The 56,607-nt window shown below is 72.7% G+C and carries 51 protein-coding genes, 1 tRNA gene and 1 riboswitch; of the genes, 32 read left to right on the top strand and 20 right to left on the bottom strand.

Annotated features, from left to right (window positions below; genetic code table 11):
- The first annotated feature begins 298 nt into the window (after positions 1 to 298).
- The 8 genes from ACTMS2_RS06660 to ACTMS2_RS06625 all read left to right on the top strand — a co-directional run bounded on the left by ACTMS2_RS06660 (position 299) and on the right by ACTMS2_RS06625 (position 8,759).
- On the top strand, positions 299 to 1,891 hold the full coding sequence (locus tag ACTMS2_RS06660) for an ABC transporter substrate-binding protein (RefSeq protein ID WP_441174583.1): 1,593 nt from the start codon (positions 299 to 301) through the stop codon (positions 1,889 to 1,891).
- Positions 1,888 to 2,925 carry an ABC transporter permease gene (locus ACTMS2_RS06655; RefSeq protein WP_357716239.1) on the top strand — a complete coding sequence of 346 codons (1,038 nt, stop codon included), beginning with the start codon at positions 1,888 to 1,890 and terminating at the stop codon, positions 2,923 to 2,925. Before ACTMS2_RS06660 ends, ACTMS2_RS06655 begins: the two co-directional genes overlap by 4 nt.
- Positions 2,918 to 3,787: an ABC transporter permease gene (locus ACTMS2_RS06650; protein WP_441174582.1), complete on the top strand. Its 870-nt coding sequence runs from the start codon at positions 2,918 to 2,920 to the stop codon at positions 3,785 to 3,787. The genes ACTMS2_RS06655 and ACTMS2_RS06650 overlap by 8 nt, the downstream gene beginning before the upstream one ends.
- On the top strand, positions 3,784 to 4,893 hold the full coding sequence (locus ACTMS2_RS06645) for an ABC transporter ATP-binding protein (protein WP_441174580.1): 1,110 nt from the start codon (positions 3,784 to 3,786) through the stop codon (positions 4,891 to 4,893). Before ACTMS2_RS06650 ends, ACTMS2_RS06645 begins: the two co-directional genes overlap by 4 nt.
- Positions 4,890 to 5,555 (top strand): ABC transporter ATP-binding protein, encoded by a 666-nt coding sequence (locus ACTMS2_RS06640; RefSeq protein WP_089002254.1) that lies wholly within the window; start codon positions 4,890 to 4,892, stop codon positions 5,553 to 5,555. Before ACTMS2_RS06645 ends, ACTMS2_RS06640 begins: the two co-directional genes overlap by 4 nt.
- An 80-nt stretch (positions 5,556 to 5,635) precedes the next feature.
- Positions 5,636 to 5,816, top strand: a riboswitch (cobalamin riboswitch).
- 29 nt (positions 5,817 to 5,845) lie between these two features.
- A complete protein-coding gene (locus ACTMS2_RS06635; protein WP_441174578.1) occupies positions 5,846 to 6,859 on the top strand; it encodes an ABC transporter substrate-binding protein in 1,014 nt (337 codons plus the stop codon).
- 5 nt (positions 6,860 to 6,864) lie between these two features.
- Positions 6,865 to 7,992 (top strand): FecCD family ABC transporter permease, encoded by a 1,128-nt coding sequence (locus ACTMS2_RS06630; protein ID WP_441174577.1) that lies wholly within the window; start codon positions 6,865 to 6,867, stop codon positions 7,990 to 7,992.
- A complete protein-coding gene (locus ACTMS2_RS06625) occupies positions 7,992 to 8,759 on the top strand; it encodes an ABC transporter ATP-binding protein (protein WP_441174576.1) in 768 nt (255 codons plus the stop codon). Before ACTMS2_RS06630 ends, ACTMS2_RS06625 begins: the two co-directional genes overlap by 1 nt.
- 22 nt (positions 8,760 to 8,781) lie before the next feature.
- Here the strand turns inward: ACTMS2_RS06625 and ACTMS2_RS06620 are convergent, their stop codons facing one another.
- The 6 genes from ACTMS2_RS06620 to ACTMS2_RS06595 all read right to left on the bottom strand — a co-directional run bounded on the left by ACTMS2_RS06620 (position 8,782) and on the right by ACTMS2_RS06595 (position 15,022).
- Positions 8,782 to 10,992 carry a cytochrome c oxidase assembly protein gene (locus ACTMS2_RS06620; RefSeq protein WP_441174575.1) on the bottom strand — a complete coding sequence of 737 codons (2,211 nt, stop codon included), beginning with the start codon at positions 10,990 to 10,992 and terminating at the stop codon, positions 8,782 to 8,784.
- Positions 10,993 to 11,082: 90 nt separating this feature from the next.
- Positions 11,083 to 11,664 (bottom strand): copper resistance CopC family protein, encoded by a 582-nt coding sequence (locus ACTMS2_RS06615; RefSeq protein ID WP_441174574.1) that lies wholly within the window; start codon positions 11,662 to 11,664, stop codon positions 11,083 to 11,085.
- A gap of 25 nt (positions 11,665 to 11,689) precedes the next feature.
- A complete protein-coding gene (locus ACTMS2_RS06610; RefSeq protein WP_441174573.1) occupies positions 11,690 to 12,895 on the bottom strand; it encodes a Dyp-type peroxidase in 1,206 nt (401 codons plus the stop codon).
- A 23-nt stretch (positions 12,896 to 12,918) separates the two neighbouring features.
- Positions 12,919 to 13,512, bottom strand: a complete 594-nt coding sequence (locus ACTMS2_RS06605) for a copper chaperone PCu(A)C (protein WP_441174572.1) — start codon at positions 13,510 to 13,512, stop codon at positions 12,919 to 12,921.
- Between the two features lie 99 nt (positions 13,513 to 13,611).
- A complete protein-coding gene (locus ACTMS2_RS06600; protein WP_441174571.1) occupies positions 13,612 to 14,367 on the bottom strand; it encodes a zf-HC2 domain-containing protein in 756 nt (251 codons plus the stop codon).
- A gap of 88 nt (positions 14,368 to 14,455) precedes the next feature.
- Positions 14,456 to 15,022 carry a sigma-70 family RNA polymerase sigma factor gene (locus ACTMS2_RS06595; RefSeq protein WP_441174569.1) on the bottom strand — a complete coding sequence of 189 codons (567 nt, stop codon included), beginning with the start codon at positions 15,020 to 15,022 and terminating at the stop codon, positions 14,456 to 14,458.
- Positions 15,023 to 15,222: 200 nt separating this feature from the next.
- On the opposite strand from ACTMS2_RS06595, the gene ACTMS2_RS06590 reads away from it, so the two are divergent.
- Positions 15,223 to 16,830, top strand: coding sequence for an amidohydrolase (locus tag ACTMS2_RS06590; protein WP_441174568.1), 1,608 nt, complete (start codon positions 15,223 to 15,225; stop codon positions 16,828 to 16,830).
- 95 nt (positions 16,831 to 16,925) lie between these two features.
- Here the strand turns inward: ACTMS2_RS06590 and ACTMS2_RS06585 are convergent, their stop codons facing one another.
- Positions 16,926 to 17,156, bottom strand: a complete 231-nt coding sequence (locus tag ACTMS2_RS06585; protein ID WP_441174567.1) for a hypothetical protein — start codon at positions 17,154 to 17,156, stop codon at positions 16,926 to 16,928.
- A 335-nt stretch (positions 17,157 to 17,491) separates the two neighbouring features.
- Between ACTMS2_RS06585 and ACTMS2_RS06580 the strand changes: the two genes are divergently transcribed.
- The 10 genes from ACTMS2_RS06580 to ACTMS2_RS06535 all read left to right on the top strand — a co-directional run bounded on the left by ACTMS2_RS06580 (position 17,492) and on the right by ACTMS2_RS06535 (position 27,290).
- The gene (locus tag ACTMS2_RS06580) at positions 17,492 to 20,329 is read left to right on the top strand and encodes a Na+/H+ antiporter subunit A (protein ID WP_441174566.1); all 2,838 of its coding nucleotides are present in this window, start codon (positions 17,492 to 17,494) and stop codon (positions 20,327 to 20,329) included.
- Positions 20,326 to 20,811 carry a Na(+)/H(+) antiporter subunit C gene (locus tag ACTMS2_RS06575; RefSeq protein WP_441174565.1) on the top strand — a complete coding sequence of 162 codons (486 nt, stop codon included), beginning with the start codon at positions 20,326 to 20,328 and terminating at the stop codon, positions 20,809 to 20,811. The genes ACTMS2_RS06580 and ACTMS2_RS06575 overlap by 4 nt, the downstream gene beginning before the upstream one ends.
- Complete coding sequence (locus ACTMS2_RS06570) at positions 20,808 to 22,385, top strand: Na+/H+ antiporter subunit D (RefSeq protein WP_101413937.1); 1,578 nt, start codon at positions 20,808 to 20,810, stop codon at positions 22,383 to 22,385. Before ACTMS2_RS06575 ends, ACTMS2_RS06570 begins: the two co-directional genes overlap by 4 nt.
- Positions 22,382 to 23,026, top strand: coding sequence for a Na+/H+ antiporter subunit E (locus ACTMS2_RS06565; RefSeq protein ID WP_441174564.1), 645 nt, complete (start codon positions 22,382 to 22,384; stop codon positions 23,024 to 23,026). The genes ACTMS2_RS06570 and ACTMS2_RS06565 overlap by 4 nt, the downstream gene beginning before the upstream one ends.
- A complete protein-coding gene (locus ACTMS2_RS06560; RefSeq protein ID WP_089002241.1) occupies positions 23,023 to 23,286 on the top strand; it encodes a monovalent cation/H+ antiporter complex subunit F in 264 nt (87 codons plus the stop codon). Before ACTMS2_RS06565 ends, ACTMS2_RS06560 begins: the two co-directional genes overlap by 4 nt.
- Positions 23,283 to 23,645 carry a monovalent cation/H(+) antiporter subunit G gene (gene mnhG, locus ACTMS2_RS06555; RefSeq protein WP_441174563.1) on the top strand — a complete coding sequence of 121 codons (363 nt, stop codon included), beginning with the start codon at positions 23,283 to 23,285 and terminating at the stop codon, positions 23,643 to 23,645. Before ACTMS2_RS06560 ends, mnhG begins: the two co-directional genes overlap by 4 nt.
- Positions 23,646 to 23,807: 162 nt before the next feature.
- A complete protein-coding gene (locus ACTMS2_RS06550; protein WP_441174562.1) occupies positions 23,808 to 25,040 on the top strand; it encodes a trypsin-like serine peptidase in 1,233 nt (410 codons plus the stop codon).
- Positions 25,041 to 25,311: 271 nt separating this feature from the next.
- Positions 25,312 to 26,532 (top strand): GAF domain-containing protein, encoded by a 1,221-nt coding sequence (locus ACTMS2_RS06545; RefSeq protein WP_441174561.1) that lies wholly within the window; start codon positions 25,312 to 25,314, stop codon positions 26,530 to 26,532.
- 194 nt (positions 26,533 to 26,726) lie between these two features.
- Positions 26,727 to 26,799 (top strand) — tRNA-Arg (locus ACTMS2_RS06540).
- A 170-nt stretch (positions 26,800 to 26,969) separates the two neighbouring features.
- Positions 26,970 to 27,290 (top strand): hypothetical protein, encoded by a 321-nt coding sequence (locus ACTMS2_RS06535; RefSeq protein ID WP_441174560.1) that lies wholly within the window; start codon positions 26,970 to 26,972, stop codon positions 27,288 to 27,290.
- Positions 27,291 to 27,364: 74 nt separating this feature from the next.
- Here the strand turns inward: ACTMS2_RS06535 and ACTMS2_RS06530 are convergent, their stop codons facing one another.
- The 6 genes from ACTMS2_RS06530 to ACTMS2_RS06505 form a co-directional block, all read right to left on the bottom strand.
- Positions 27,365 to 28,102 (bottom strand): hypothetical protein, encoded by a 738-nt coding sequence (locus ACTMS2_RS06530; protein WP_441174558.1) that lies wholly within the window; start codon positions 28,100 to 28,102, stop codon positions 27,365 to 27,367.
- Positions 28,103 to 28,290: 188 nt separating this feature from the next.
- Entirely contained in the window at positions 28,291 to 28,860 is a 570-nt protein-coding gene (locus ACTMS2_RS06525) for a thiamine pyrophosphate-dependent enzyme (RefSeq protein ID WP_441174557.1), read from the bottom strand.
- Positions 28,857 to 29,360: a thiamine pyrophosphate-binding protein gene (locus ACTMS2_RS06520; RefSeq protein WP_441174556.1), complete on the bottom strand. Its 504-nt coding sequence runs from the start codon at positions 29,358 to 29,360 to the stop codon at positions 28,857 to 28,859. Before ACTMS2_RS06520 ends, ACTMS2_RS06525 begins: the two co-directional genes overlap by 4 nt.
- Positions 29,361 to 29,369: 9 nt before the next feature.
- On the bottom strand, positions 29,370 to 30,518 hold the full coding sequence (locus ACTMS2_RS06515; RefSeq protein WP_441174555.1) for a glycine amidinotransferase: 1,149 nt from the start codon (positions 30,516 to 30,518) through the stop codon (positions 29,370 to 29,372).
- Between the two features lie 37 nt (positions 30,519 to 30,555).
- Positions 30,556 to 31,893: a DUF6002 family protein gene (locus ACTMS2_RS06510; RefSeq protein WP_441174554.1), complete on the bottom strand. Its 1,338-nt coding sequence runs from the start codon at positions 31,891 to 31,893 to the stop codon at positions 30,556 to 30,558.
- A gap of 42 nt (positions 31,894 to 31,935) precedes the next feature.
- A complete protein-coding gene (locus ACTMS2_RS06505) occupies positions 31,936 to 32,973 on the bottom strand; it encodes a methyltransferase (RefSeq protein WP_441174553.1) in 1,038 nt (345 codons plus the stop codon).
- A gap of 427 nt (positions 32,974 to 33,400) precedes the next feature.
- Here ACTMS2_RS06505 and ACTMS2_RS06500 point away from each other — a divergent pair, with 427 nt between their 5' ends.
- Positions 33,401 to 34,561 carry a glycine amidinotransferase gene (locus tag ACTMS2_RS06500; protein ID WP_393400404.1) on the top strand — a complete coding sequence of 387 codons (1,161 nt, stop codon included), beginning with the start codon at positions 33,401 to 33,403 and terminating at the stop codon, positions 34,559 to 34,561.
- Between the two features lie 8 nt (positions 34,562 to 34,569).
- Here ACTMS2_RS06500 and dpgD read toward each other — a convergent pair whose 3' ends face one another.
- Positions 34,570 to 35,367: an enoyl-CoA-hydratase DpgD gene (dpgD, locus tag ACTMS2_RS06495; RefSeq protein ID WP_441174552.1), complete on the bottom strand. Its 798-nt coding sequence runs from the start codon at positions 35,365 to 35,367 to the stop codon at positions 34,570 to 34,572.
- Between the two features lie 57 nt (positions 35,368 to 35,424).
- Here dpgD and dpgA point away from each other — a divergent pair, with 57 nt between their 5' ends.
- From dpgA to asnB, 10 genes are read left to right on the top strand one after another with little or no spacing between them, the layout of a single operon-like run.
- Positions 35,425 to 36,489 carry a 3,5-dihydroxyphenylacetyl-CoA synthase DpgA gene (gene dpgA / locus ACTMS2_RS06490; RefSeq protein WP_441174551.1) on the top strand — a complete coding sequence of 355 codons (1,065 nt, stop codon included), beginning with the start codon at positions 35,425 to 35,427 and terminating at the stop codon, positions 36,487 to 36,489.
- 47 nt (positions 36,490 to 36,536) lie between these two features.
- The gene (gene dpgB / locus ACTMS2_RS06485) at positions 36,537 to 37,208 is read left to right on the top strand and encodes an enoyl-CoA-hydratase DpgB (RefSeq protein WP_357716113.1); all 672 of its coding nucleotides are present in this window, start codon (positions 36,537 to 36,539) and stop codon (positions 37,206 to 37,208) included.
- Positions 37,205 to 38,551 (top strand): (3,5-dihydroxyphenyl)acetyl-CoA 1,2-dioxygenase DpgC, encoded by a 1,347-nt coding sequence (gene dpgC, locus ACTMS2_RS06480; protein WP_441174550.1) that lies wholly within the window; start codon positions 37,205 to 37,207, stop codon positions 38,549 to 38,551. Before dpgB ends, dpgC begins: the two co-directional genes overlap by 4 nt.
- Entirely contained in the window at positions 38,548 to 39,837 is a 1,290-nt protein-coding gene (locus ACTMS2_RS06475; RefSeq protein WP_441174549.1) for a PLP-dependent aminotransferase family protein, read from the top strand. Before dpgC ends, ACTMS2_RS06475 begins: the two co-directional genes overlap by 4 nt.
- The gene (locus tag ACTMS2_RS06470; protein WP_441174548.1) at positions 39,834 to 41,018 is read left to right on the top strand and encodes a cytochrome P450; all 1,185 of its coding nucleotides are present in this window, start codon (positions 39,834 to 39,836) and stop codon (positions 41,016 to 41,018) included. The genes ACTMS2_RS06475 and ACTMS2_RS06470 overlap by 4 nt, the downstream gene beginning before the upstream one ends.
- A 16-nt stretch (positions 41,019 to 41,034) precedes the next feature.
- Positions 41,035 to 41,226 carry a ferredoxin gene (locus ACTMS2_RS06465; RefSeq protein WP_363893119.1) on the top strand — a complete coding sequence of 64 codons (192 nt, stop codon included), beginning with the start codon at positions 41,035 to 41,037 and terminating at the stop codon, positions 41,224 to 41,226.
- 15 nt (positions 41,227 to 41,241) lie between these two features.
- A complete protein-coding gene (locus tag ACTMS2_RS06460) occupies positions 41,242 to 42,429 on the top strand; it encodes a GNAT family N-acetyltransferase (RefSeq protein WP_441174547.1) in 1,188 nt (395 codons plus the stop codon).
- On the top strand, positions 42,426 to 43,712 hold the full coding sequence (locus ACTMS2_RS06455) for a hypothetical protein (protein ID WP_441174546.1): 1,287 nt from the start codon (positions 42,426 to 42,428) through the stop codon (positions 43,710 to 43,712). Before ACTMS2_RS06460 ends, ACTMS2_RS06455 begins: the two co-directional genes overlap by 4 nt.
- Positions 43,713 to 43,746: 34 nt before the next feature.
- Positions 43,747 to 45,006, top strand: a complete 1,260-nt coding sequence (locus tag ACTMS2_RS06450) for an MFS transporter (RefSeq protein WP_441174545.1) — start codon at positions 43,747 to 43,749, stop codon at positions 45,004 to 45,006.
- 18 nt (positions 45,007 to 45,024) lie between these two features.
- On the top strand, positions 45,025 to 46,851 hold the full coding sequence (gene asnB / locus ACTMS2_RS06445; protein ID WP_441174544.1) for an asparagine synthase (glutamine-hydrolyzing): 1,827 nt from the start codon (positions 45,025 to 45,027) through the stop codon (positions 46,849 to 46,851).
- Between the two features lie 251 nt (positions 46,852 to 47,102).
- Here the strand turns inward: asnB and ACTMS2_RS06440 are convergent, their stop codons facing one another.
- Positions 47,103 to 47,702 (bottom strand): ClpP family protease, encoded by a 600-nt coding sequence (locus ACTMS2_RS06440; RefSeq protein ID WP_441174543.1) that lies wholly within the window; start codon positions 47,700 to 47,702, stop codon positions 47,103 to 47,105.
- 138 nt (positions 47,703 to 47,840) lie between these two features.
- Positions 47,841 to 48,338, bottom strand: coding sequence for a helix-turn-helix domain-containing protein (locus ACTMS2_RS06435; RefSeq protein ID WP_441174679.1), 498 nt, complete (start codon positions 48,336 to 48,338; stop codon positions 47,841 to 47,843).
- Positions 48,339 to 48,581: 243 nt separating this feature from the next.
- Between ACTMS2_RS06435 and ACTMS2_RS06430 the strand changes: the two genes are divergently transcribed.
- Positions 48,582 to 49,595, top strand: coding sequence for a potassium channel family protein (locus tag ACTMS2_RS06430; protein WP_441174542.1), 1,014 nt, complete (start codon positions 48,582 to 48,584; stop codon positions 49,593 to 49,595).
- 688 nt (positions 49,596 to 50,283) lie between these two features.
- Here ACTMS2_RS06430 and ACTMS2_RS06425 read toward each other — a convergent pair.
- The 3 genes from ACTMS2_RS06425 to ACTMS2_RS06415 form a co-directional block, all read right to left on the bottom strand.
- Complete coding sequence (locus ACTMS2_RS06425; RefSeq protein ID WP_089002176.1) at positions 50,284 to 51,318, bottom strand: 2-oxoacid:ferredoxin oxidoreductase subunit beta; 1,035 nt, start codon at positions 51,316 to 51,318, stop codon at positions 50,284 to 50,286.
- Positions 51,311 to 53,158: a 2-oxoacid:acceptor oxidoreductase subunit alpha gene (locus ACTMS2_RS06420; protein WP_441174541.1), complete on the bottom strand. Its 1,848-nt coding sequence runs from the start codon at positions 53,156 to 53,158 to the stop codon at positions 51,311 to 51,313. Before ACTMS2_RS06420 ends, ACTMS2_RS06425 begins: the two co-directional genes overlap by 8 nt.
- A gap of 313 nt (positions 53,159 to 53,471) precedes the next feature.
- On the bottom strand, positions 53,472 to 54,887 hold the full coding sequence (locus ACTMS2_RS06415; protein WP_441174540.1) for a hypothetical protein: 1,416 nt from the start codon (positions 54,885 to 54,887) through the stop codon (positions 53,472 to 53,474).
- A gap of 131 nt (positions 54,888 to 55,018) precedes the next feature.
- Here ACTMS2_RS06415 and ndhC point away from each other — a divergent pair, with 131 nt between their 5' ends.
- Positions 55,019 to 55,396 carry an NADH-quinone oxidoreductase subunit A gene (ndhC, locus tag ACTMS2_RS06410; RefSeq protein WP_441174539.1) on the top strand — a complete coding sequence of 126 codons (378 nt, stop codon included), beginning with the start codon at positions 55,019 to 55,021 and terminating at the stop codon, positions 55,394 to 55,396.
- A 49-nt stretch (positions 55,397 to 55,445) separates the two neighbouring features.
- Here the strand turns inward: ndhC and folP are convergent, their stop codons facing one another.
- Positions 55,446 to 56,315 carry a dihydropteroate synthase gene (gene folP, locus ACTMS2_RS06405; RefSeq protein WP_441174538.1) on the bottom strand — a complete coding sequence of 290 codons (870 nt, stop codon included), beginning with the start codon at positions 56,313 to 56,315 and terminating at the stop codon, positions 55,446 to 55,448.
- Positions 56,316 to 56,607: the final 292 nt, after the last annotated feature.

The following is a 56,607-nucleotide window of genomic DNA, read 5'->3' as shown; positions in this document are numbered from 1 at the left end:
CGGCAGGCGATCGAAGAGCGGGGCCGGGACCGCGGTTTCTAGGACGCCGGCCGCCCCCTTCGACGCGCACGGGTGTGGCCTGGGCGACATGCCCGGTCGTCGCTTGTTGCATGACTTTGGCAATTGCGGGATGCTGGCGATAGTGGCCGGCTGCCCCCGGCACGCGATGATCCTGACCATCGCCGGGGCGTCCGTCTGCTCGTGACCGTGGACCGCTGCGGGCACGGTCGGTCAGACCAGGACGCCGGCCCGGCACCACACCGGGCGGTCGTGCGACGAACAGACCCGGGAGCATGTCATGCGTACGCGTGTGTCCAGGCGCGTGACGGCGGTGGCCGTCGCCGGCGTCCTCGCCCTGACCGCCTGCTCGTCGCCGACGACCACGTCGACGGGCGCGGGAGGCGGCACCCTCGTCGTGGCGACGGCGGGTGAGCCGGACGCGCTGAACCCGGTGCTGAACTTCGGGGTCGACGGCGGCTCCCTGATCTTCGACGGGCTGGTCGCCCGCGACGCCCGCAACGAGCTGGTGCCGGCCCTGGCCCGCGAGCTGCCGACCGTGTCGGCGGACGGCAGGACGGTCACCGCGAAGCTGCGCGAGGGCGTGCTGTTCCACGACGGCAGCCCGTTCACCGCGCAGGACGTGGTCTTCACCTACCAGGCGGTGCTGGACCCGAAGGTCGACTCCACGCTCCGCTCCGACCTGGACATGCTCGCCTCGGTCGCCGCGCCCGACCCGTCGACCGTGGTCTTCACCCTCAAGTACGCCTACGCGCCGTTCGCACAGCGGCTGGCCCTCGGGATCGTGCCGGCCAAGGCGCTGACCGGGCAGGACATCAACAAGGCCGAGTTCAACCGCAAGCCGGTGGGCACCGGCCCGTACCGGGTGACGTCCTGGACGCCGGGCGACCGCCTCGTGCTCGCCGCCAACGAGAGCTACTGGGGCGGCAGGCCCGCCAACAGCGGCGTGGTGGTGGCGTTCGTCGCCGACGACAACGTACGCGCGCAGCGGATGCGGGCGGGGGAGTTCGACGTTGCGGAGCTGGCGCCGAAGCTGGCCACCGGCTTCGACGGGCAGGCCGGCTACCGGGTGCAGCGGGTGCCCACCGCCGACTACCGGGGCGTGATGCTGCCGATGGGCAACCCGGTCACCGCCGACCTCGCCGTGCGGCGGGCGCTGAACGCCGCGGTGGACCGGGCGGCGATGGTCACCGGCCTGCTCGGCGGGGCGGGCGAGCCCGCCTTCGGGCCGGTCCCGCCGACGTCGGAGTTCGCCGAGCCCTCGATCGTCGGCAAGCCCGCCGCCGACCCGGCCGCCGCGAGCGCCGCCCTCGACGCCGCCGGCTGGAAGCCGGGCCCGGACGGCATCCGCGTCCGCGACGGCCGGCAGGCCGCGTTCTCGCTGATGTACCCGGCCACGGACAGCCTCCGCAAGGAACTCGCGCTCGCGGTGACCGCCGACGCGAAGAAGGTGGGCATCAAGATCACCCCCGAGGGGTTGACCTGGGACGCGATCACCCCCCGGATGAAGAGCGACGCGCTGGTCATGGGCTACGGCACCCCGTACGACCCGGACTTCGTCTCCTACAAGCTGTTCGGTTCCGCCTTCGCCGGCCAGGGCTTCTTCAACCCCGGCTCCTACCGCTCGCCGGTGGTGGACAGGGCGTTGCAGGACGGCCGCGCCAACGCCGACCCGGCCGCCCGCAAGGCCGCGTACGCCACGTTCCAGAAGCAGCTCGCCACCGACATGCCGTGGGTGTTCCTGACCTACCTCCAGCACACCTACGTGGTGAAGGACGGGCTCGCCGGGGTGACCCCACGGGTGGAGCCGCACGAGCACGACGTCGCCAACAGCCTCTGGTGGAACATCCACACCTGGACGAGGAAGTCGTGACGACCTCCGCCCCGACAGCCGCGCCGGCGAAGGCCACCGCCCGACGCCGGACGCGGCGGTTGGCGGGAGCCGGCGCGGTGGTCCGCCGGCGGCTGCTGGTGGCCGTACCCATCCTCGCCGCCACCAGCGTCGGCATGTTCGCCCTCGGCGCGGCCTCGCCGATCGACCCCGCCCAGCAGTACGCGGGCGCGGCGGCGTTCACCACCAGCGAGGAGAACCTGGCGCAGATCCGCGCCAACTGGGGCGTCGACGACCCCCTGCCCGTGCAGTACCTGCGCTGGGTGGGCAACCTGCTCCAGGGCGACCTGGGCTGGTCGACCAGCCGCCACGAACCGGTCACCTCCGTGCTCGCCGCCCGCGCCGGCTGGACCCTGCTGCTCGTCGGCGCCGCGCTCGCCCTCGTCCTCGTGGCGAGCCTGCTGCTGGGCACGCTGGCCGCGTACCGGCGCGGCGGCTGGTTCGACCGGGCGCTGCGCGCCACCGCGTACGCCGTGCAGTCGATGCCCGTGTTCTGGATCGGGCTGGCCGCGATCGCCCTGTTCGCCCTCACCCTCGGGTGGCTGCCGGCGGGCGGGCTCACCGACATCACCGCCACCGGCACCGACCCCGCCGACGTGGCGCGGCACCTGATCCTGCCGGTGGGCGTGCTGGCCGTCGCCCAGACGCCGTGGTTCGTGCTGTTCATCCGGGACGCCGTCGCCGACAGCCTCCGCGACGACCACGTCCTCGCCGCCCGGGCGCGCGGGCTGCCGGGCCGTACGGTCCTGTTCGGCCACGCCCTGCGTACCGCGCTGCTGCCCTTCCTCACCCTCGTCGGCACCCACCTGCCCGAGCTGATCGGCGGGGCCGTCCTGGTGGAGACCGTGTTCTCCCTGCCCGGCCTCGGCGCGGTCACCGTCCAGGGCGCGCTGGGCAGCGACTTCCCGCTGCTGGCCGCCACGACCCTGGCCACCACCGTCGTGGTGCTGGCCGCGAACCTCGGCACCGACCTCGCCTACGCCGCCGCCGATCCACGGGTACGCCTCGATGACTGACCTCGCCCTGCCCGCCCGGACCCGGCGGCCGAAGCTCCGTACGGGCCGTGCCGGTGCCGCCGTCGCCTGGGCCGTGCTCGTCGGCGCGGGCCTGGCCTGCCTCCTCGCCCCCGTCCTCTGGCCGCTCGACGAGAGCGCGGTGGACCTGGCCCGGACCCGGCTCGCGCCCTCCTGGACGCAACCGGCCGGCACCGACGACCTGGGCCGCGACGTGGCCCACCGCAGCCTCTACGGCCTGCGGGTCTCGCTGCTCGTCGGCGCGGTCGCCGCGCTCGTCGCCACCGTGATCGGCGGCCTCGTCGGCGCGGTGGCCGGCACCCTGGGCGGCTGGGTCGACCGGGTGCTGATGCGGGTGGTCGACACCATCGCGGCGCTGCCGCACCTGCTGCTGGGCATCTTCATCGTCGCGATGCTGCGCCCGAGCCTGGGCGCGGTGATCCTGTCGATCGGGCTGACGCACTGGCTCTCCACCGCCCGCATCGTCCGCTCGGAGCTGCTCAGCCTGCGCACCCGGCCGTTCATCGACGCCGCGATCTCCGGCGGCGCCAGCCGCACCCGGGTGATCACCCGACATCTGCTCCCGCACGTGCTGCCCCGGCTGGCGCTGGCCACCACGCTGATGGTGCCGCACGCCGTCTGGCACGAGACCGCGCTGTCCTTCCTCGGTCTCGGCCTGCCCCCGCACCTGGCCTCGATCGGCAACATGATCAATGACGGGCAGCGGTCCCTGCTCACCGGCGCCTGGTGGGCCAGCATCGTGCCCGGCCTGCTCCTCGTCGTCGTCACGCTGGCCCTGGCCGCCCTCACCGGCCGCTGGCGTGACCGCCTCGACCCGCGCGTACGAGCGGAGCTGAACCTGTGACCACCACCCGCGAACCCGCGCCCACCACCCGCGAACCCGCGCCCACCACCCCCGGCACCGTCGACCCGGCTGGCACCGTCACCCCCGGCGGCACCGGCGACCCGGCCGACTCCGGCGGCGCGGGTGGTGTCGGCGCCGGCGGTCGGCCCGGCCTGCTGGAGGTCGACGGGCTGACCGTCCGCTTCCAGCTCCGCGACGCCGTGGTGCAGGCCGTCACCGACCTGCACCTGACCGTCCACCCGGGCGAACTGCTGGCGGTGGTCGGCGAGTCGGGCTGCGGCAAGTCGGTGCTCGCGCACGCCCTGCTCGGCCTGCTCCCCGGCAACGCCACCGTGACCGGCCAGGCCCGCCTGCACCGGCCCACCGGGGAGCGGGTCGACCTCACCGGCGCCTCCGAGCGCCAGCTCGCCCGCGTCGTACGCGGACGCGCCGTCGGGCTGGTGCCGCAGAGCCCCGCCACCGCGCTGACGCCCGTACGGACGGGCCGGCGGCTGCTGGAGGAGACCCTGCGCGCCCACGGGCACACCCGGCGCGAGGCACCCGCAGCGGCCGAGCGGGTCGCCGCCGAGGTGGGTCTCGACCCCGCCGACCTCGACCGCTATCCCCACGAACTCTCCGGCGGCATGGCCCAGCGCCTGGCCACCGCCCTCGCCCTCGCCCCCGACCCGCCGCTGCTGCTCGCCGACGAGCCCACCACGGGACTCGACCGGCCCCTGGTCGACCACACCCTCGACCTGCTGCGCCGCCGCTGCGACGCCGGCGGGGCCGTCCTGCTCATCACCCACGACCTGGCCGCCGCCCGCCGGGTCGCGGACACGGTCGCCGTCATGTACGCCAGCCGCATCGTGGAACGGCGGCCGACGGCCGAGTTGTTCGCGGCAACCGCCCACCCGTACACCGCAGGTCTGCTCGACGCCCTGCCCGAACGGGCCTTCCGGCCCGTCCCCGGCCACCCGCCGATGCTCACCGACCTGCCGCCCGGCTGCGCCTTCGCCCCGCGCTGCGGGCGCGCCACCGACGTCTGCCGCACCCCGCCCGCGCCCCCGGCGGGCGGACCGGGCAGAGTCGCCTGCCACCACCCGCTGACCCTCGGAGCGCCGGCATGACCAGCACCGCGCTCGCGGCCCACGGGGTCGCCGTCTCCTACGGCGGCCGGCGCGTCCTCGACGGCGTCGACCTGCGCGTCGCCCCCGGTGAGACGGTCGGGTTACGCGGGCCCTCGGGCAGCGGCAAGTCCACCCTCGCCCGGGTGCTCGCCCTGCTGCACGCCCCCGAGGCCGGGCACGTCACCCTCGACGGCCACCGGGTGGCGGGGGCCCGGCACCGGCTGCCCGCCGCCGTCCGTACGCGCGTCGCGATCCTGTTCCAGAGCCCCCGCGCGGCCACCGACCCCCGGCTGGGCCTCGCCGACATCATCGCCGAGCCGCTGCGGGCCACCGGCACCCCCGACGAGCAGGCGCGGGCCCGGGCGGCGGAGCTGGCCGACCTCGTCGGCCTCACGCCCGACCTGCTCGCCCGCCGCCCGCACGCGGTCAGCGACGGGCAGCTGCAACGCGCCTGCCTCGCCCGCGCGCTCGTGCACCGGCCCGACTACCTGCTCTGCGACGAGGCCACCGCCATGCTCGACGCCTCCACCCAGGCGCACCTCGCGGCCGTCATCACCGACTACCAGCGGCAGCACGCCGCCGGGGTCCTGCTCATCACCCACGACCCGGCGCTGATGGCCCGCTGGGCGACCCGCGTGGTCGACCTGCCGGCCGCTGCGTAGCCCCGTCCGCCCCGCCGACCGCCTTCGGCGCGACCGTCCCTGATGGTGTTCGTCACCGTGACTTCCGGGGCGGCCGGCGGCTAGGGTGACGCTGCCGTGGTGTTCGGGAAGCCGGTGGAAGACCGGTGCGGCCCTCGCCACTGTGATCGGGAAGTTCGCGGCCCTCGTCGTAAGAGGTCACTGGGCGTCACACGCCTGGGAAGGCCGGCCACGGACGCATTTCCCGTCAGCCAGGAGACCGGCCACGGCACTGCGATGACCCGTCCACGAGGTGTTGGAAGGCGGTCCCGATGCGCGTGCGCGCAGTGCGGTCCACCCTGTCCCGGCGCGTTGCCGCGCCCCTGTCCGTCCTCGTCGTCCTGCTCGGCGCCTGCGCCACCGACGACCCGGCCACGGCGCCCCCGCCGGCCGCCGCCCCGGTCACGCTGACCAACTGCGGTACGCCGGTCACCGTCGCCGCCCCGCCCGAGCGGACGGTCACCCTGAACCAGCCCGCCACCGAGATCATGCTGGCCCTCGGCCTCGCCGACCGCATGGCCGGCACGGCGTACCTGGACGACGCGATCCTGCCCGAGCACGCCGCCGCGTACGCCGCCGTGCCGGTGCTGTCGGACAAATACCCGGCGAAGGAGAAGCTGCTGGAGGCGGCGCCCGACTTCGTCTACGCCTCGTTCCACAGTGCCTTCGGCGACGAGGGCGTCGGCGACCGCGCCGCGCTGGCGGGGCTCGGCATCGGCACGTACCTCTCGCCGGCCGGATGCCCGAAGCAGCACCGGCCGGCGAGGCTGACCGTCGAGGACGTGTTCGCCGAGATCCGGGACGTGGCGGCCGTCTTCGGGGTGCCGGAGCGGGCCGAGAAGCTCATCGCCGACCAGCGCTCCCGGATCGCCACGGCCGCCGCCCGGATCGGCGGCGCGCGGGACGTCTCCGTGCTCTGGTGGGACGCCGGCACCGACGCCCCGAGCGTCGGGGCCTGCTGCGGCGGCCCCAACATGATCATGTCGGCGGTCGGGGTGCGCAACGCGTTCGGCGACCTCACCGGCGGCTGGGCCGACACCAGTTGGGAGGCGGTCGTGGACCGCGATCCCCACGCGATCGTGCTGGTCGACGCGGGCTGGGACACGGCCGCCGCGAAGCGGACCTTCCTGGCCCGGCACCCCACCCTGAAGGACCTGCCCGCCGTGGCCGGGCGACGCTTCGTCGTCATCCCGTTCTCGTCCACCTCCGCCGGTGTACGCGTCGTGCTCGGCGTCGAGGCGCTCGCCGCGGGTGTGGCGCAGCTCCCCGCCGGGGCGGACCGCTGACCGCCGTGGCCCGCCACGCCGCCGACCCGAACAGCCGCACCGACGCCGCCGACCCGACCCGACCCACCGGTCCCGGAACTGCCCGCCGCGCCAGTCCCGCCGGGTTCCGCGCGGCGCACCCGGTCGGCCTGGCGGCGCTGCTGGTGGCCCTGCTGGCGGGCCTGGTCGTGTCGATCGGCGTGGCCGTCACCATCGGGCCGGCCGACATCCCCGTGTCGACCGTCTGGTCGGTCGTGGCCGACCGCCTGGGGCTTCCGCACGCCGAGGTGCCCCTGCTGCGCGAGCACATCGTCTGGCGGCTGCGCCTGCCCCGGGTGCTCGGGGCCGCGGCGGTGGGGGGCGGACTGGCGGCCGTCGGCGCGGTCATGCAGACCGTCACCCGCAACCCGCTGGCCGACCCGTACCTGCTCGGGGTCTCCTCCGGGGCGTCGCTCGGCGCGGTCGCGGTGCTCGTCCTGGGCTTCGGCGGCGGGGCCGTAGCGCTCACCGGGGGCGCCTTCGCCGGGGCGCTGGCCGCGTTCGCGGTGGTGGCCGCGGTGGCCGGCCGCCGGGCCGCGCTGGCCCCCACCCGGGTGGTGCTGGCCGGCGTGGCCGTCGCGCAGCTCTGCGGGGCGGCGACCTCGTTCGTCATCATCTGGGTCGCCGACCCGCACGCCACCCAGAGCATCACCTTCTGGCTCTCCGGCTCGCTGGCCCGCGTCGACTGGGCCGCCCTGGCCTGGGCCGCGCCGGTCCTGGTCGCCGTGCTCGCCCTGATGGCGGCGTACGCGCGCACGCTCAACGCGTTCGCCTTCGGCGAGGACGCCGCGGCGACCCTCGGCGTCCCCGTCGCCCGGGTGCGGTGGCTGCTGCTGGTCGCGACCGCGCTGCTCACCGCGGCGCTGGTCGCCGTCAGCGGCGCGGTGGGCTTCGTCGGGCTGATCCTGCCGCACGCCGCCCGGTTCCTGACCGGGGCGGACCACCGGCGCCTGCTGCCCGTCGCCGTCCTCGCCGGGGCGATCTTCCTGGTCTGGGTGGACACCGCCGCGCGGACCCTGTTCGCGCCCCGGGAACTGCCGGTCGGCGTGCTGACGGCGCTGCTCGGGGTGCCCGCCTTCGTGGTGTTGCTGCACCGCCGGAAGGTGCGTGGCTGATGCTCGCCGTCACCGGCGTGTCCTGGTCCGCCGCGGCCCGGCGGATCCTCGACGACGTCACCTGCGTGGTGCCGGCGGGCAGTCTCGTCGGGCTGCTCGGCCCCAACGGCTGCGGCAAGACCACCCTGCTGCGCATCGTCGCCCGGCTCGCCGCGCCGGACGCCGGGCTGGTCACGGTCGCCGGCGACGACGTCGCCACCCTGCCCCGGGTCACGCTGGCCCGCCGTGCCGCGCTGCTCGCCCAGCACGCCGACACGGACCTGGACCTCACCGTCGGCGAGGTGGTGCTGCTCGGTCGTACGCCCCACCGTGGCTCGCGCTGGTCCGACAGCGCCGCCGACCGCGCCGCCGCGGCGGACGCGCTGGCCCGGGTGGACCTGGCCGGGTACGCCGACCGCCGCTGGCACACCCTCTCCGGCGGGGAGCGGCAGCGGGTGCAGTTGGCCCGTGCCCTGGCCCAGCAACCGCTGCTGCTGTTGCTCGACGAGCCCACCAACCACCTCGACATCGGCCACCAGTTGCACCTGCTGCACCTGGTCCGCCGCTCGGGGGTCACCACGCTGGCGGCACTGCACGACCTGAACCTGGCCGCCATGTTCTGCGACGCGGTGGTCGTCCTGGCCGCCGGGCGGGTCGTCGCCGCCGGTACGCCCGCCGAGGTCCTCACCCCCGGGCTGCTCGCCGACGTCTACGGGGTACGGGCCGACGTCGCGGCGCACCCGGCCACCGGACGGCCCGCCATCACCTTCCACCCGCCCGCGCCCTGACCGGCGCCCGGCTGAGGCGCCCTCAGTCGGGCCCCCGCGCGCCAGCCCGACCGTCGCCGGGGGCGGCGGAACCAGCGGGACCGGCGGGACCGGCGGAACCGGCAGGGGTGGCGGAACCGGCGGAACCGGCAGGGGTGGCGGAACCACCAGGGGCGGCGGAATCGGCTCGGCCGGCGGCGGCGAGGAAGGCGTTGTAGCGGGCCAGGTCGTCCGGCTCGCCGCTGGCGTCGGCCCGGTCGGCGGCCCGGTCCAGGCGGTCCTGTTCCCGCCGGTCGGCGCGGACCCACTGGCGGACCAGCACCACCAGCACGACCGCGGCGGGGATCTCCCCGAACGCCCAGGCGATGCCCGCGCCCAGCCGCTGGTCCTCCATGAGCGACGACGCCCAGTCGGGGTGGACGGCGACGTACCAGTCCGGGGCGATGAGGGTGGTGGTCTGCATCAGTACGAGGCCGAAGAAGCCGTGCGCCATCATCGACGCGAGGTGGATGATCACCAGGAGCGGGTGGGCGAGCCTCGGCCGGCCCGGATCGACCCCGATGAGCACCCAGAACAGCAGGTACCCGGCGAGCACGAAATGCGTGAGCATGGCCAGGTGCCCGAGGTGGGAGCGCATCAGCGTGCCGAGCAGGTCGCTGAGGTAGAGGCCGAAGAGGCTGCCCGCGTAGATGCCCAGCGCGACCAGGGGATGGGTGAGCAGCTTCGCGGGCCGGCTGTGCAGCGCCAGCAGCAGCCACTCCCGGGCGCCGCGGACCTGCGGGTCGGTGGGGCGACGCAGGGCGCGCAGCGCGAGGGTGACCGGGGCGCCGCCGACGAGCAGGATCGGCACCAGCATCGACAGCACCATGTGCTGCACCATGTGGGCGCTGAACAGCACGTACGCGTAGCGGGCCACGCCCAGGTTGGTGACGGCGGCCAGCAGCAGCACCCCGGCCAGCCAACTCGCCGTACGGGCGGGCGGCCAGCGGTGCCCGGCCCGGTGCAGCCGCCACACCCCGGCCAGGTAGCCGCCGACGCCGAGCACGGCGAGGGTCAGGAAGAACAGGTCCGGCAGCGGCTGACCCAGCAGGCGCTCCGGGGTCGGTGCGGCGGGCATCGGGAAGCCCAGCAGCTCGGTGATCGGGTCGGCGTCGAGGGGGTCCTGCGTCACCGGGGTGGGGCTGCGGGACAGCGCCACGGCCAGTCCGACGGTGGCGGCGAACACGACCACCTCGCCGGCGGCCAGCCGGGCGAACGCGCCCCGCCGACCCGCGTGCAGGGCCGGCAGGGTCCGCGACCGGTGCCACGCGCCGAGGGCGCCCAGGACCGCCAGGGCGGCGAGCTTGCCGAGGACCAGCCAGCCGTACCGGGACTGCCAGAGCTGGTCCACGTCGCCGAGGCGTACGGCGGCGTTGGCCGACCCGCTCACCGCGACGGCCACGAAGCAGCCCAGGGCGAGGCGGCCGTACCGGTCGGCGGCGTCGGCGAGCTGCCGGCTGCGCCGCACCATCAGCAGCGCCACCAGCCCGCCGACCCAGAGGGCGGCGGCGAGCACGTGCAGGGCGAGGCTGGAGACCGCGATCTGGTGGTTGCCCGCCCCGGCGGCGTGCCCGGTGAACGCGGGCGGCAGCACCCCGACCAGCGCGATCAACGCCGCCCCGGCGGCGAGCCCGCGCGAGACGCCCGCCCGGGCCAGCACCGCCACCGCCAGCGCCAGCCCCGCCTGGAGCAGCAGCGCCTGCCCCTGCGAGATCGAGGTGGCGAAGCTGACCACGGTGGCGACGCCGAGGCGGTCCACGGGGACGCCGAGCAGGTCCGAGACCGTCAGCACGATCAGCGCCGCCGAGGCCACCGCCCAGCCCGCGGCCGCCGCGCCCGCGCGGCGCAGCAGCAGCCAGCCGTACGCCGAGACGCTCCGCCCGTCGCCCGGCAGCAGGAAGGCCGCCGTCACCAGCATCCCGACCGTCAGGGTGGCGAGGGCGTCGGCGAGCAGCCGGACCACGGGCAGCGCCCACGCCGTGACGGGCCCCGGATCCGGCAGTCCGGGGATCGCGACCGCGAGCGCGTCGCCGGCCCGCAGCCCGAGCAGGAGTACGGCCACCGCCGCCGCCACGGCCGCGACGGGCACGAGGATCCCGCCACGGCCCCGGACGCGGGTGCCAGGCGGGCGGGCGAGCGCCCCGGCGTCGCCCGCTACGGTTTCGGTGCCCCGGACCCGGGCGGGCCGGGCGGGGCGGGAGGTGGTGTCTGGCACGTCGGTGTCCCTTTGGTGTGCGGAAGGAGGCGGCGTCCGGCGTCACGCGGCGCTGCCCCGGAGCGTCGGGGGCGGGGGAGTGCCGCCGGGTCAGCGGGTCCGGCGGCGCCGCAGCAGCAGCGCGACCCCGCCGAGGACGGCGACCAGGCCACCGGCGGCCACCAGCGCGACGACGCCCGTACCGGAACCGCCGGAGCCGGTCGCGGCAGCGGCGGATTCGGTGGCAGGTGGCGCGGCGGACGGTGTGGCGGTCGCGCCGGTCGGGCCGCCGGAGGTGTCGCCGCCACCGGCGACGGTGAAGGTGTACGACCCCTGCACGGGATGTCCGTCGGCGGAGACGATCCGGTAGGCGACGGTGTAGGTGCCCTCGCCCAGCGTCTCGTCCACCGTCACCGTGCCCTTCGTCCCGTCGACGGCCGGCGCCCCGGTGGGGATCTTCCGCCGGGCGGCGTCGGACAGCGCGATGGTGGTGAAGGTGGGGTCGAGCCGCTGCGCGAACTCCAGCGTGACCCGCGTCGGCGGCGTCGTCAGGCGGTCGCCGTCGGCGGGGCTGGCTGCCCGCAGCGTGTTGTGCGCGGCGGCCGGGGCGGCCGGTACGAGCAGCAGCGCGGCGGCGACCAGCGCGGCGGTGACGAGGGCCGCGAGGGTCGGGCGGCGGGGCCGGGTGTACATGTCTGGTGCTTCTCCTCGTGGGTGGTCAGCCGAGCAGTTGTTGGCCGATCCAGCCGCCCTCGGGGCAGCCGGGCGGTACGGCGAAGACGGCGGAGCCGATCGGGGTGGTCCACTCGTTGAGCAGGTCCCGCTCGGCGAGACGCCGCTGGATGGGAAGGAACTGGCGGGCGACGTCGGCCTGGTACGAGGCGAAGATCAGGCCGCTGTCGGCGTGCCCCTCGGCGGTGGGTACCCCGTCGTAGTTGTAGGGGCGGCGCAGGATCTTCAGCCGGTCGTCGCCGACGTGGGCGCGGGTGAGGTGGGAGAAGTCGGGGATGACGGTCAGGCCGTCGGGGCCGGTGGCGGCGAAGTCGGGCACGTCGTGCTCGGCGGCGCCGGTGAGCGGGGCGCCGGTGTCGAGGCGGCGGCCGACGGCCAGTTCCCGGTCGGTGCGGCCGAGCAGGTCCCAGGTCTCCAGGTTCATGCTGATCCGGCGGACGACCAGGGTGGTGCCGTCGCGCAGCCACGCCGGCCCGTCGGGCACCCACACGGCGGTCTCCAGCGGGCCGCCCGGCCTCGGGTTGGCGGTGCCGTCGAGCTGACCGAACAGGTTGCGCTGGGTACGCCCGCCCGGTTCGACACCGGCGCCGCGCCGGAAGCCCTGCTGCACCCACCGCACGGTCGCGAAGGGCCGGCTGTCCTTGACCAGGACCCGCTGGGCGTGGGCGACGGTGAGCGGGTCGTCGGCGCAGATCTGGAGCAGCAGGTCGCCGCCGGACCAGCGGGGCTGGAGCCGGTCGACGCGGAACGACGGCAGGGCGGCCACGGACGCCGGCCGGCGCTCGTCGAGCCCGGCGGCGGCGTACAGGCCGGGACCGAAGCCGAACGTGACGGTCAGCCGGGCGGGCAGCAAACCGAGTTCGGGCTCGGTGTCGGCGAGGGCGGGGCGGCCCCGGGTGAGGCGGGCGGCGTCGTCGGTGAGCAGGCGCAGCATCCGCCCCAGCGCCGAGCGGTCGGTGCCCGGCCGCAGGGTGAACGCGACGAACGCCGCGTACGCCTGCGGCTCGGTGGCGACGCCGGCCTGCCGGGGACCGTGGAACGGCTCGACCGCGTCGCCGATCCGGGCCGCCGCGACCGGCTCCGCCGTCCGTACCCCCGGCCCGCCGGAACGGGCGGCGGTGAGCGCGGCGGCGACGGCGAGGGACCCGCCGGCGGCCAGGGCCCCGCCGGTGAGCAGGCCGCGTCTGCTCACCGGCCGCGCGGTCGACGGACCCGTCACGACGCCGGGCCCGCGCTCGCCCCCGGGGCGCCGTGACCGGGGGCGTAGCTCTCCTGCGCGCCGGTGAACGGCTTGGCCACCGCCGTGAACGTCTGGGTGCGGCCGTCGGCGAACGTCAGCGTGAAGCTCACCTGGTCGCCGGCGCGCACCGGCTGCCGCAGGTCCATCAGCATCAGGTGGTCGCCGCCGGGCTCCAGCGCGTGCGAGCTCCTCGCCCTGACCACGATGCCGCCCTGCTTGGCCCGCATCACCATCCGCCCGTCCCGCATGGCCATCTCGTGCAGCTCCATCGGCGACACGTCGGTGCTGGCGCCCGTGACGGTCACGTCGGTGTCGCCGTCGTTGACCAGCGTGCCGAACGCGGCGGTCATCCCCGCGTCGGCGGCCTTGACCCACGGGTCCCGGACGCCGAGCACCCCCGCCGGGGCGCTCGCCGACGCCCCGCCGTCGAGCGACACCGACGGGCTCGGCGCGGCGGACGGGGAGCCGTCCGACGACCCGCAGCCGGCCGCCCCGCCGGCCAGCAGGGCGGCGGTGGCGAGGAGCGCGGTCGCGCGGCGGCGCGGGCCAATGGACAGGGTCGGGCGCATCGGGCAGGTCCCTTCGCTTGGTCGTACGACGTCCGGTTGGTCGGCCGGCGGGGCGGGGAAGTTCCGACCCGGACGGGTGCTCCCGTTCCGCGGACCGGTTCAGGCGGCGCGGCGATCGGAGACGCGCGCGGAGCCGGGATGCGGCGACGGGAGCAGCCGCAGCCCCGGCGACTCCGTGAGTTCGTCGGCGGGCAGGCTCCAGCGGGGTTCGTCCGGACGGCCGCGCCGGACCGGGCCGTCGGGGCGCAGCCCAGGGCGGGACAGGGCCACGACGATGAGGTAGCCCGCGAGCACGAAGCCGTGGCTGACCAGCCGGGTGGTGTCCACCCACCCGGCCAGCAGGTCGTTGACCGACAGCAACGCCAGTACGCCGACGAAGGCGCTCAGCATCGGCACCAGCCCCGTCGGCGGGGTGCGCCGGGCCGCGACGAACAGGAAGCCGGCGCCCACGGCGACGTTCCACGCCGCCGACTCGTGCCACAGGTGCCCCGACATCAACCCGCCGGCCGTCGCGTGCGCGTGCGCGTGCGCCGTGCCGCGCCCGATCTGCGCCAGGCCCAGCACGAGCTGCAGCGCCCCGACCAGACCCAGGACCGCCCGCAGGGTGAACACGAACCGCACCCGCCGCCGGCGCGGGGGCGGCGGGGGCAGCGCGGCGAGGATGGCGTCGGTGAGGTCGTCACCGGCGACGGCGACCGAGAGCCGCGCCCGGCGGCTCACCGCCGTGGCCTGGTCGTACCAGCGCCGGCAACCGTCGCAGCCGGCCAGGTGGTCCGCCACCGCCGTCCGCTCGGCGGCGGTCTCCTCCCCGTCCAACTGCGCCGACAGCACCTCACGCCACTGCTCACACCCCATGTACCGGTAGTCGGCCCGCGGGCGCGGTTGGTTCCCGCGCAGTTTCGTGGACCATGCTCTTCCCGCAGGTCAGCGCGGGGAACGCGGCTCAGCCGGTGGCGTCGCCGCCACGGCGCGCGTCCGGCTCGGACCAGCTGCGCACGGCGGCGACCAGATCCTCGCGGGCCCGGGCCACCCGGGAGCGGATGGTGCCCACCGGGCAGCCGCACACCTCCGCCGCCTCGGCGTACGACAGGCCGAGCACCTGGGTCGCGACGAACGCCTCCCGCCGGTCCCTGGGCAGCGCCGCGACGAGGCGTTCGAGCACGACCTGCCGGTCGAAGCCGCTGTGCGCCGGGTCGGGGGCGTCGTAGCCGTCCGGCATCGGCACCGTGCGCGGCCGGGAGGTCAGGGTGCGGACGTGGTCCGCCGCGACCCGGCGGGCGATGGCGAGCAGCCACGTCCGCGTCGAGGAGCGTCCGGCGTACGACGGCAACGACCGCACCGCCCGCAGGAAGGTCTCCTGGGTCAGGTCGTCGGCCTCGCGGGGCGAGACCAGCGCGGCGAGGAAGCGCCGGACCTGCTGCTGCGTCGCCTGGACGAGGCAGGTGGCGGCGCTGCGGTCACCCCGGCCGGCGGCCAGCGCCCACGCGGTCAGTTCCGCGTCGTCAGCCATCCGGCACCTCCGTGTCGGGCCGCCGGAGGGGATGCCCGACGACAACCACGACAGGTCGTAGTAGTGACTGCCCGGCAGCGTACCGCAAGCGGCCCCCGGCGGGCCCGTTCCGGCCACCGCGCGCCCCGGGTGCCCCTGGGCCCGGGGCCGGAGGCTGTCTAGCATGGACGGCCCCGCCCGACCGTCGAAGCAGGCAGCCCATGACCGGTACGGTTTTCGAGAACGCCCGGATCCACACGCTCGACCCCGCCCGTCCGCACGCCGAGGCGATGCTGGTACGCGGTGAGCGCATCGTCGCCGTCGGGGACCTCGACGAGTGCCGCGACCGCGCCGGCGCCGGCGCACGCCGGGTCGACCTCGCCGGCATGACCGTGCTGCCCGGGCTGATCGACAGCCACCTGCACTCGGCGCTCTACGTGCGCGGCCTGGAGCAGGTCGACCTGCGCGGCACGACCAGCCTCGACGAGGCGCTGACGCGCATCGCCCGGCACGCCGCCACCCTGGCGCCCGACGCCTGGCTGCTCGGCGGGCGCTGGGACAGCCACAAGTGGGACCGGCCGGTGCAGCCGACCCGGGCCGACCTCGACCGCGTCTGCCCGGACCGGCCCGCCGTGCTGCCCAGCATCGACGGGCACACCACCTGGGTCAACACCGCCGCCCTCCGGCGGCTCGGCATCGACGCCGACACCCCCGATCCCATCGGCGGGCAGATCGTCCGCGACGACCGCGGCGAGCCGACCGGCATCCTGCGGGAGGCGGCCGGGGACGCGGCGTACGACGTCATGCGCACCTCGCTCGCCGGTGACCTGGTGGCGCAGCTGCGTACCCACCTGCCCCGGCTGCTCGCCGCCGGCCTCACGAGCATCCACGACCTCGACGGGCAGGACTGCCGGGCCGCCTACGAGACCCTGTACGCCCGGGGCGAGCTGCCGCTGCGGGTGCACAAGACGATCCCGTCGACCGCCCTGGACGAGGTGATCGACCGGGGCTGGGCCACCGGCGACGGGGACCGGTGGCTGAGCACCGGCCCGGTCAAGATCTTCACCGACGGGGCGCTCGGCTCGCACACCTGCCTGATGACCGAGCCGTACGAGGGTGAGCCGCACAACCACGGCATCGCGGTCACCCCGGCCGAGGAGTTCGAGCGGCTGGTGGCGAAGGCGGCCGGCGCGGGCATCGCCGTCGCGGCGCACGCCATCGGCGACGCTGCGAACGAGATGGTGCTGCGGGCGTACGCCAACTGGCAGGAGTCGGCGGGCGCCAACCCGGGCGTCGCCGGGGCGGTACGGCGGCTGCGGCACCGGATCGAACACACCCAGCACCTGCGCCCGGCGGACGTGTCGCTGCTCGCCCGGCTGGGCGTGATCGCCTCGATGCAACCCACCCACTGCACCAGCGACATCCCCCTGACCAGCCGGATGCTCGCCGGCCGGGACCTCGCCTCGTACGCCTGGCGCAGCCTGCTGGACGCCGGCGCGACGGTGGCGTTCGGCTCGGACGCCCCGGTGGAGGACCCGGATCCGTTCTTCGGCATCCACGCCGCGGTGACCCGGCAGCAGCCCGACGGCACCCCGCCCGGCGGCGTGGACCCGCACGAGCGGGTGGATCTCGACACGGCGCTGCGCTGCTTCACCGAGGCGGGCGCGTACGCCTCCTACGAGGAGCACCTGAAGGGGCGGCTCACCCCGGGGATGCTCGCGGACTTCATCGCGCTGCCCACCGACCCGTACCAGGTGGAGCCGGCGGAGCTGCGCGACCTGACGGTGGCGCTCACCGTGGTCGGCGGCGTGGTGCGCTGGCAGCGCTGATTGGCGGCACCGCCGTAACCGGCCGGGGCGGCCAACCGTCGCCCGCTGCCGGCGTCGCCGCCCGGCGGCCTGGGCCGGCGGCCATGGTCAGGCAGTCAGTCGGGCCGCTCGGGCGGCAGGTCGAGCACCCGCGCCGGGCCGGTGCGGCGACCGCCGCCGGGGCGGCCGGTCAGCGCGGCCACCCGGGGACGGGCGGAGACGCCGAGCAGCCCGGGGAGGAGCACCCAGCCCAGCGGCGTACTCACCCCGGCGACGCCCATCACGACGGCGTTGCCCGTCGCCCCGGCGATGGCCGTCCGGGTCGACACCAGCGCCTGACTCCGCATCGCCCCACATCCATCCGTCGTCTTCGATCGACCGCACCGTGCGATGTGCCGTCCGCCCTGCTCACCAGGCCGCCAAGGGTATCCGCAGGGTGGGTGATCGCCTCCCGATCATGATAGGCAGGAGGTGCGTGGGCGACAGGGGGCGCGGCCATGCGGTCCGCGCGGGCCGTGGGCGTGGGCCCGGGACCGCCACGACTTCTTCGCCGGGAGTCGACGACCCGCCGTCGTGCCCTCCGCGCGGCGCCCCCAGGCGGCCGGGCCGGTATCGGCAGTAGGCAGTAACGCCCCTTACCGGTTAGGGTTGGCTAACCGGTTGTCGAGTCCTGGGAGGATATGTGCTGGTTCTGGTGGCGGTCCACGCACTCGCAGCCGTGATCGCCCCGGGACTGATACGTATCTGGGGGCGACGAGCCCTCTACCTGGTGGCCCTGGCCCCCGCAGCGACCCTGGTCTGGGCGCTCACCCGGACCGCGACGGTCCGCTCCGGCACCCCGGTCGTCGAGACGGTCACCTGGGTTCCCCAGCTCGGCCTGGAGGTCGCCCTGCGGATGGGCACCCTGGCGTGGCTGATGGTGGTGCTCGTCGGCGGCGTCGGGGCGCTGGTGCTCGCCTACAGCGCCCGTTACTTCCGCTCCGACGACCCCGGCCTGGGCCGCTTCGCGGCGGTCTTCGTCGCCTTCGCCGGCGCGATGCTCGGCCTGGTGGTCTCCGACGACCTGCTGCTGCTGTACGTGTTCTGGGAACTGACGACCGTCCTGTCCTACCTGCTGATCGGCAGCGACCCGACCAAGCGGGCCAGCCGGCGCGCCGCCATGCAGGCGCTGCTGGTGACCACCCTGGGCGGCCTGGCGATGCTCGCCGGGTTCGTCATGCTCGGCCAGCACGCCGGCACGTACCGCTGGTCCGAGATCGCCACCGACCTGCCCGGCGGCGGCTACCTGGCCGTGGCCCTGGTGCTGATCCTGCTCGGCGCGCTGAGCAAGTCGGCGATCTTCCCCTTCAGCTTCTGGCTGCCCGGCGCGATGGCCGCGCCCACCCCGGTCAGCGCGTACCTGCACGCGGCGGCGATGGTCAAGGCCGGCGTGTTCCTCGTCGCGCTGATGGGGCCGGCCGTGGCGGGGGTCTCGCCCTGGCGGCCGGTGTTGCTCGCCGGCGGCCTGATCACCATGTTCCTCGGCGGCTGGGCGGCGCTGCGGCAGGCCGACCTCAAGCTGCTGCTGGCCTACGGCACGGTCAGCCAGCTCGGCCTGCTGATGGTGATCCTCGGCGCGGGCACCCGCGACACCGCGCTGGCCGGCGTGGCGATGGTGCTGGCCCACGCGCTGTTCAAGTCCACCCTGTTCCTCGTCGTGGGGATCGTCGACCACGTCGCCGGCACCCGCGACCTGCGCGAACTCAGCGGCCTGGGGCGGCGGGCGCCGGCCCTCGCGGTGGTCGCCGGCCTCGCGGCGGCCTCCATGGCGGGCCTCCCGCCGCTGGCCGGGTTCGTCGCGAAGGAGGCGGCAGTCGAGGCGTTCCTGCACGGCGGCACCGCCGACCTGGTGGTGCTCGCCGGCGTGGTGCTCGGCTCGGCGCTGACCGTGGCGTACACCCTGCGCTTCGTGTGGGGCGCGTTCGCCACCAAAGGCGACGTGCCCGTCACCCGGGCGCGGCCCGTCCGGTGGCCCTTCCTCGCGCCCGCCGTCGTGCTCGCCGCCGCCGGCCTGGCGGTGGGGCTCCTCGCGCCCGCCGTCGACAAGGTCCTCGCCCCGTACGCGGACCAGTACCCGAGCGCCGAGCCCGGCTACCACCTCGCGCTGTGGCACGGGCCGACCCTGGCGCTGGGCCTGTCGGCGCTGGCGGTCGCCGGCGGCGTGGGGCTGTTCGCCCTGCGGCACCGGGGGCGGCTGGGTGCGGCGGTCCAGCTTCCCTTCGACGGGGCGGCGGTCTACCACCGGCTCATCGGCGGCGTGGACCGGCTGGCGGTGGAGCTGACCGGCGCCACCCAGCGCGGCTCCCTGCCGTTCTACCTCGGCGTCATCCTGCTGGTGATGATCACCTTGCCGGGTGGGGCGCTGCTGGCCGGGATGCCCTGGCCGCAGCGGTTCGAGCTGTGGGACACCCCGTTGCAGGCCGTCGCCGCCGCGGTGGTGATCGTGGCCGCCGTGGCCGCCGCCCGCGCCCGGCGCCGACTTACCGCGATGATCCTCGTCGGCGTCGCCGGCTACGGCACCGCGCTGATGTTCATCCTGCACGGCGCGCCGGACCTGGCCCTGACCCAGTTCCTGGTGGAGACCGTCACGATCGTCATGTTCGTGCTGGTCCTGCGCCACCTCCCCGCCAAGTTCTCCGAGCGGCCCATCCGGTCCAGCCGGCGCGGTCGCATCGCGCTCGGCGTCGCCGTGGGCGTGGTCACCGCCGGCATGGCGTACGTGGCGGCGGGAGCGCGGATCGCCACCCCGATCTCCGTCGGCTTCCCCGACGAGGCGGTCTCCTATGGCGGCGGCAAGAACATCGTCAACGTGACCCTGGTGGACATCCGGGCGTGGGACACCATGGGCGAGATCGCCGTGCTCGTGGTGGCCGCCACCGGCGTGGCCAGCCTCATCTTCCGCCACTCCCGCGACCTCGACCTGCGCAGGGGCATCCCCGGCGTCGGCCGCACCGAGTCGTCGCGGCCCCGCTGGCTGACCACCGGCGCCACCACCCGTCAGCAGTCGGTCATCCTCCAGGTCGTCACCCGGCTGCTGTTCCACGCCATCGTGCTCTTCTCGATATACCTGCTCTTCTCCGGGCACAACGCCCCCGGCGGCGGCTTCGCCGCCGGACTGGTCGCCGGGCTCGCGCTGGCCGTGCGCTACCTGGCGGGCGGGCGTACGGAACTCAACGGGGCCGCCCCGGTGGACGCCGGCGCGGTGCTCGGCGCCGGGCTGTTCGTCGCGGTCGGCACGGGCGTCGCCGCGATGCTGCTGGGCGGGGAGTTCCTCCAGAGCGCCCTGCTGGACCTGCACGTGCCGGTCCTCGGCCACGTCCACTTCGTCACGTCGGTCTTCTTCGACGTCGGCGTCTACCTCATCGTGGTCGGCCTGGTCCTGGACATCCTGCGCAGCCTGGGCGCGGAGATGGACCGCCAGCAGGAGACCGACCAACGCGAGACCGAACAGACCGACGACCGGGCGAAGGAGCTGGTGTGAGTCCGAACCTGACCTACGTCCTCGTGGTCGGCGTCCTCTTCGCCGCCGGGGTGACGCTGCTGCTGGAACGCAGCCTCACCCGGGTGCTGATGGGCGTCATCCTGCTCGGCAACGGCGCCAACCTCCTGCTGCTCACCGGCGGCAAGGCCGGCGGGCCGCCGATCGTCGGCACCACCGCCGAGGAGGACATGAGCGACCCACTGCCGCAGGCCATGGTGCTGACCGCGATCGTCATCACCCTCGGCATGACCGCCTTCCTGCTCGCCCTGGCGTACCGGAGCTGGCACCTCAACGGTCACGACGAGGTGCAGGACGACGTCGAGGACCGCCGCATCATGGAGCTGGCTGACCGGGACGAGGGGCCGGGCACCGCCGACACCGACGGCGCGGACGGCGACTCCGACGGCGACCCGGCCCTGGCCACCGTGCCCGCCGCCGACGCCACGGTCAGCCCGGCCGGGGACGCGGGGAGGGGCCGATGACCTGGCTCGTACCCCTGCCGGTGGTGATGCCGCTGCTCGGCGCGGCCCTGACGCTGCTGCTCGTCGGCCGGCCCCGCGCCCAGCGCTGGGTCAGCCTCACCGTGCTCACCGCCACCGTCGCCGTGGCGGCGACGCTGCTGGTCCGTTCCTCCGTCGACGGGCCGCTGGTCGTCGAGGTCGGTGGCTGGGTCGCGCCGCTGGGCATCGTCCTGGTCGCCGACCAGCTCGCCGCGCTGATGCTCGTCGTCTCCGCCGCCGTCACCCTCTGCGTGCTGGTCTACTCGATCGGGCAGGGCACGGCCGACGGCAACGAGGAGACCCCGCTGTCGGTCTACCACCCGACCTACCTCGTGCTGACCGCCGGCGTGTGCAACGCGTTCCTCTCCGGCGACCTGTTCAACCTCTACGTCGGCTTCGAGATCCTGCTGGTGGCCAGCTACGTGCTGCTGACCCTGGGCAGCACGGAGACCCGGATCCGGGCCGGCACCACGTACGTCGTGGTCAGCCTGCTGTCGTCGCTGATCTTCCTGGTCGCGATCGGCCTGGTCTACGCCGCGACCGGCACGCTCAACCTGGCCCAGCTCGTCGACCGGCTGGACGCGCTGCCGGACGACCTGCGGCTGGTGTTGCAGGGGATGCTGCTGCTCGCCTTCGGCATCAAGGCGGCCGTGTTCCCGCTGTCGGCCTGGTTGCCGGACAGCTACCCGACCGCCCCGGCCCCGGTCACGGCGGTCTTCGCCGGCCTGCTCACCAAGGTCGGCGTGTACGCGATCATCCGCACCGAGACGCTGCTGTTCCCCGGCGGCCGCACCGCCGACCTGCTGCTGGTGGTGGCGGCGCTGACGATGGTGGTGGGCATCCTCGGCGCGGTCGCCCAGTCCGACGTCAAACGGCTGCTGTCGTTCACCCTCATCAGCCACATCGGCTACATGCTCTTCGGCGTCGGCCTGAGCACCTCCCTCGGGCTGTCCGCGGCGATCTTCTACGTGGTGCACCACATCACCATCCAGACCACGCTGTTCCTCGCCGCCGGCCTGGTCGAACGGCGGGGCGGGAGCACCGCCCTGGACCGGCTCGGCGGGCTGGCCCGGCTGTCACCGCTGCTGGCCGTGTTGTTCTTCGTGCCCGCGCTCAACCTCGCCGGCATCCCGCCGTTCTCCGGCTTCCTCGGCAAACTCGGCCTCGTGCAGGCCGGCGTGGACGACGGCGGCGCGCTGGCGTGGACGCTCGTCGCCGGCGGGCTGCTCACCAGCCTGCTGACCCTCTACGCCATCGCCCGCGTGTGGAACCTCGCCTTCTGGCGGGCCCCGCACCCGGACATGCCGGACGCCGGCGACGCCGTCCGGGCCGCCCGTACCGACGGCGCCGAGCAGCCGCGCCGGGCACCCGGGCCCGAGGCGTCGGGCGTCGTGCTGCCCCGGCTGATGATCGGGTCGACCGCCGCCCTGGTGGTGCTGGGCCTGGCGCTTACCGCGGTGGCCGGGCCGCTGTTCGACATCAGCACCGACGCCGCCGACGACCTGCTGCGCAGGACCCCGTACGTCGAGGCCGTGTTCCCGGACGGTGCCCCGTGACCAGTGACCGGACGACTCCGACCACTCCGACCACCCCCACCCCACCGGCGAACCCGCCGCTGACCCGCAAGGCCCGCCGGCGCAACCGGATCGTCGCCGTGACGGGGCTGACCAGCGTCTGGGTGCTGCTGTGGGGCACCCTCTCCTGGGCCAACGTGATCAGCGGGCTGGTGCTCTCCGTCGTGCTGCTGGCGGTGTTCCCGCTGCCGCCGGTGACCTTCGCCGGGCGGATCCGCCCCCTTCCGCTCGCGCGGTTCTGGGTGCGTTTCCTGCGGGACCTCGTGGTCGCCTCCGCCCAGATCGCCTGGCTCGCGGTGCGGTTCGGGCAGCCCCCGCTCAGCGCGATCATCGCCGTGCCGCTGCGGGTCAACACCGACCTCAACCTCACGCTGACCGCCGAGGCGCTGTCGCTGGTGCCGGGCAGCCTCATCATCGAGGCCGACCGGGCGACCGGCACCCTCTACGTGCACGTCATCGGCGTACGCAGCCGCGAGGAGGTGGAGCGGTTCCGGCAGGGCGTACTGGACCTCGAAGGACGGATCGTCGCCGCCATCGGCTCGCCCGAGGAGCTGAGCCGCGTCACGCAACCCCACCCCGCCGGCCCGCCGGAGCCGGCCCACCTGGAAGGGGCACCCAGATGACCGTCGTCGCCGTGACCGTCGCCGCGCTGCTCGCCGTGGCCGTCGGCCTGACCCTCGTCCGCATCATCCGCGGACCGTCCATCCTCGACCGCGCCGTCGCCACCGACGTCCTGCTCGCCGTCGTCGTCGCCGCCATCGCCACCGAGGCCGCCTACAGCCGCGACGCCACCGCGCTGCCCGTACTGGTCGTGCTCGCCATCCTCGGGTTCGTCGGCTCGGTCAGCGTCGCCCGCTTCGCCGCCCGGAGGAACGACAAGTGACGCTCGACGCCGTCCTCGACGTCACCGCCTCGGTCTGCCTGATCGCCGGCGCGCTGCTCTGCGTCGCCGCCGGGGCGGCGCTGCTGCGCTTCCCCGACCTGCTGGCCCGGATGCACGCGGCGGCCAAGCCGCAGGTGCTCGGCCTGCTGCTCGTCCTGCTCGGCTGCGCGCTGCGGCTGCGTACCGGCGTGGACATCACCACCCTCGTCCTCGTCGGCGCCTTTCAGCTCGCCACCGCGCCCGTCGCGGCGCACATGGTGGGCCGGGCCGGCTACCCGCACGACGAGATCCGCCGCGACCTGCTGATCACCGACGAGCTCGCGCCCCACCTCGACCGGATCAGCTCCGGCCGGTCCTGACCGGCGGCGGCGTTCCTCCGCCGGGTCCGCCCGTCGTGGGCGGAGGCGTCGTCCCGCCATGTCCAGCATCGTGGGAAGCCATCGACATATTTACATGTCTGCTCCTCCTCGTGTATGAAGACGGGAAGCACGTCCAGTGCTGGTCTCTCGGAGGGAGCGACGATGAAACTTGCCCTACGCCGCCTGCGAACGGCGGCGGTCGCACTCGGCGCCTGCACGCTCGGGCTGAGCGTCATGTCGGTACCCGCCGCGGAGGCGTACGCGGTTCAGCCCGTCGCGCCGCAGTCCCAGCGGGCGCCCGAGTCGGAGCAGTTCCAGGCGGAGGGCGTCACCACGGTCGGTGAGCTCCGTACCGTCGACGGCGCGCTCTCCTCCGCCAGCGACGGGCGAACCCAGGTCATCCGGCACCCCGGCGCGTCGTACGTCAAGGTGCACTTCAGCGCGCTGCGGCTCGCCCACGGCGACTACGTCACGGTGTCGAGCCCCGACGGCCGCGAGAGCTACCGGTACGACCGGTACCTGAACCGGGCGACCGGCTCGGACTACACGACGGACGGGCAGCCGGGCTTCTGGGCGATGTCGGTCGACGGCGACACGGCGGTGGTGACGCTGCACAGCAGCCGCGCCTCCCGCGGCAACGTCGCGACCATCGACCGGTTCTGGCGCGGCTACGACCGCACCGAGATCGCGCAGCACAACTTCTCCACGCAGTCGGTGTGCAGCACCGACGCCCGCCGCGACGTGGTCTGCTACCAGAACAGCCACCCCACGGAGTACGCCCGCGGCAGGGCCGTGGCGCGGCTGCTGATCAGCGGCGGCGGCATGTGCACCACCTGGCGGGTCGGCAACACCAACCGCATGCTGACCAACAAGCACTGCTTCTCCACGCAGTCCGCCGTCAGCGGCAGCGAGATGCAGTTCAACTACCAGTGCGCCACCTGCGGCGGCAACAACCCCGGCGCCGGCACCAAGGTGAGCGGGGCGACGCTCTACAAGGTGAGCAGCGGCGGGTCCAGCGAGCTGGACTACACCCTGTACTCGGTGAACAACTTCACCAGCATCCAGAGCTTCGGCACGCTGTACCTGGCGACGACCGCCACCACCACCGGCACCCGGATGTACATCCCGGGCCACGGCGACGGCAGCCCGAAGCGTCTCTCGATCTTCGAGGACACCCAGAACGGCGCGACGTGCACCGTCAAGAACGCGAACTACAACAGCTGGAACATCAGCTACAGCTGCGACACCTCCGGCGGCAACTCGGGCTCGCCCGTGCTGAACTCCAGCCACCGGGTCATCGCCCTGCACCACCTCGGCGGCTGCCCGTCGAACCAGGGCGCAAAGGCCCACCTGATCTACAACCAGATCGCCAGCCTCATCGACAACAACGGCTGACGATCCGCTGACAAGACAGGCCGCCGGGGCGCTCGTCGCGCCCCGGCGGCCCATCGTCGTCCCGCGCCGCTGCGCCAGCCGGGTCGTCACGCCGGCCGTACCGCACGGCGGCCGCGCCGCCTTGCCCGTATCCTTGCGGCCTCACCGTTGGCGAACCACCACTCGTTCGACGTGATGCACGGGTGAGGGGAAGGCACACATGACGGCGGTACCACGGCACCGGGCCATCGCTGCGGATCCGGCGGTTGCCGGGCAAGCGGCTCAGGAGGATGTGCGAGCCCTGTTCGGGCAGTCCATCGCTGTCTTCGCGGCGCTCGCCGGGCCGGCGCACCTGGTGGAGACGGCGAACCCGGCGTTCTTCGCCGCGATCGGTCAAGAACGGGCGCGTACCGGGGTCGCGATCGCCGAGCTGATGCCCGAACTCGCCGGTCAGGGGTTCATCGCTCTCCTGGACGAGGTCTACCGCACGGGCGAGCCCTACACCGGCCGGGACGCCCGGGTCGTGCTTGGCGTCGGTCCGCACGCGCGAGAGGCGTTCTTCGACTTCACCTACGAGCCGCGCCGGGACGCCGACGGCACCGTGACCGGGATACGCGTGATCGGCGTGGAGACCACGCAGGTCATGCACGCCCAGCGGCTGATGGCCGAACACCGTGCCCTGCTGGAGCAGATCGCCCGCCAGGCGCCCCTGACCGAGGTGCTCGACGGAATGGCCCGCTGCATCGAGAACCTCGCGCCCCGGGAGGTGCTCGTCTCCGTCCTGCTCGCCGATCCTGACGGCCGACACCTACGCCACGGCGCCGCGCCCAGCCTGCCCGACTTCTACAACCAGGCCATCGACGGGATCGCCACCGGCGAAGGCGTCGGGTCCTGCGGCACCGCCGCCCACCGGCGGGAACCGGTCATCGTCACCGACATCGCCACCGACCCGTTCTGGGTGGAGTTCCGCAGCCTGGCCGAGCGGGCAGGGCTGGCTGCCTGCTGGTCCACGCCGATCCTGGCCCGCGACGGCAGCCTGCTGGGCACCTTCGCCATGTACCACCGCACCGCGCGCGTCCCGCAGGACACCGACCTCGCCCTCACCCGGGTCTTCGCCGGCACCGCCGCCCTGGCCATCGAACGCCACCACATCGAAGAGGCGAAGACGGCCGCCGAGGCGCGCGCCAAGGCCGCCCATGACGAGCTGACCAAAGCGGTACGCGCGGAGCGGGAACTTCGCGCCGAGGCCGAGCAGCGCGCCGCCGCTGCCGCGGAACTCGCCGCCCGGATGCGTGCCGCCGCTGCCGCCCAGGTCACCACGCCGCACCCCGAACGCTGCCAGCTCGGCGGCGCGCAGGGGTGCGCGGAGGTGGCCGAGATCAAGATTGCTGATTCGTGGGGCGACTCGGCGTGGGGCTGTCCCGCCCACGTCGAGGAGGCGATCCTCCACGTACGGTCGGTATTCATCGCCAGTGAGGAGCTCGGCGGCCTGGCCGCCTACCTCAACCGCTAGGCAGTGCCCCGCAGTGCGTGTGGTCACTTCGTCGATGGCGGTGCCCCCGCGCGCCGACAACTGGTCCCGCAGCCCGTGCGGTTCACCGCAGCCGGTCGCTGGGCTGGGAGAAGAGGGGGCCGGGTGACGTGGGTGAACGTGGGCCACTCCCTGCCACCCCAGGCGAACCTCAGGTCGCTAGACTAGGCGCTCGCGCCCTCGTAGCTCAGGGGATAGAGCAACGGTTTCCTAAACCGTGTGTCGCAGGTTCGAATCCTGCCGGGGGCACCTCGAAGATCAGGCAGTAAGTCACCTGAGCAGCGTCCCGCCTCGTTCCGCACGCCGTCCGGCTGCGGTCCGCCGCGCCCGCCCGACCGGCCTGCTGGCGGCCTCCGGCCGGACGGGCCGGCTTCGATCCGCCTGGGTGATCCGACCGCGGCTTCTGCGATCATCTGTTGGTGGAGGTCTGGTTCCACGGCACCGAGCTGTACGAGGTGAGCTCGTACTACAGCCTGCCCGACGACGCCTGGCAGTACGAGCTGACCGGCATGTCGGAGGCAGACGGGCATGTCGCGGTCGTCATCCCTGACGCGACTCCGGATGACGGCCCGTTCACGCCGCAGCCGGCACATCGTGTGCTGGTGCAGGTCGGGGGCGGGCAGATTCCGTGGCCGATCTTTCGACGCTTCATCGATCTGGTCGAGTCGTCCGGTGACCTCGTTGGAGCTGGCGAAGACCAGCCGCACAACGGCGGCCGAGGCGATCGTGGGATCGGCTGAGCGACGGTGAACTTGGAAGGATCAACTCCTGTGCACGCCGTCGGACGTCACGCACCCGCCCGCGATCGACATGATCACCGACCGGTTACCGCCCGGCCGAATCGCTCGGCGACGTCCAGGATCAGGAGGTTCGACGGAGCGCGGAAGTCGTCGAAACGGCCGTCGATCGAATGGTCGAGCAGCGGCTTGTGCCGTGCGGGCGGTACGCCCGTCAGGCCGAGAAACCAGCCGAGCACCTGCCGGCAGTGCCATTTCCAGTGGCCGTCGGCGCAGGTCCGGTCGACCACCACGGTAACGAGGTGCAGCACCGCACGTTCCCAGGCGTCGGGGTCGGCCGGGTCGGCGGCGAGTGGCGGCAGGAACCGGTCGAAGCGTTCGGACAGTTCCTCCAGCCACCCCCGCCACTCCACCAGAGACTCGGTGACCACGCCGAGCGTCTGCTCCGGGCTACCCATGCTGTGGGTCGGGCAGCACCAGGCATGGACGGGGCCGCCGCTGAAGTCCGCCTCGCCGACGCCCCACCGCCAGCCCGACGCCCAGCGTCCGTAGTGACCGACGATCGCGAAGCTCATCTGATCGGCCCACCGGGTGCCCTGCTGCTGTCCCCAGTCGTACACCTCCGGTCTGCCGGAGCGGCCAGGTGGCCGGGTGGGGACCGTTGCGGCGGCCGGCAGCGACCGGATGATGGCCGGGGCGGCGTCCGGGTCGAACGGATTCCGGGCCGGATCCACCTCTGGCCAGGTCAGGTGATCGGGCATGATCATCGGGTCGTAGCTGCGGAGATAGAGTCCGGCGTCCGGTGTTTCGGACAACAAGCGTCCTCCGGTGGGTCGGCGATCCGACCGCCCACCCTAGTGAAGTGGGCCGTACTGCATCAACGCCTGCACCGTCGGTCGCAGCCCGGTCCGTGGATGGCCCGGACCGCCACGGACCATCCACGGAACGATTGCCGACGAGTGGCCTTGGAACTGGCCTCAGCGGCCTTGGCGTCGGCCGGTGGTCACCGGCGTGCGGCGAGGTGTCCGCTGAACCGGAGCTGGTGCTGCGCGAGTTCGGCCTCGATCCTCGGCGGCGCACCGGCCTCGTCCTGTTCGGTGAGTTCGCAGTGCACGAACGTGGGGGTCGCGCACGTGCTCAGCTCGCTGTGCAGCAACTCCTTGAACTTGCTCAGGTCGTCGACGTGCCAGACGCCGGTGTATCCGGCGGCTTCGGCGAGTGCGGTGAAGTTGATGCGTCGCGACGGGACGCTCTGGCCTCCGGTGGACTCGTACCGGCCGTCGTCGAGGACGAGGTGGAAGAGCGGAAGGTGGGCGAGCGCGCCGGCGGTGATGAGGCAGCCGGGGTTCATGGTCAGTGCGCCGTCACCGTCGACGACGACCACGAGCTTGCCCGTCGACATGGCGATGCCGGTTCCGATGGAGGCCGCCAGGCCCATGCTGCCGGTCATGTAGAAGTGGTTCGGCCGGTCGGCCACGTTCCTGGCGATGCGGCAGGAGTACCCGGTGGTGAAGATGATCGGGTCGGCGGACGTCGCCTCGATGAGCGCGCGGATGGCGGCCGTCTTGTTCATGCCCGCCACCCGAACAGGGACGGGGGAACGAGCAGCGCCGCCGGTTGGCGGCGCTCGACGACGAGGGTGCTGGCCCAGTCGGTGCGTGCCGACAGGTTCTCCTCGTCGAGCTGGGCGGTCGGTATCCCCGCCTCGCGGAGCATTGGTTCGGTCAGACGACCCATGACGATGTTCTCCGTGGTGAAGTCCGGGGGGACGCCGCGCAGGCTGACGATGAGGAGCATCGGGATCCGGTACGGCACGACGAGTGACGCGATGGCGTTCACCGACTGGCCGAGGCCGGAGTTCTGCATCAGGACGACGGGGCTCCTCCCCGCCATCGCGGCCCCGGCGGCGACACCGACCGCGTTGTCCTCGCGCGAGACGGTGCACAGGTTCGCGGCGGCCTCGAGCCGGCTGTAGAGAGGCGCCAGGATGCCGCAGGGGGTGCCGAAGAACGGTGCGAACTTCCGCTCCAGCAGTGCGTCGGACAGGGCCGATGCGCAGTCGAGAACCGCCATGAGCCCCTCCTAGCTGAGGTAGTCCTCGGCGCCGCCGGTACGGACGGTGTCGAGGGTGAAGCAGTGGAAGCCGCCGCCGAACAGCCGGCGGTGCCGGTGCCGTGCCGGTACCACCGTGAACCGGTGGTCCTCCAGCGTGCGGATCAGCGTCTTGCAGGCGTCGTTGACCAGCACGGTGTTCTCGTCGATCGACAGCAGGTTGAGGTCGATGTACGGGCTGGCGGGGATCGGATCGTCGTTGTCGTACTGCGGGTAGTCGCCGACGTCCGGAACCGGCGAGACGATCGTGTCCCACCTGCGCAGCCGTTCCGGCAGGAAGTCGAGCACCCGCTCGGACCTGATGAGCAGGGTGCCCGGCCGCAGCGGGATCACCACGCTGTCGATGTGGCTCTGGGTCAGCTTGTGCATGCGGTGGACGCGGAAGCGCCCCGCCAGGTGCCGTTCCAGCCAGTCGCACGCCAGCGCGTGGTTGGCGTTGGAGATGTTGACGATCAGGTCGCGCCCGAGCCGCAGGCAGTTCGCGCCGTCGATCATGATCTCCGGGCCGACGTCGTACGGCGACGGCTGCGGGTGCACCGGCACCTCGATGTTGGGCGCCGCGTTCGCGACGTTCTCCGGGTCGAACGAGGCGTCGGTCATCATCGGCCGGGGCATCGTCGTCCAGCGCGCGCCCTGCGCGAAGTACCGCATGAAGATCGGCTTGAGGAACTGCGTCTCGAAGTACCTCGCCCGCAGGGTCGGCGGCGTCTCGATGATCTCGTCGCCGAGGATCAGCGTGTTGTCCCGTACGTTCAGCGGGGGAGTGACCGGCGCCGACCAGGCGGGGGTCGCCACGTCCTTCGGCTGCGGGTCGAGCGGCATCGGCCGCAGGACCCGCACCCCCAGGGATTCGAGGATGGTCGAGATGCCCTCGACGTCCTCGATGAGTTCGCCGAGGAAGCGCTTCTTCGTCGCGAGCCGGTGCGGTTCGTTGCGGCTGGCGCGGGACGCGGCGTCGTACCAGTCCGTGATGCTCGGGTAGTACCCCTTGGCGCCGGTGAGGTTGTCGCTGACGAACATGTCGAACGACAGGTCGTGGATGCGTTCGAGGTAGTTCGCCGCGGAGCCGAGGACGACCTCCTTGAGCGGTGAGAAGTCGTCGTAGCTGTTCAGGCGCATCGAGAGGTTCCCTTCCTCGTGGAGCGGCGGGGGGCGGTCACAGCGCGGTGGCTTCGAGCACCACGTTCCTGAGCGAGTCGTCGTCGGTGCCGACCTCGTGCATGTCGCGGAGGGTCACCTCGTCGAAGTCGCCGACGGAGTAGCAGCCGGAACCGTGCACGACGATGTCGTCCTCCGGCACCAGGTCCCGGTCGATGGCGTTCAGGATCCCGGTCACGGCCATGACCAGCGACCACTCGCGCAGGGCGGTCGGGTTCGCGGCGATCGGCACACCGGCCGCGCCCAGCAGGGAGCGCACCTGGCCGAACCGCTCGAGGCACTCGGCGAGCGAGACGACCACTCCGCCGCCGCCCTGGTTGTGGATCAGCGAGTTCATCCGGGGTGAGGTCACCGGGGTCCTGGTGTAGAAGGTCGGGTCCAGCGTCTCCCGCGGGTCGAAGGTGACCGCCGGGAAGTGCGGGCTCTCCCGCTGGACGTAGTGGCCGGACTCCGCCTCGTAGGAGTAGGCGGGCAGGTGTGCGGTGTCGAATTCGCCGTCGTGGTGGAGGCTGATCACCATGTCCGGCGCGCCGAGGTGCTGCACGAGGAAGTACCGCGAGGGCAGGCCGGGCCCGCCGAACCGTTCCCGGCCGTACGCGTGCCCGAGCAGGCCGTACGCGCTGGACACGGCGTGCACGTGCAGCCGCGGCTCATCCGTGGCCGGCGGGAAGAACTCGGCCTCGGCCAGCGCCCGCACCACGTCGGCGGCCAGGTAGTTCTCCAACTGGAGGGTGTACCAGAGGTTGGTCTTGGCGCTCTTCTCCAGCGCCTCCCCGTGCTTGTCGATCATGTTCCGCGCGATCGTCTTCACGGTTCCCGCCACCTCGCCGCGGTACACCGCGATGGGATTGCGGGCGCGTAGGTGCGGGTCGGTGAGCAGTTCCGACGCGCGGATCTTGTGCACGGAGCCGGCCGGCACGACGACCGCGACGTTGAGCTGGTCGGGCGTGACCAACCCGGCGGTGATCGCCCGCAGCACCGCGTCGCGCATGGCGACGGCCTTGTTGGCGGAGGACGGCGTGACGATCGTGACGCGCTCGCCGGTGCTCTGGATGTGCCGGACCGCGCGGGCGACGATGACCAGCGAGGCGAACGTCTTGGTCGTCATCGTCCCGGGATTGCGGGTCAGGTCCAGCAGCGAGAGGTCCTTGCCGCGGTACTGCCCCATCCGGGTGTGCCTCAGTTCGGAGGCCGAAAGGTACTCACGCACCGCGGGCGTCAGTTCGGGCAGGTCGACACCGGGCGTGAACTCGCTCGACCCTGAATTGCCCAGCAGCGTTCGCAGTGCCTCTTGAACCTGCGGGTAATAGTGTGCGAGGGCGTTCTCGAGAAGCATGTGGACAGCCTTCCGGTTCCGCGCTTGTTTCGGTCGTCGATGCTATTTGGTGCCCATGCTGAGGCCGTGTTCGAAAGGAAGGCCGCGGACCGTCGTCACATCCTGGAAACCCACCTGACGCAACCAGCGCTCATAGTCCGCCGCCGGGTAGGCCATTCCCTGCCCGCTCGCGAGCACGTTGAAGTAGAGGCCGAGTCGCGCCGAGAAGATGCCGCTGGTCTCGTCGTCGGAGACGTTGTAACCGTAGAGGAATACCCGTCCGCCGGCCGGCAGCACGTCGTACGCCTTCTTCAGCATCGCCAGGATCTGCTCGCCGGAGAAGATCTCCAGCACGTGGCTGAAGAGGACGGCGTCCGGGCCGAGGGGGAAGTCGTCGGTGAACATGTTGCCGGGCAGCAGGTCGACCCGGTCGGCCAGCGAGGTCGTCTTGCCGTCGGCGAGTCTGGACACGCTGGGGATGTCGAAGATCGTCGACTTGAGCTGACCGTGGCGGGCGGCGAGGCGGATGGACGTCGTGCCGTCACCGCCGCCGACGTCGAGCAGGTGCCGCACCTCGGCGAACTCCGGCCGTTCGACCAGCGCGTCGACGGAGCGCAGCGTGAAGGCGCTCATCGCGCGGTGGAACACCGCCTCGAGTTCGGGATTGCGGGAAAGCCGCTGGTAGAGCGTGGGTTCGTCGCCGGGATAGGCGTCGAGCGCGGTGTTGGTGCCCGCTCGCAGCGCCTTCGTCATCTGCGCGAAGGCGGGGTAGTAGACCTCCTTCCAGCCGACGATGATGTGCGCCCAACTGTCCTCGTCGTCGGAGGCGAGGAGGTCCTGGGCGACCGCCGAGTTCGCGTACCGACCGTCGCGACGGGTCAGCAGCCCGGTCGAACAGACCGCCTGAAGGAGGACGCGGAGCTGGTGCTGCGGCAGATCCGTGAACTCGCGGATCTGGTCGAACGTCGACTCCGGCCGGTCGGCGAGGAAGTGGAAGATCCTCAGCTCGACCGAGGTGGCCACCGCGTTGAACAACGCGGGAGCGTTCATCAAGAACTGGAAACGGTCGTAGACCGGATCGCCTTCGTGTACGGCGCGCATAAATCCCATCGCTCCTGTGTGGATTGGCGAGAATTCCGGGCAGGAATTGTTTCGGCGCCATCTCGCGATTAATCGCCAGCGCGGATGGCCGCCGCGTTTGAACTCGGAATTTGTGTCGCAGAGACCCCCGTCCGTCTCTTTTGATCACCCACGACTCGATCGAGCAGACTGAATGGGTGGACCGCGTTGGCGAGACTACCGGAAGGCTCAAAGGCGGGACGACCCAAATAGTGTGACGTGGATCACATGTACCGAGGTGATTCTCTGTGATTAGGTGATTACGAACGCCTCAGGCGCCCGGATCAGCGAATGAAAGCGCTTGTCGGTCAGAGTCTTGCGCACCCCTTGACACCTCCCGGCGGAGCCGAACCACTGGCACCGCGGGGTGTCCGGCGCAGACTAATCGGATGCAGCCCCGGGGGAGTGCATGCAGCTCAACAGCTTTGATGAGTGGTCGCCGCTCAAGGAAGTAATTGTCGGGTCGGCCGAGAACTACGTGTCGCACGAGCGCGAGCTGTCATTCGATCTTTTCTTCCACGACAACATCAGGGAGAACCGGTCGTTCCGCACCGAGTGGTACTACCCGCGGCTGGCGGCGCGGGGCGCCGGCGGGTCGACGCCGGAGCCCGGCCGGGTGCCGATCAAGCAGCGGTACGTCGCTGAACTGTGCGAGGACCTCGACGGGATCGCGAAGACCCTCGAGTCCCTGTCGGTCACCGTCCACCGGCCGCTCGACGTGGACGCGTCCACCGTGGAGGTGGCCACGCCGGCGTGGTCGGCCGCCGTCGTCCCGCCGCTCAACGTGCGGGACAACACCCTGATCCTCGGCGACGAGATCATCGAGACGCCACCGATGATCCGCTCGCGGTACTTCGAGACGCAGTTGCTCAAGCCGATCTTCGCCGAGTACTTCCGACGGGGTGCGCGATGGACGGTCATGCCGCGGCCGTTGATGACCGACGCGTCGTTCGACCTGTCCTACGTCCGGACCGGCACAGCGGGCGGGCCCACCGAGGCGATCGAGGATCCGCGTCCCTCACCGTACGACGTGGGGTTCGAGATGATGTTCGACGGCGCCCAGTGCCTGCGACTGGGCCGGGACGTCGTCGCCAACGTCTCGACGGCCAACCACGCACTGGCGTGCGACTGGCTCGAACGCCACCTGGAAGGGCGCTTCCGCATCCACCGGGTGCACCAGCTCAGCGACAGCCACATCGACAGCATGGTGCTGGCGTTGCGGCCGGGCACCCTGCTGGTGCGCTCCGCCCAGGTGGTGGAGAAGCTCCCCGAGCCGCTGCGCAGGTGGGACCACATCGTCGCGCCCGAGCCGGAGGGCGACAACTTCCCCCGCTACGACGACGACGACCTGATCCTCACCAGCCCGTTCATCGACCTCAACGTGCTCTCGGTCGACCCGGGGACGGTCCTGGTCAACGAGGCATGTCCGGAGCTGGTGCGCACGCTGGAGCGCAACGGCTTCACCGTCGTACCGGTCCGGCACCGGCATCGCCGGCTGTTCGGCGGGGGCTTCCACTGCTTCACCCTGGACACCGTCCGCGAGGGCGGCGCGGAAGATTATCTCGGCTGATGGGCGGGTCAGCGGCCCCGCCACCGCGGTTCGCGCTTCTCGACGAACGCGAGCGGCCCCTCGACGGCATCCGTGCTGTGCATCCGCCGTTCCTCCCAGACGAACCGGGTCGAGAACGCGGTCTCCAGCGGCATGGTGACCGACTTCGTCGCCGCCTCCTTGATCGCCCGCACGGACAGCGGCGCGCACCGCAGGATGTCGGCCACCCAACCGTCGACGCACGCGTCGAGCTCGTCGGCGGGCACCACCTCGTTGACGAGGCCCAGCTCGAAGGCGCGTCGGGCGGTCATCGGCCGGCCGGTCAGCAGGTGCCCCATCGCGCTGCGCCACGGCACCTGCCTGGTCAACCGGAACACGCCACCCGCGCCCGCCATGAGGCCGAGCCGCGCCTCGGGCAGCGCGAACGTCGCATCGGCCGACGCGACCACGATGTCGCAGGCCAGCGCGAGCTCGAAGCCGCCGCCCATGGCGTACCCGCGCACCTTGGCGACGACCGGCTTGGTCAGGTCGAACCGCTCGGTCAGCCGGGGCCAGCCGGGCTTGCCGCGACTGCCGAAGGTCGCCGTGCCCGCGCTGCCCGCCCGCACCCGTTCGGCCAGCTCCTTCAGGTCCTGGCCGACGGAGAAGGCTCTGGTTCCCGCGCCGGTGAGCACGGCCACCCACATGTCGTCGTCGGCCTCGAAATCGTCCCAGACCCGGGCGAGTTCCTGGTGCATGCGCAGGTCCATCGCATTGAGCACCTCGGGCCGGTCGAGGGTCACGACGGCGACATGGCCGCTCTTCTCGTAACGCACTCCATTGGACACGACGGCGAGTCTAGCCGGCTCGACTTCATGGGGAGGAATAGGTCGATGAGGCTCGGGGTGAAGGAGCGGGTCGATTCCCCGCGCATTGTGGGGGTCGGCACCGCGGTGCCGACGACGTCGTACAGCCAGCGTGAACTGCTCGACGAATTCCATATCACCGACCCGCGGATCAGGTCGGTCTTCCTCAACAGCGCGATCGATCGCCGGGGCCTCACGCTGCCGCCACTCGGGCCCGACGGTTCGAGGTGTACGGAGAGCCAGGGCGAACTGCTGCGCAAACACGTCACCAACGGTCTGGCCATGGGCAGGGAGGCCGTCGAGGCCTGCCTCAAGGCCGCCGGCGCGACGCTGTCCGACGTGCGTTACCTGTGCTGCGTCTCGTCGACCGGGTTCATCACGCCCGGGTTCTCCGCGCTGTTGATCAAAGAACTGGGCATCAGCGTGCACTGCTCGCGCCTCGACGTGGTGGGCATGGGGTGCAACGCGGGGCTGAACGGCCTGACCGCGGTCGCGGGCTGGGCCGGGGCACGCCCCGGCGAACTGGCGCTCATGGTCTGCATCGAGGCGTGCTCCGCGGCGTACGTCTTCGACGGCACGATGCGCTCGTCGGTCGTCAACAGCCTGTTCGGCGACGGCGCCGCGGCGGTGGCGGTGTGCAGGCCGGACGGCGACGCTCCCACCGGTCCGGCGCTCCTGCGCTTCTCCAGCTGCATCATTCCCGACGCCGTCGACGCGATGCGTTACGACTGGGACGACGACCACGGCAAGTTCAGCTTCCATCTCGACCAGGACGTGCCGTACGTGGTCGGCGCGCACGCCGAGCTCGCGCTCGGAAAGCTGCTCGACGGGCTGGATCTGCGCCGCTCCGACATTTCGCACTGGATCATCCACTCCGGTGGCAAGAAGGTGATCGACTCCGTGCGCGCGAATCTCGGGCTGTCCCGACACGACGTGCGACACACGACAGGTGTCCTCCGGGAGCACGGAAATCTGTCGAGCGGGTCCTTTCTCTTCTCCTACGAGCGTTTGCTCGCCGAGCGGAACGCGGCGCCCGGCGAATTCGGCGTCCTCATGACGATGGGACCCGGATCAACTATCGAAATGGCCCTGGTGGCCTGGTGACGGAAGGGGAGGCCGCCACGATGAGCAGGCACCTCGAATTGACAGGCGTGTCCGACGGGCTCGGACTCGCGCTGACGGTCGACGTCACGCGACCGCTCGCGGAGCTGACCGCCTCCGTGAACGCGATGTGTGACGAGGTGGAGAGACGCGCCGGGCGGACGGTGGTCGTGCTGCGGCTCGACGGCACGGCGGCGGAGAGCCGGGTGTGGCCGGGCGAGGTCGGCATCCGCGACGTCAACCGGTGGGAACGGGCGGTCCGCAGGCTCGAGCGGCTGCCGGCCGCGAACGTCGCGGTGGCCAGCGGCCCCTGTGGCGGCCCCGCGCTCGACCTGCTGCTGGCCGTCGACTTCCGCATCGGCGCGCCGGACCTGGTGCTCGTGCTGCCGGTCAACGACGGGCACTTCTGGCCGGGCATGTCGGTCTACCGGCTGGTGCAGAACCTCGGGGTCGCCAGGGCCCGCCAGATCGTGATCTGGGGGATGGACATCTCCGTGGCGAAGGCCTCCGAACTCGGCCTGGTCGACCAGGTCAGCGAGGACCTCGACGACGCGGTGCACACGGCGACCGTACTGATGGGCCGCGTGTCCGACCAGGAACTCGCGGTGCGCCGGCAACTGCTGCTCGAAGCGTCCGCCGCCGAGTACGACGACGCGCTCGGCGTGCACCTGGCCGCGTGCGACCGCGAACTGCGTCGGCTGGCCGTGGGAGCCGCCACGTGATCGCCACCGGTGCGCCGGCGTGGGAGGCGACGGCCCCGAGCCTCGTCGGCGTGCTCGACGACGACGCGCGGGAACTGGCCGCGTACGTCGCCGTGGGCGAGGGGATGCTGGCCGCCCTGCCCACGAAGGCCGCGCGCGACGACTCGCAGCGGCAGGCCGCCGACCGGATCCACGCCGCCTGCCGGGCGGCGCGCCGCGCGTTCCTCGCCCGGCACGTGGACGCCGTCTACGACCTGCTCACCGACGGCCGCACCAGCCATCCGCGACTGCCCGCCCTCGTCTCGGCCGCCGCCGAGCGGTTTCCCGGGCTCGTGCCGTCGGCCGCCCAGATGGGCGCCGAACTGCGGCACACGCAGGCGGACAAGGAGGGCCGGGAGATCGACCAGGGCATCTTCTGCGCGGCGGTGCTGCGTTCGGCCACGGCCGGGCGGCACCTGATCGACGCGATGCTGATGCCCACCCCGCGGGCCCTCGGGCTGCTCGCCGACTTCCGGCGTACGGGCGTGGTGGAGCTGGACGCCGTGCTGGTCGAACGCCGGGGGCACGCCGCGGAGGTCACCTTCCGCAACGCCCACTGCCTCAACGCAGAGGACGCCGGCCTGATCGCCGACCTGGAGACGGCCGTCGACCTGGTGCTGCTGGACGAGCAGGTGCGCGTCGGTGTGCTGCGCGGCGGGGAGGTGCACCACCCCCGCTACCAGGGTCGGCGGGTGTTCAGCGCGGGCATCAACCTCAAGGACCTGCGCAACGGCGCGATCCCGTTGCTGGAGTTCCTGCTGGGCCGGGAACTCGGCTACATCAACAAGATGTGCCGCGGCCTGCTCGTCGACGCGGCGGCCGGCCCCTGGTCGGAGCGTACGGTCGCGAAGCCGTGGATCGGCGCCGTCGACTCCTTCGCCATCGGTGGTGGCATGCAGCTGCTGCTCGTACTCGATCGCGTGATCGCCGAACCCGACGCCTACTTCAGCCTGCCGGCGGCCGAGGAGGGCATCGTGCCGGGGCTCGGCAACCTCCGGCTCACCAGGCTCGCCGGGGCGCGGCTCGCCCGCCAGGTGATCCTGGGCGGGCGGAGCATCCCCGCGGCGAGCGCGGAGGGCCGGCTGATCTGCGACGAGGTCGTCGCGCCGCAGGACATGCCGGACGCGATCGAGCGCGCCGTACGGGAACTCGGCGCACCGGCCGTGGCCGCCAACCGGCGGATGCTGACGATCGCGGAGGAGCCGCTGGACGTGTTCCGGGAGTACCTGGCCGAGTTCGCGTACGCCCAGGCGCTCCGGGCCTACAGCGACGACGTCCTGGCCAAGGTCGAACGGCGTTGGCAGCGCTCGGGAGCGCGCCGGTGAGCGGCGACTGGCTCGACCAGGAGTCCCTGCACCCGTCGCTGCGGGACCCGCTGCTCGGGTCGATCGGCTTCCTCAACGAGGTGATGGGCAGGTACCCGGACGCGATCTCCTTCGCGCCCGGCGCGCCGCACCCGGACTTCCTCACCGAGATCGACGTCCAGCGGTACACCGGCCGCTTCCTGGCACACCTGCGCGACGAGGGCCGCACGCCCGGCCAGGCGCAACGGCTGCTCTACGAGTACGGGCCCGGCCGGGGGCTGATCAACGGCATCGTCCGCGACGCCCTGGCCCGCGACCACGGCATCGACGTCGACCCGGACGCCATCGTGATCACCGTGGGCGCGCAGGAGGCGATGCTGCTGGTGCTGCGCGCGCTGTTCCGCTCCGGCAGCGACGTGCTCGCCGTGGCCGATCCCTGCTTCGTCGGGATGACCGGGGCGGCCCGGCTGCTGGACGTCGAGCGCCGCGCGATCGGCGAGACCCCGGCGGGAATCGACCTTGACGCACTCGCGACCGCCTGCCGGCAGGCCCGGCAGGCGGGCGGGCGGGTCCGCGCGTGCTACGTCGCGCCGGACTTCTCCAACCCCGGCGGCAGCCGGATGACCCTGGCCGCGCGGCGGGAACTGCTGGCGCTCGCCGAGCGCGAGGACTTCTTCGTGCTGGAGGACGACGCGTACGCCTTCACCGCGCCGCCCGGCGAGCAACTGCCACCGCTCAAGGCGCTCGACGAGGCCGGACGCGTCATCCACATCGGCACGTTCGCCAAGGTGTGCTTCCCCGGCGCCAGGGTCGGCTACGTGGTCGCCGACCAGCGCGTGGGTCACGGCGGGAGGCTGCTCGCCGACGAACTCGCCACGCTCAAGACCATGGTCACGGTGAACACGTCGCCGCTGTGCCAGGCGGTGATCGCGGGCATGTTGCTGGAGCACGGCCGTTCCCTGATGGAGCTGTCCAGGCGCAAGTCCGAGCTCTACCGGCGCAACCTCCAGCACCTGATCGGGGCCCTCGACGCGCACCTCGGCGACGCGCGCTCCGGCCGGCTGGAGTGGAACCGGCCCGACGGGGGGTTCTTCGTGCGCATGCGCCTGCCGGTCGAGGCGGACGTCGACCTGCTGGAGCGGTCGGCGGGCAAGTACGGCGTGCTCTGGACCCCGATGGCCCAGTTCTATCTCGGCGGTGGCGGCGAGCGGCAGCTGCGGCTGTCGTGCAGCTACCTCGACGTCGACCAGATCGACACCGGGGTGCGGCGGCTGGCCGAGTTCCTGAAGGAAGAGGTGAGGATATGAAGCCGGTTCCGTTGCCGACAGCGCGGGTCGCCCCGTTCGACCCGCCAGCCGAGCTGGCGGAGTACCGGGAGGAGGCGCCCATCCGGCGGATGGTCTACCCGGACGGGCACGTCGGCTGGTTGGTGACCAGCCACGGCCTGGCCAGGAGGCTGCTGTCCGATCAGCGGTTCAGCGCGCGGTCGGAGTTCAAGCGGGCGCCGGTGGCGCGGCCGAGCGCGGACCCGTTCTTCGGCGCGCCCGCGTTGCCCGGCTGGCTGGTGGACATGGACGCGCCGGAGCACACCCGGCTGCGGCTGCAACTGGCCGGGAAGTTCACCGCCAGGCGGATGAAGGACATGCGGCCGCTGCTGGAGCGGATCGTCGACGACCAGCTCACCGCCATGGAGAAGCACGGGCCGCCGGCCGACCTGGTGTCGCTGTTCGCGCTGCCGGTGCCGTCGCTGGCGATCTGCGAGCTGCTGGGGGTGCCGTACCGCGACCGGGCGGAGTTCCAGCGCAACAGCGCGACGCTGTTCAGCCTGGAGGCCAGCGCGGAGGACGCCTCGCGGGCGATGGACGAGCTGTACGGGTTGCTGCGGCAACTGGTCGTGGACCGCTACACCGACACCGGCGGGCTGCTGAGCATGCTGGCGGCGGAGGGCACGCTCGCCACCGAGGAGATCGTCGGGATCGGGGTGCTGCTGCTGACCGCGGGGCACGAGTCCACGGCGGGCTCGCTGGGCCTGAGCACCTTCACCCTGCTGTCGCACCCGGAGCACCTGGCCCGGCTTCAGGCGGAGCCCGCGCTGATCGACAACGCGGTGGAGGAGCTGCTCAGATACCTGACGATCTTCCACTTCGGGGTGCCCCGCACGCCGCTGGAGGACGTGGAGTTCGAGGGGCACCTGCTGCGCGCCGGCGAGTCGATCACGATCTCGCTGCCCGCCGTGAACCGGGACCCGAGCTGGTTCCCCGAGCCGGACCGGCTGGAGTTCGGCCGCCGGACGGCCGGGCACATGGCGTTCGGCTACGGCATCCACCAGTGCCTCGGCCAGAACCTGGTGCGCATGGAGATGCGCGTCGCGCTGCCGGCGATCTTCCGGCGCTTCCCCCGGCTGGCGCTGGCCGTCGCACCGCACGAGGTGCCGCTGAAGACGAACGTCAGCGTCTACGGCGTGCACGAGCTGCCGGTCACCTGGTGAACGAAGGAGAGAACACGTGCGAATCCAGGTCGACAGCGACTTCTGCGTCGGCTCCGGGCAGTGCGCGCTCGCGCTGCCGGAACTCTTCGACCAGGACGACGCCGACGGCACGGTCGTGCTGCTGAACGACCGGCCGCCCGCCGAGTTGCACGACGCGGTGCGCGAGGCGGCGAGCCGTTGCCCTGTCCAGGCGATCACGGCGCAGTGACGAGGAACCGATCCAGTGTCTGAAACGATCGCGCCGGCCCGCGTCCCCCTTCTTCGACGGCTGCGCCTGCACGCCGGCTACCACTGGCGCAACAGCGGGCATCCGCTGCTGACCAGGGCCCGGGTCGCCTGGGACACCAGGGACTGGGCCCGGTTCCCCGCCGTGCGCTCGGATCTCGGCGGCCTGTCGATCTCGTACTCCGGGCTGCCGGAGGGCCTGGCCTACACGCTCGACTTCACCGAACAGCGCCGCGGCGCGGACGGGGAGCGGACGGCGGTGCGCCGGACCACCGCCCTGCGGGGTCGCGACCTCAGGTCGGCCGACCGGCTGCCGGACGCCGACATCACGATCCTCGGCACGAGTGCGGCGCAGGCCCGGCGCATGCCCGCCGACGCGTCGCTGGTCCTGCCGATGCGCGTGCACTTCGTGGTGGACTTCGACGACGACGCGGAGGCGGTGCTCGGCCGGATCTCGAAGAACCAGCGACGCAACTTCCGCAAGAACTCGCGTAGGCACCGGTGGAGTGGCGAGATCGTGCGGGATGCCGAGTGGTTCGACCACTTCTACGACCACTACTACAGCGCCACCATGCGCAACCGGCACGGCGCCCGGCAGCGCACGGAATCCAGGGAGTCGGCGTACGAATGCCTGTTCCGCACCGGCCGGCTGTTTGTGCTGACCGAGGACGGCGAGCGCATCGCCGGGCGGATGTGCCACTGGAACCCGGCCACCGGCGTGCTGACGTCGCGGCTGGTGGGAGTGCGCGACGGCGCCGACGTGCACTACTCGAACGGCGCGATCAAGGCGATGAACGTCCTGCTCATCGAGTGGGCGGCGGCCAACGGGGTGCGTCAGCTCGACTTCCAGGGGACGGAGCCCTTCCTCAGCAAGGGCACGTACCAGTCGAAGCGCCTCATCGGTACGCGCGTGATCCTGCCGCCCAACCACTTCGGCGGCAAGCGGTTGTGGCTGCGGGTCCGCCGGGACACCCCGGCGGTGCGCGACTTCCTGGTGGCGAACCCGTTCGTGGCGGAGACGGCGCAGGGCTTCCTCGAGGCCGTCTACTTCCACGACGCCCAACGGCCCCCACGGCTCGACTACCCCGCGAACTCTCCCGGCGTACGGCGCGCCCGCCACGTCGACCTCGACGAGTTTCTCGCACCCGTACCCGAAGGATCGTCGACGAGGAGCCTCATCGCATGACATTCAGCGGACTGCCGTCGGCGCGGGTGGCCGAGATCCTCGCCGACCACATGCGGGACATTCCCATGGGTGGCTTTCCGATCGCGGCCGAGCCCGTCGTCATGCCGCTCGACGCGTACCGGGAGCTGCTGGCGGCCACCCGGCGCCTGGTCGAGCTGTCGCACCAGACGGTGCTGCGCCTGGCGCCGGACCTGGCGGGCCGGATGGCCGCGCTGCGGGTCGACCCGGCCGAATACCAGCGGGCGAACCCGGACGAGGCGTTCGAGCTGCGGCACACCGGTGACGTGGTCCGCGCCGACGTCGTCATCGGCGAGGACGGCCCCCGGTTCGTCGAGATCAACGTGGGCGCCGGCATCGGCGGCATGGTGCAGTTCGAGCAGCAGCGTCGCGCCTGGCACCGCGTCCGCTCGGCGGCGGGGCTGCCGCCGCTCGCGGGCGAGGACATCTTCGCGCTCTTCGCCGAGCTGCTCAGGAGAACCTGCGCCGAGCTGAGCCTCCCGGCCGGCGCCCTGTTGATCGGGACGCTGGAGGACCCCGGCAAACGTGGCCGGGTCAACGACATGCAGGTCCAGCTGCTGGGCGAACACGGCCTGCCCGCCCGCTTCGCGCGGCTGCCGCACCTGCTCGACGAGATCCGGCCGACCGACCTGCTCGGCGTCGTCCAGTTCTGCGAGGACGAGGCGGGGCAGCTCGGCTGGGACATGACGCCGCTGCTGACCGCCATCAAGGGCGGGATGCACGCGGTGCCGTCGCAGACCTCCCGGCTCGTCGACTCGAAGAAGGTCCTGGCCTGGCTGTCCGAGGGCCTGCCGTGGATGTCCGAGCAGGACCGGGAGCTGGTACGGCGCTTCGTGCCGTGGAGCAGGGTGCTGGGGGAGCGCCGGGTGCACTGGCGGGGGCGCGCGTACGAGCTGCCCCGGCTGCTCGTCGAGCGGCAGGAGCACTTCGTGCTCAAGGGTGCGGCCGGACTGTCGTCGCTGGAGGTGTTCTTCGGCGCGAACACCGGGCCGGAGCGTTGGGCCGAGCTGGTGCGTACCGGCACGGAATCCGAGTACTACGTGGCGCAGGAGCTCGTCACGCCGGTCCGGCGTCCGGTGCGGGTGATGCTGGACGAGTCCGGTCGCACCGACGAGGTGCTCGCCAACCCGGTGATCAGCCCGTTCTGCGTCGGGGGCGTGCCCACCGGCTGTCTCATGCGGTTCGACACGGCCACCGGGCCGGGCGCGGTCACCGTGAAGAGCGGCGCGATGCTCGGCTGTCTGCTGGGAGCGGCCGACCGATGACCGTGGCGCGGTGTCGACCGGGAGGTGCCCGGTCATGAGTGTCGGCGTACGGGGACGCGAGGACGCGAAGCAGGGCTGGCGCGACTTCCGGTGGCTGTGGGGCGGCCAGAGCGTCAGCCTGGTCGGCGACCAGATCCTGATGCTCGCGCTGCCGTTGGCGGCGACGCAGGCGCTGGGTGCCAGCGCGTTCGACGTCGGCCTGCTGGCGGCGGCGGTGAAGCTGCCGTACCTGTTGATCGGGCTGCCCGCCGGCGTCTGGGTGGCGCGGGTGGGTCTGCGCCGGTCGATGATCGGTGCGGACGGGATCCGCGCGCTGGCCGTGCTGTCGGTGCCGCTCGCCGGCTTCGCCGGGGTGCTGAGCTTCGCGCACCTGGTGGTGGCCGCGCTGGTGACCGGCGTGTGCAGCGTCTTCTTCCAGATCGCCTACCAGTCGTACGCGCCGTTGCTGATCGCCGACAGCGACCGGCTGCACGCGGCCAACACGCGGCTGACCCTCTCCGAGTCGATGGCGTTGCTGCTGGGGCCGGGTCTGGCGGGCCTCGTGGTGGGCCTGACCGGAGCGGTGCGGGCGATGCTCGCCGACTCCGTGACGTTCCTCGTCAGCATGGTCACGTTGCTGCTGATCCGCCACCGTGCGGCGCCGGTGCCCGTCGTGGACCGCAAACCGGTCTGGCAGGAGGTCGGCGCCGGGATCCGGTTCGTGCTCCAGCAGCCGCTGCTGCGCCTGATCATGGCGTCCGGCCTGGTCTACAACCTCGGCATCGCGATGTACATGGCCATGGTGGCGATCTTCGCGGTCAACCACCTGCACCTGTCCCCGGCCGTCTTCGGCCTCGCGGTCGGCCTCGGCGGAGCCGGCTTCCCGGTGGGCACGCTGCTGGCCCGGTGGCTGACCCGGCGCTTCGGCATCGGGCCGACCCTCGGGATCGTGAGCGTGCCGATCGTGGCGGGACTGGTCACCACGGTCTGCGCGTTCGGCGAGTACGCCGCCGTGATGATCAGCGTCGGCACGTTCGTCTACGGGGCGGGCTCGGGGGCCTTCAAGACCAACGCGTTGACCATCCGCCACCTCGTGACCCCCGACCACATGTCGACCCGCGCCACCGCGGTGCACCGGTTCGTCACCTGGGGCGTCATGCCGGTGGGGGCGGTCGTCGCCGGCATCGTCGGCGACCGGTTCGGGCTGCGGGTCGCGATGGTGACGTCGGTGGCCGTCGTCGCGACGTGTCTCGTTCCATCGCTGAGCAAACCGATGCGCCGAGCGAAGAGTCTGACTCGGACCGCGGCCGCGTGACTTCTGGGGAGAGGGAAAATGTGCGGAATCGTCGGCTGGCTCGACTTCACCCGTGACCTCGGGGAGGACGTCGAGCTGATCCGGGAGATGACCGGGACGATGCGGCAGCGCGGCCCCGACGACCACGGCGTGTGGGTCGACCGGCACGTCGCGCTGGGGCACCGCCGGTTGGCCATCATCGACCTCGTCGGTGGCCGCCAGCCGATGGTCGCGCCCGACGCCGCGACCGTCCTCACCTACAGCGGTGAGGTCTACAACTTCAGGGAGCTACGCGCCGAACTGCAACGACGCGGGCACGTCTTCGTCGAGCGCTCCGACACCGAGGTCGTGCTGCACGCATACCGGGAGTGGGGGCCGGCCTGCGCCGAACGCCTCGTCGGCATGTTCGCCTTCGCGGTGTGGGACGCACCGAGGCAGCAACTCGTGCTGATCCGCGACCGGCTCGGCATCAAGCCCCTCTTCTACGCGCCGCTGCCGCACGGCGTGCTCTTCGCGTCCGAGCCGAAGGCCATCTTCGCCAACCCGGTGTTCCGCCCGTCGGTGGACGAGGCGATGCTGCCGGTCCTGTTGAACCGGCGGCTCGCGCTGCCGGGCCAGACCCCGTTGCGGGGACTGCATGAGGTCGAGCCGGGACACGTGGTGACGGTGGACCGCGCGGGCGTACGGCAGGAGTGCTACTGGCGGCTCACCACCGATCCGCACACCGACGACCTGCCCACGACGGTGGGGAACGTGCGGGACCTGCTCCACGAGGTGGTGCACCAGCAGTTGGTCGCCGACGTGCCGATCGCCACGCTGCTCTCCGGCGGGCTGGACTCCACGGCCACCACCGCGATCGCCGCGCGCGCCTTCGCTGCGCGCGGTGAGGGCAGGCTGGCCACCTTCTCGGTGGACTTCCCCGAGGACGAGGCGTCGTTCCGCCCGACCGTCCTGCGGCCCGAACGCGACGCGCCCTACGTGGGCATCGCGAGCGAGCGGATCGGTACGGACCACACGGTGGTCGCGCTGTCGTCCGCGGCGGTCGCGGACGCGCGCCCGTTGGCCATGCGCGCCATGGACCGGCCGATCAGCGGCCAGTTCGACGCCTCGATGTACCTGCTCTTCGCGGGGGTGCGGGAGCGCACCGACGCCCGCGTCCTGCTCTCCGGCGAGGCGGCCGACGAGGTCTTCGGCGGGTACCCGTGGTTCCACGATCCCGCCACCCTCAGCGCGGACACGTTCCCGTGGCTGGGCGACGCACCACGGCTGTGGGAGTGCCTGGCACCCGACGTGCTCAGGCGGATCCGGCCCGACGAGCTGGAGCGCGACCACTACAGGCGGCTCTGCGCCGCCGTACCGCGGTTGCCGGGCGAGGACCCGGCGGAGGCGCGTGTACGGGAGGCGCTCTACCTCAGCCTCCAGGGGCCGCTGTCCGTGCTGCTGGAGCGCAAGGACCGGCTGAGCATGGCCTCGGGCCTGGAGGTCCGGGTCCCGTTCTGCGACCACCGGCTGTTGCAGTACGTGTGGAACACGCCCTGGTCGATGAAGAAGGCCGACGGCAGGGAGAAGAGCCTGTTGCGGATGGCCGTCGCCGACCTGGTGCCGGAGGAGGTGCTGCGGCGCCGGAAGAGCGCCTACCCGGCGATGCACGACCCCGGGTACGACGCCGCGGTGCTGGGCGCGGTCAACAAGCTCGTCGTCGACGAGACCTCGCCGCTGCACGGCCTGTTCGACCCCGACCGCGTCCGCGCGCTGATCGAGTCGGGGAACCGGACGATGACGCACGTCAACGCGGCCCACCTGGTGCTGCCGCTGCTGGAGATCGACACCTGGATGCGCGCGTACGGCATCGGGGTGAGCCGGTGACGACGTGACCGGCCGACGCCACCGGGTGGGGGCGGTTGCGGGCCGTCGCCTGATGTAACGAGATTCGTCGGCAAGACGCTGTGCCCCGCGATCCGCGCGGAATCCCAGCGGCCGCAATAGGCTTCCCGTATCGACGGCCGGCACAGCGGCGGCCCTCGCGTACCGGGGGGTCGGACGCGGATCGAGGGGGCGCGTCCGGCGCCGGTGTGACCTGACGCTGCCGGGGCCTCTCCCGTCGCGGCCCGGGCCCGTCAGTTCGCCGGGAGCTGCTCGGCCTTCGTGACCACCCGGTCGATCAGGCCGTACTCGCGGGCCTCCTCGGCGGTGAACCACCGGTCGCGGTCCCAGTCCCGCTGGATCTCCTCCAGGCTGCGCCCGCTGTGCCGGGCGATCAGCTCCTGCATGGTGCGCTTCACGTGCAGCATGTTCTCCGCCTGGATGGTGATGTCGGCGGCGGTGCCGCCCATCCCGCCGGAGGGCTGGTGCATCATGATCCGCGAGTGGGGCAGTGCGTAACGCTTGCCGGCCGTGCCCGCGCAGAGCAGGAACTGCCCCATCGAGCCGGCGAAGCCCAGCGCGACCGTGGCCACGTCGTTGCGGACGAACCGCATCGTGTCGTAGACGGCCATCCCCGCGCTCACCGAGCCGCCCGGCGAGTTGACGTAGAGCACGATGTCCCGCTCCGGGTCCTCGGCGGCGAGCAGCAGCATCTGCGCGCAGATCTGGTTCGCCGAGGCGTCGGTCACCTCGGTGCCGAGGAAGATGATCCGCTCCTTCAGCAGCCGATCGAACACCTGGTCACCGAAGGACGGCTGTCCACCGTCCAGCATCCGCACGTCGAGACCGATCATCGCGTCCGTCCTTCCGACAGCGCCGGCGGGCGACCGGAGGACGCCCGGGGGACCGGCCCCTCCAGCCTGCGCGGAGCCGCCCGCGCGGAGCCAACGATTCTGCCGGCGGCAGATCAGCCTGCGGCAGAACCGGCCGGCCTAGGCGAGGGTCGATGCCCACGCGCCCGCCCGCGTCCGCGCGCAGCCGAGCGCGACACGGGTACGCGGACCACGGCGACCGCCGACGGTGGAGGCGGGCCGCCCGACCCGGAGGGTCGGACCGCCCGTGCGTGGGGCCAGGTGCAGCAGCGGGCCGCCGGTACGGGGGCCGACCCACGCGACGGGGGTGGCGGCGTCGGGCCGGCCGCCCTCCGCCCGCTCCAGCCGGGACAGGCCCGCCCGGGGCGCGGCCGGAATGCGCGGCTCGACGCGGCGCAGGTCGTCGCGCGCCTCCTCCAGCAGGTCGGACAGGTGGATGCCGAGCGCCCGGCAGATCGCCGCCAGCACCTCCGAGGAGGCCTCCTTGCGGCCGCGTTCGACCTCCGACAGGTAGGGCACGGAGACCCCGGCCGCCTCGGCCACCTCGCGCAGCGTGCGGCCCTGCCTCAGCCGCAGCCGACGCAGCACCCCGCCGATCACTCGTCGCAGCAACGACATGCGGGCCTCGCTCTCGGGCTCGTCGTCCAGGGACGATTTCATCATGCCCCCTGTCGGGTGCGCGGGTCGTCCCGTCCTGCCGCGCGTCGTGCCCGCAGCCGGGTGTCGCGGGCCCGGACCTGCCCTTCGTCGGGTCGACCCGAGGGGCGTCACCCCCCGGTGGGCGACCTCGCCGTGCGAGATCCGCGCGGGCGGCTATGTTGTGGTCGTGCAGGCGATGACAGGGCCGGGGCGGGCCCCCACGTGATCCACTTTCCCGCGCAGCGACGTGGCCCCCTGAGCGCGCTGAGTCTCCGGCTTGCCGCCGCCATCGGTCTGGTCTTCGCCACCGTCGCCGTGGTCTACCTCGACCGCGACGGCTACCGCGACGTCAACGAGGACGGGATGACCCTCCTCGACTGCTTCTACTACACGGTGGTCACCCTCTCGACCACGGGCTACGGGGACATCGCCCCGGTCAGCCAGAGCGCCCGGCTGATCAACGTCGTCTACATCACGCCGGCCCGGGTGATCTTCCTGATCATCCTGGTCGGCACCACCCTCGAAGTGCTGACCGAGCAGTACCGCACCGGGCGTCGCCTGTCGCGGTGGAGGAGAGCCGTGAAGGACCACGTCATCATCTGCGGCTACGGCACGAAGGGCCGCAGCGCGGTCTCCGCCCTGCTGGAGAACGGGCTCGACAAGTCCCGGATCGTCGTGGTGGAGCGCAGCGGTCCCGCGCTGCGGCAGGCCACCTCGGCCGGCCTGGTGGCGATCGAGGGCTCGGCGACCCGCTCGTCGGTGCTCAACGAGGCGCACGTACGCAACGCCAAGGCGGTGATCATCGCGACGGACAGCGACGACGCCTCGGTCCTGGTGGCCCTGACCGTACGGCAGCTCACCGCCGGGCAGGTACGGATCATCGCCGCCGCCCGCGAGGCGGAGAACGCCCCGCTGCTCAAGCAGAGCGGCGCCCACCACGTGATCGTCTCCTCGGCCACCGCCGGCCGGCTGCTGGGCCTGTCCACCTCGGCGCCGCCGCTGATCGACGTGGTGGAGGACCTGCTCACCCCCGGCCAGGGCATGGCGCTGGCGATGCGCTCCGCCGAGCGCTCCGAGGTCGGCCGCTCCCCCCGCGAGCTGGACTCGCTGGTCATCGCGCTGGTCCGGCGGGGCAAGGTGGTCACCCTGGCGGACAAGGCCGGCGCGGTCATCGAGACCGGCGACATGCTGGTGCACGTACGCGACGACCGCCCCCAGGCGGCGGCAGCCCCCTGACCGGCGGCCCGCCCTGACCCGGACGGTCCGGGCGGGGCCGTCCTGGCTGCCGCCCGACCGGGTTGGTGTCGTTGCGATGCCTCCCCGGCGCAGGTGTCGGCTGCGGGTACCTCGCGCGTCGGGCCCGGCGCCCGCCCGGTGCGGCACAACGGGGCGCGGAGCAACATGCGCAGCATGCTCGTCGGGCTGGCGCGCCGTTACGCTCAGTGTTCGGTCTGTGGTCGACGCCCATCGCCCTCCGGACGCTTTGCTCTGCATCCTCATGCGCACCAGTAACCCTGAGTGCCTGTTGCGTATGAGGATGCAGAGCAAAGGGCGCGCGGGGTTTGGTCGTGCCTGAGAGCGACCTTCGCTGAAGGTGCTGGTCACGGGCTTTCTACCTCGAAGATGACGGGTGCCCGCCCTCGCCGCGCCGAGGGGAATCGTCACTCACCGTAGCAAGTGGCGGAAAGGTGGGTCCCGTTGCTTACCGTGACCAGGCCGGGGCGTCGGAGGAGCGCGCCGGGGGTCGTCGGCGGTTTGCAGATCGACCGGCTCACGTCCCGAGGAGACCGGCCCCGGTGGAAGAGGCCCACACGTGAGCGAGGAGGGCCCGCAACCCGGGTTCGGGTTGCGGGCCCTCCTGTCGTTCCGGCAAACCGGCGGTGCGCCTGCCCGGCTCGCGCTCAGGGGCGGTCGGCCGCGTCGGTCAGAGGATGGTCCAGGTGTCCCCGCTGGCGAGGAGGCCGGCGAGCTGCTGCTCGGGCGTCTCGGTGACCTTCGCCTTCGCCTCGGCGAGCTGCTCCTGCACCACGCTGTCGTACGACGGACGGTCCACCGAGCGGAACACGCCGATCGGGGTGTTCCGCAGGTCCAGGCCGGGCAGTCGGGACAGCGCGAAGGCGTACGCCGGGTCGGTGACCGTCGCGTCGTGCACGACGATCTCGCCCGGGCTGACCGACGCGGTCTCCCGGACCTCCAGGCCGAACCCGCCGGGCGGGTGTACGACGCAGAACTGCCCGTCCTTGCCGAACGTGATGGGCTGCCCGTGCTCCAGCCGGATCAGGAAGTCGTCGCGGGTGGCCGGCTCCTTGAGCTGGTCGAACGCGCCGTCGTTGAAGATGTTGCAGTTCTGGTAGATCTCCACGAACGCCGAGCCCTGGTGCTCCGCGGCGGCCCGCAGCACCGACTGGAGGTGCTTGCGGTCGGAGTCGATGGTGCGCCCCACGAAGGTGGCCTCGGCCCCGAGGGCGAGCGACAGCGGGTTGAACGGCGCGTCGGCCGAGCCGGCCGGCGTCGACTTCGTGACCTTGCCGACCTCGGAGGTCGGCGAGTACTGCCCCTTGGTCAGGCCGTAGATCCGGTTGTTGAACAGCAGGATCTTCAGGTTGACGTTGCGGCGCAGCGCGTGGATCAGGTGGTTGCCGCCGATGGAGAGCGCGTCGCCGTCACCGGTGACCACCCAGACCGACAGGTCGGGCCGGCTGGCCGACAGGCCGGTGGCGATCGCCGGGGCGCGGCCGTGGATCGAGTGCATCCCGTAGGTGTTCATGTAGTACGGGAAGCGGGACGAGCAGCCGATGCCGGAGACGAAGACGATCCGCTCGCGCGGGATGTTCAGCTCCGGCATGAACTGCTGGATCGCGGCGAGGATCGCGTAGTCGCCGCAGCCGGGGCACCAGCGCACCTCCTGGTCGGACTTGAAGTCCTTGGCGGTGAGCTTGAGGGCGACGGGCTCAGACATTCTTCAGGACCTCTTCCAGCATCGTCTCCAGCTCGGCGGCGGTGAACGGCAGGCCGCGGACCTGGTTGTAGCCGATCGCGTCGACCAGGTACTTCGCCCGGATCACGTGGGCGAGCTGGCCGAGGTTCATCTCGGGGATGACCACGCGGTCGTAGGAGCGCAGCACCTCGCCGAGGTTGGCCGGCATCGGGGCGAGGTGCCGCAGGTGCGCCTGCGCGATGGCGTGGCCGCGCTGGCGCAGGCCCCGGCACGCCGCGCCGATCGGCCCGTACGTGGAGCCCCAGCCGAGCACCAGCACCCGGGCGTCGCCGTCCGGGTCCTCGACCTCGATGTCCGGCACCGGGATCGTCTCGATCCGGGCCGCCCGGGTACGCACCATGAAGTCGTGGTTCGCCGGGTCGTACGAGATGTCGCCGGTCTTGTCGGCCTTCTCCAGCCCACCGATGCGGTGCTCGAGCCCGGCGGTGCCCGGCACGGCCCACGGCCGGGCCAGGGTCTGCGGATCGCGCAGGTAGGGCAGGAACGTGGTGCCGTCGTCGCCGTTGGGCTTCGTGGCGAACTCGACCCGCAGGTCGGGCAGCGACTCGACGTCGGGCAGCAGCCACGGCTCGGAGCCGTTGGCGACGTAGTTGTCGGACAGCAGGATGACCGGCGTGCGGTAGGTCAGCGCGATCCGGGCCGCCTCGAGGGCCGCGTGGAAGCAGTCCGCCGGCGACTTCGGCGCGATCACCGCGACCGGGGCCTCGCCGTGGCGGCCGTAGAGCGCCATGTTGAGGTCGGCCTGCTCGGTCTTGGTGGGCATGCCGGTCGAGGGGCCGGCCCGCTGCACGTCGACGATGACCAGCGGCAGTTCCAGCGCCACCGCGAGGGAGATCGTCTCGCTCTTGAGCGCCACGCCCGGGCCGCTGGTGGTGGTGACGCCCAGGGAACCGCCGTACGACGCGCCCAGCGCCGCGCCGACGGCGGCGATCTCGTCCTCGGCCTGCATGGTGAGCACGCCGAAGCGCTTGTGCTTGCTCAGCTCGTGCAGGATGTCCGACGCCGGGGTGATCGGGTAGGCGCCCAGGAAGACCGGCAGCCCCGAGCGGACGCCGGCGGCCACCAGGCCGAGCGACAGGGCCGCGTTGCCGGTGATGTTGCGGTAGGTGCCCGGCCGCATCTTCGCCGGCTTGACCTCGTAGCGGACCGCGAAGTCCTCGGTGGTCTCGCCGAAGTTCCAGCCGGCCCGGAACGCCGCGACGTTCGCCGCGACCAGTTCGGGGCGGGCGGCGAACTTGCGCTCCAGGAAGCGCAGCGTCGACTCGTAGGGCCGGTTGTACATCCAGGAGAGCAGGCCGAGGGCGAACATGTTCTTGGCCCGCTCGGCGTCCTTCTTCGACACCGCCTGGTCGGCGAGCGCGCCGACCGTCATCGAGGTCAGCGCCACCGGGTGCACCACGTAACCCGCGAGGGAGTCGTCCTCGAGCGGGCTCGACTGGTAGCCGACCTTGGCCAGGTTGCGCTTGGTGAACTCGTCGGTGTTGACGATGATGTCCGCGCCCCGCGGCAGGTCGGCCAGGTTCGCCTTGAGCGCCGCCGGGTTCATCGCCACCAGCACGTTGGGCGAGTCGCCGGGGGTCAGGATGTCGTAGTCGGCGAAGTGCACCTGGAAGCTCGACACGCCCGGCAGGGTGCCGGCGGGGGCCCGGATCTCGGCCGGGAAGTTCGGCAACGTGGAGATGTCGTTGCCCAGCTGCGCGGTCTCCGAGGTGAACCGGTCGCCGGTGAGCTGCATGCCGTCGCCGGAGTCACCGGCGAAGCGGATGACCACCCGGTCCAGTTGACGGATCTGCTTGGTCACGCCTGCACCTCGCTTCGCTGGGCGCGGTCGCGCGGGCGGCTGAACATGATGGTGACCTCGCCTTGCCCGGCCACGTGACCTCCTTGACGCACCGCTGCACCGAACCCGCGGAGGCGGGCCCGGTCCGCTGTAGTTACCTCACCTGAGAGCCTACGTCGAATCGCCGCCCCAACCTTCTCGGAGGCCGCCCTGTGGGATGCGATCCAGCGAGATTCCACCCCGATTTGAGGTGTTTCCATCCGCCCGCCGTAATCCAGATCACCGGTGGCGCAGCGGTGGGGACGCCGAGCCGGCGTCGTCGGGGCCGTCCGGGTCACTCCGTCGGCGCCGTGGACGGTCCGGCGGCCGGGGCGGCCATCCGCCGCCGCAGCGACGTGGTCGCCAACGCGAGGGCGAACACCACCAGCAGCGTGGAGATCACGATCAGCAGGATCGCCGTACGCCGCACCGAGCCGTCTCCGCCGTCGCCGACGGCCGGGACGTCGGCGGCCAGCACGCCCTGCGACCCGGTCGGCGCGGGCGGCGAGGCCACCGGGGTCGCCAGCGCGGCGGCGGCGGTGATCCGGAAGCTCATCTGCACCTTCTTCGCCCGACCGCTGCGCGGGTCGAGCTGCCCGAGCACCGCGCCGGCCAGCGGGGCCTGCCGCTGGGCCTCGGGGGTCGCCGAGACCGGCAGCCGCAGTTGCGCGGTCCGGCCGGCGGCGAGGGTGCCCAGCTCGCAGCGCGTACGGGTGGGGTCGACCGGGGTGCAGCCGGCCGGGGGAGTTGGCACGGTCACCCCGGCCGGCAGGACCACCTCGACGCGGCCCTCGGCGTCCACCCGGCCGGTGTTGCCCAGGCGTACGTCGAGCCCGCTCGACCCGCCGCTGATGTCGAAGGAGACCGCCTCGGCGTCCAGCCTGATCCCCGGCACCGGCGGGCCGGGCGGGAAGAGCACCGCGAAGCCCTCGTCGTCGCCCACGGTGCCGGGCACGCCGGGCGCGGTCGCGGTGACCCGTACGGAGCCGCTGAGCGGCATCCGCTGCCACGCGTCGCCGTCGACCCGTACGCGGAGCAGGGTGCTGAACCGGGCGCCGGGCGCGCTCGCCCACTCGCCGCAGCGGTGCTCCCCGCCGCCGACCGGGGCGCAGCCCCCCGTGCCGGCGTCGGTCAGCCCCGCCGGGAGCGTGTAGGCGAGCCGGATCCGGGCCGGGGTGGCGCCCGTGTTCGTGATGGTCACCCGCAGCGTGGTCACCGTGCTCGGCGCGTTCCAGTAGCCGGCGGTGAGGGTGATGTCGTCGGTCGTGACGCTGACCCCCGCCGCCGCCGCCGGCGCCGGCTGGGTGGGGGCGGGCGCGGAGGGCCGCACCGGCGGCACGGACGGCGCCGGGGGCGGCGCCCCGGTGGTGGTGGGCGCCGCGGTGGTCGGCAGGGGTGGTTCCGGGGCCGCCGTGGTCGGGGCGGGCTCGGTCGTGGCGGGCGGGGACGGGCTCTCGGGCGGCGGCGCCGTGGTGGAGGGCGCCTCGGTGGGCACCGGTCCGGGTTCGGTCGGATCCGCCGTGGGCGGGTCCCCGCCCGGCTCCTCGGCCGGCTCGGTCGTGGGCGAGGCGACCCGCGCGACGGCGGGCGCGGCGGTCGCCCAGCCTGGCGTCGCCGTGACGGTCAGCCCGACCGCGAGGCCGATCACCAGCAGGGGTACGGCGCGTCGGTCACGCGCCCGCCGGCCGGGCCGTACGTCCACGCGCGCCATCTGTCCTCCGGTGACGATGAGTGAGATCCCAATATTCGACAATTGTTGCCAAGCGGCACTAGTCCCCGCGGGAAACAAATCCGTAACGGGTTCGACCCGGGCGGCGTCGAGGACCGGTAGGCTCGGCGACCGTGACCGGTTACCTGGGCTCGTACGCGACGCTCGGGCTGCTCCTGCTCGCCAGCGTCCTCTTCTTCGTTACGGCGTTCTCGGCCAACCGGGTGTTACGTCCTGCCCGACCGGCGGATCCCTTCGGCAAGCGCGCCACCTACGAGTGCGGCCTCGACCCCGTCGGCGCCGACTGGGCGCAGATGCAGATCCGTTACTACGTGTACGCGTACCTCTACGTGCTGTTCGCCGTCGAGTCGGTGTTCCTCTTCCCCTGGGCGGTCGTCTTCAACCGGCCGGGCTTCGGCATGGTCACCGTCGTGGAGATGGCGGTCTTCGTCGCGGTGCTGGCGCTCGGCATCCTCTACGCCTGGCGCAAGAACATCCTGCGCTGGTCCTGACCGCCCCCGGGTGGTCGACGGTCGGTCTGCCGCCCCCGTGCGGCGACGGTCAGGCGAGGCCCCGCCGGGTCAGCGTCGGCGGGCGGTCGCCCCGGATCGAGGCGACCATGTCGAGCACCCGGCGGGTGGGGCCCACCTGGTGCGCGCGGAACACCCGGGCGCCCAGCCAGGCCGAGACCGCGGTGGCCGCCAGCGTCCCCTCCAGCCGCTCGGCCACGGGCAGGTCCAGCGTCTCGCCGATGAAGTCCTTGTTCGACAGGGCCACCAGCAGCGGCCAGCCGGTGCCGGAGAGCTCGCCGAGCCGGCGGGTGATCTCCAGGGAGTGGCGGGTGTTCTTGCCGAAGTCGTGCGCCGGGTCGATCAGGATCCCGTCGGCGCGTACGCCCAGCGTGACCGCGCGTTCGGCGAGCCCGGTCACGGTCGTGAGCACGTCGGCGACCACGTCGGGGAAGGCCGCGCGGTGCGGGCGGGTGCGGGGCGCCAGCCCGCCGGCGTGCGAGCAGACCAGCCCGGCGCCGGTGCGCGCCGCCACCTCGGCCAGGGCCGGGTCCGCGCCGGACCAGGTGTCGTTGAGCAGGTCGGCGCCCGCCGCCACCGCCTCCACCGCCACCTCGGCCCGCCAGGTGTCGATCGAGATCACCACGTCGGGGAAGGCGGCCCGGACGGCGGCGATGGTCTCCACCGTGCGGCGGATCTCCTCGGTCACGTCGACCTCGGCGCCCGGACCGGCCTTGACCCCGCCGATGTCGATGATCTCAGCGCCCTCCCCGACCGCCCGCTCCACGGCGCGCAGCGCGCTGTCCTGGGCGAAGGTCGCGCCCCGGTCGAAGAACGAGTCCGGCGTGCGGTTGACGATCGCCATCACCACCAGCTCGTCGGGGCCGAACGTGCGCCCACCGAGCCGAAGCGCCCCGGCCATGCCGCCTCCTGAAGGTCCACCGCCGCCGACCCGTGCCCGCCGCCGGCCGGTCACGACGCTAGCCGGTCGGCCCGGGCCGGGCCCCGCCGGTCCGGCGGCCCCGACGACCGCGACGGCACCTCCAGCCACGGCTGGCGCGGGGCCACGGTCGGTTTCACATACCGTGCCTGGCTGCGCCGGACCTCGACGGCCGGCGGTGTAGTCCCCTCGTCTGACACCACACAGGTATCTTCATGCCGCGCAGGTATCAGCGTTCCGGCGGCAGCGGTCCCCCTCGACTCCCCTGAGCAGG

It is taken from the genome of Micromonospora sp. SD12 (assembly GCF_052068495.1).
GTDB classification, from domain to species: domain Bacteria; phylum Actinomycetota; class Actinomycetes; order Mycobacteriales; family Micromonosporaceae; genus Micromonospora; species Micromonospora echinofusca.
The sequence above is the reverse complement of the archived record's forward strand: the minus strand, read 5'-3'. Positions and strand labels throughout refer to the sequence as shown.

Bases quoted from the DNA above. Each gene is read 5' to 3' on its own strand.
- ACTMS2_RS06660 (WP_441174583.1), top strand. From the start codon at position 299: ATGCGTACGCGTGTGTCCAGGCGCGTGACGGCGGTGGCCGTCGCCGGC.
- ACTMS2_RS06650 (WP_441174582.1), top strand. From the start codon at position 2,918: ATGACTGACCTCGCCCTGCCCGCCCGGACCCGGCGGCCGAAGCTCCGT.
- ACTMS2_RS06640 (WP_089002254.1), top strand. From the start codon at position 4,890: ATGACCAGCACCGCGCTCGCGGCCCACGGGGTCGCCGTCTCCTACGGC.
- ACTMS2_RS06635 (WP_441174578.1), top strand. From the start codon at position 5,846: ATGCGCGTGCGCGCAGTGCGGTCCACCCTGTCCCGGCGCGTTGCCGCG.
- ACTMS2_RS06625 (WP_441174576.1), top strand. From the start codon at position 7,992: ATGCTCGCCGTCACCGGCGTGTCCTGGTCCGCCGCGGCCCGGCGGATC.
- ACTMS2_RS06615 (WP_441174574.1), bottom strand. From the start codon at position 11,664: ATGTACACCCGGCCCCGCCGCCCGACCCTCGCGGCCCTCGTCACCGCC.
- ACTMS2_RS06605 (WP_441174572.1), bottom strand. From the start codon at position 13,512: ATGCGCCCGACCCTGTCCATTGGCCCGCGCCGCCGCGCGACCGCGCTC.
- ACTMS2_RS06600 (WP_441174571.1), bottom strand. From the start codon at position 14,367: ATGGGGTGTGAGCAGTGGCGTGAGGTGCTGTCGGCGCAGTTGGACGGG.
- ACTMS2_RS06595 (WP_441174569.1), bottom strand. From the start codon at position 15,022: ATGGCTGACGACGCGGAACTGACCGCGTGGGCGCTGGCCGCCGGCCGG.
- ACTMS2_RS06590 (WP_441174568.1), top strand. From the start codon at position 15,223: ATGACCGGTACGGTTTTCGAGAACGCCCGGATCCACACGCTCGACCCC.
- ACTMS2_RS06585 (WP_441174567.1), bottom strand. From the start codon at position 17,156: ATGCGGAGTCAGGCGCTGGTGTCGACCCGGACGGCCATCGCCGGGGCG.
- ACTMS2_RS06570 (WP_101413937.1), top strand. From the start codon at position 20,808: ATGACCTGGCTCGTACCCCTGCCGGTGGTGATGCCGCTGCTCGGCGCG.
- ACTMS2_RS06560 (WP_089002241.1), top strand. From the start codon at position 23,023: ATGACCGTCGTCGCCGTGACCGTCGCCGCGCTGCTCGCCGTGGCCGTC.
- ACTMS2_RS06550 (WP_441174562.1), top strand. From the start codon at position 23,808: ATGAAACTTGCCCTACGCCGCCTGCGAACGGCGGCGGTCGCACTCGGC.
- ACTMS2_RS06525 (WP_441174557.1), bottom strand. From the start codon at position 28,860: ATGAACAAGACGGCCGCCATCCGCGCGCTCATCGAGGCGACGTCCGCC.
- ACTMS2_RS06520 (WP_441174556.1), bottom strand. From the start codon at position 29,360: ATGGCGGTTCTCGACTGCGCATCGGCCCTGTCCGACGCACTGCTGGAG.
- ACTMS2_RS06515 (WP_441174555.1), bottom strand. From the start codon at position 30,518: ATGCGCCTGAACAGCTACGACGACTTCTCACCGCTCAAGGAGGTCGTC.
- ACTMS2_RS06510 (WP_441174554.1), bottom strand. From the start codon at position 31,893: ATGCTTCTCGAGAACGCCCTCGCACACTATTACCCGCAGGTTCAAGAG.
- ACTMS2_RS06505 (WP_441174553.1), bottom strand. From the start codon at position 32,973: ATGCGCGCCGTACACGAAGGCGATCCGGTCTACGACCGTTTCCAGTTC.
- ACTMS2_RS06500 (WP_393400404.1), top strand. From the start codon at position 33,401: ATGCAGCTCAACAGCTTTGATGAGTGGTCGCCGCTCAAGGAAGTAATT.
- ACTMS2_RS06470 (WP_441174548.1), top strand. From the start codon at position 39,834: ATGAAGCCGGTTCCGTTGCCGACAGCGCGGGTCGCCCCGTTCGACCCG.
- ACTMS2_RS06455 (WP_441174546.1), top strand. From the start codon at position 42,426: ATGACATTCAGCGGACTGCCGTCGGCGCGGGTGGCCGAGATCCTCGCC.
- ACTMS2_RS06450 (WP_441174545.1), top strand. From the start codon at position 43,747: ATGAGTGTCGGCGTACGGGGACGCGAGGACGCGAAGCAGGGCTGGCGC.
- asnB (WP_441174544.1), top strand. From the start codon at position 45,025: ATGTGCGGAATCGTCGGCTGGCTCGACTTCACCCGTGACCTCGGGGAG.
- ACTMS2_RS06440 (WP_441174543.1), bottom strand. From the start codon at position 47,702: ATGATCGGTCTCGACGTGCGGATGCTGGACGGTGGACAGCCGTCCTTC.
- ACTMS2_RS06435 (WP_441174679.1), bottom strand. From the start codon at position 48,338: ATGTCGTTGCTGCGACGAGTGATCGGCGGGGTGCTGCGTCGGCTGCGG.
- ACTMS2_RS06425 (WP_089002176.1), bottom strand. From the start codon at position 51,318: ATGTCTGAGCCCGTCGCCCTCAAGCTCACCGCCAAGGACTTCAAGTCC.
- ACTMS2_RS06415 (WP_441174540.1), bottom strand. From the start codon at position 54,887: ATGGCGCGCGTGGACGTACGGCCCGGCCGGCGGGCGCGTGACCGACGC.
- folP (WP_441174538.1), bottom strand. From the start codon at position 56,315: ATGGCCGGGGCGCTTCGGCTCGGTGGGCGCACGTTCGGCCCCGACGAG.